Genomic DNA, 57671 nt, shown 5'->3' on the forward strand with positions numbered 1-57671 from the left:
GCTTCAGCTTCTATAGCTCCTTCTAAATAGTGGTCTAACAACAATTTGTTTCCAGGAATAGAACGCAATAAATCTACTACATGTGATTCTAATTCCTCTTTATTGATTACAATTTTCATTCCTTGTCCTCCTAATACATAAGATGGACGAACTAAAATTGGGAAATCTAAATTATCTGCAATTTCCAAAGCTTCATCAGCATTGGTTGCTGTTCCAAATTGTGGGAAAGGAATTTCTAAAGAAGTTAACATATCAGAAAAACGTCCTCTATCTTCAGCTAAATCTAAAGCTTCAAAGCTAGTTCCCATAATTTTAACACCGTAAGCTTCTAACTTTTCTGCTAATTTTAACGCTGTTTGTCCACCTAACTGAACTATTACACCCTCTGGTTTTTCATGCTGAATAATATCATAAATGTGTTCCCAGAATACTGGCTCAAAGTACAACTTATCTGCAGTATCAAAATCTGTAGAAACTGTTTCAGGGTTACAGTTAATCATAATGGTTTCGTAACCTGCTTCTTTAGCAGCCAAAACTCCGTGTACACAACAGTAATCAAATTCTATTCCTTGTCCAATTCTGTTAGGTCCAGAACCTAGAACAACTACTTTTTTCTTATCTGTTACTTTAGATTCGTTGTGTGCAAAAGCTTCACCTTCTGGCAAAGTCATTGTGTTTTCAAAAGTTGAGTAATAATAAGGAGTATTAGCTTCAAACTCAGCAGCACAAGTATCTACTAATTTGTAAACTCTTTTAATTCCAAAGTCCTCACGTTTTTTGTACACTTGAGATTCTAAACATTTAAGCATATGAGCAATTTGTCTGTCTCCATATCCTTTTTGTTTAGCTTCTAGCAACAAGTCCTTAGAAATAGTATCTAATGTATATGTTGATATTTCTTTTTCTAAAGTAAATAACTCTTCGTATTGTTTTAAATACCACATATCAATTTTAGTGATATCGTAAATTTTACGTAAAGAGATTCCTGCTTTTATGGCATCGTAGATCGTAAATACTCTATCCCATGATGCGTTGGTTAATTTAGAAATAATGGTATCGTAGTGTGTTTCTTCTTTACCATCGGCTCCTAAACCATTTCTTTTAATTTCTAAAGATTGAGTAGCTTTATGTAATGCTTCTTGGAAAGAACGTCCAATTCCCATTACCTCACCTACAGCTTTCATTTGCAAACCTAAAGTTCTGTCTGCACCTTCAAACTTATCAAAGTTCCAACGAGGAATTTTAACAATTACGTAATCTAACGTTGGTTCAAATAACGCCGATGTATTTCCTGTAATTTGGTTGTTCAATTCATCTAAGGTATATCCTAAAGCTAATTTAGATGCAATTTTTGCAATTGGATATCCGGTTGCTTTAGAAGCCAATGCTGATGAACGAGATACACGTGGATTGATTTCAATTGCTATAATTTCTTCTCTTTCGTCTGGAGATACAGCAAACTGAACATTACATCCTCCGGCAAAATCTCCAATAGAACGCATCATATGAATGGCCATATCACGCATTTTTTGAAAAGTAGAATCACTCAATGTCATTGCAGGGGCTACAGTAATAGAATCTCCTGTATGAATTCCCATTGGATCCATATTTTCAATAGAACACACAATTACTACGTTGTCGTTTTTATCACGCAACAACTCTAATTCGTATTCTTTCCATCCCATCATAGCTTTGTCAATCATTACCTCATGAATTGGAGAAATCTCTAATCCGTTGCGTAATAAATCATCAAAGTCTTCTTCTTCATAAACAATTGCTGCTCCAGCTCCTCCTAAAGTAAACGATGAACGAATACATAAAGGAAAACCAAACTCTTGTGCTATTTTTTTACCAGACAAGAAAGAACTTGCTGTTGCTTGTGGAGCCATTCCTACTCCAATTCTACCCATCAACTCACGAAATTGTTCTCTATCTTCTGTAATATTAATGGCATCAATATCAACACCAATCATATCTACATTATGATCTTCCCAAATTCCCTTTTCATCAGCCTCAATACACAAGTTTAATGCTGTTTGTCCTCCCATAGTAGGTAGAACAGCATCAATATTTGGATGTTTTTCTAAAATTTCTCTAATAGACTTTGTGGTTAAAGGCTTTAAATACACATTGTCTGCTAATGACGGGTCTGTCATTATAGTTGCTGGATTAGAATTGATTAAAGTTACTTCAATTCCTTCTTCTTTTAACGAACGGATTGATTGAGATCCAGAATAATCAAACTCACAAGCTTGACCAATTACAATAGGACCTGAACCAATAATTAAAACCGATTTGATGTTAGGATTTTTAGGCATACTCTTTATTTTGGGGCAAAGATAACAATCTGATTATCTTTAGTTGAACTACATTCTAAAAAAAAATTCAAAAAAAAGGTGTTACTTAAAAGTAACACCTATTATATTATAATGATAGCATCATTATTTCTTATGTCTTGGAGACGAAGAAACTGTTGTGCTTGCTCTACCTTTTGCTCTTCTTCTAGCTAAAACTTTACGTCCGTTAGCTGAAGCCATTCTTTCTCTGAAACCGTGCTTGTTTCTTCTTTTTCTATTTGATGGTTGAAACGTTCTTTTCATTTTAATTATATCTTACGTCGTTTATTTAATGCTTTAGCTAGTTTTGAAAACCATGGAGTTTTCTTTAGCGACTGCAAATATATGGGAATATTTAAAAACTACAAATGTTTTTATTTAAAATTATATATATTTTTTTATTCGCTGTTTTTAATCACAAAACAAAACTCCTATTTCTCTATATGAAATATAAAATTAAGGTTTATAAAAAAGAGAATCAAACACTTAAACCCTAGCAAAAAAACAACCTAGAAAACTTTAGCTATATTTCTACAGAAGTTTGTACTTTTGCACAAACAAAATACAATGGCAAATACGAAATATGTTTTTGTAACCGGTGGTGTTACTTCGTCTCTAGGTAAAGGAATTATTGCTGCTTCTTTAGCTAAACTTTTACAAGAAAGAGGTTACAGAGTTACCATTCAAAAATTCGATCCTTATATTAACATAGATCCAGGTACTTTAAATCCTTATGAACACGGAGAGTGTTATGTTACTGATGATGGGGCTGAAACAGATTTGGATTTAGGGCATTATGAACGTTTTTTAGATGTTAAAACTTCACAAGCAAATAATGTAACTACAGGAAGAGTCTATCAATCTGTAATAGACAAAGAAAGAAAAGGAGACTTTTTAGGAAAAACCGTTCAAGTTGTTCCACATATTACCAACGAAATTAAAGAACGTATTCAAATTTTAGGGGAAACCGGAGAATATGATGTTGTAATTACAGAGTTAGGAGGTACCGTAGGAGATATTGAGTCTTTACCTTATGTTGAATCTGTTCGTCAGTTAACTTGGGAATTGGGAGAACACAATTCTGTTGTCGTTCACTTAACCTTAATTCCGTTTTTAGCTGCTGCTGGAGAATTAAAAACAAAACCTACGCAACATTCTGTAAAAATGATGATGCAAAATGGTTTGAATCCTGATATTTTAGTATGTCGTTCTGAGCATTTTATTTCTGATGACATTAAACGAAAACTAGCCTTGTTCTGCAATGTGCAAAAAGAAGATGTAATTTCTTCTTTAGATGCAGAAACTATCTACGATGTTCCTAACTTAATGTTACACGAAGGTTTAGATAGAGTTGTCTTAAAAAAACTAGCTTTAACCAGCACTAAAGAACCTAAACTTATTGAATGGAATAAGTTTATTGAAAAACACAAAAACCCATTACACAAAGTAAAAATTGGAGTAATTGGTAAGTATGTAGAATTGCAAGATGCTTACAAATCTATTGCCGAAGCTTTTATACATGCAGGTTCTTCGCAAAGAATAAAAGTAAAAGTAGAATGGATCCATTCTGAAGACATTACCAAAGATAATATTGCCAGAAAACTTCACGGTTTAGGAGGTATTATGGTGGCACCTGGTTTTGGTAACAGAGGAACCGAAGGAAAAATAGAAACCATTCGTTATGCTCGTGAAAATAACATTCCGTTTATGGGAATATGTTTAGGAATGCAAATGGCTGTTATTGAATTTTCTAGAAATGTTTTAGGACTTAAAAAAGCCAATTCTACAGAAATGGTTCCTGATGTAAAATATCCGGTAATCAATTTAATGGAAGATCAAAAAAACATTACCGATATGGGTGGAACCATGCGTTTAGGTGCTTGGGACTGTCAATTAGAAAAAGATTCTAAAGCTTACCACGCTTATGGTAAAGAACTTATATCTGAAAGACATAGACACAGGTATGAATTTAACAGCGATTTTAAAGAGCAAATAGAAGCTGCAGGAATGAAAGCCACAGGAGTCAACCCTAAAACAGGATTGGTAGAAGTGGTAGAAATTCCATCACACCCATGGTTTGTTGCTGTACAATATCATCCAGAATACAAAAGTACCGTATTAAATCCTCATCCTTTATTTAAGGACTTTGTTAACGCAAGTTTAGAGCATTTACAATCAAAATAAAATATACAATCACAAAGCAAGTCTGTCATTTCATTTAAAATTGACAGACTTCTATTTTTTATCAAAATGGAAGAAAAAAAGAAATTAGACATTAGCCAATTAATTGGTTTTGCATTAATAGGTGCTGTATTGGTATGGTACACTATGACTCAAAAAGACAAAGTACCTGCGCAAGAAAATGTACAAACAGAAACAAGTGCAGAGCTACCTATTACTTTAGAAGACGATACTTTAGAAGTGTCTGATTCTTTGTTAAATGCCGAGGCTGTAAAAAAATATGGTGAATTTGCATATTCTTTTGCCTATGGAGCTAAAGATAATGGAACCACCACTTTAGAAAACGAAGTGTTAAAACTGGTTATCGCCAACAAAGGAGGTCAAATTATAGAAGCTCAGTTAAAAGATTATACAACTTATACCAAAGCTCCTTTGTATTTAATTAAAAATGCAAATGCTAATTTTAACATCAACTTTGGTACGTTCGAAAATAAAATCATTAATACTAAAGATTTAATTTTCTCTCCATCTACTAGTAAAAATGGTAAAAATAAAGTAGCCTCTTTTAAACTTAAAACCGCTAACAACAAATATTTAGAATATAGATATGAATTGAAACCTAACGATTATATGTTAGATTTTTCTGTTAGATCTGTTGGTTTAGAAAATGTAATCAATAGCAACAACAAAATTAACTTAGAGTGGGATTTAACAGCTTTACGTCAAGAAAAAAGTATCAAGTACGAAAATCAAATGACTGCTTTGCACTACGAAAAAGAAGACGGTAAATTTGATGACTTATCTGTAGGTTCTAAAGATGATGAAATTGAAGAAAACGTAAACTGGATTGGGTACAAACAACATTTTTTCTCTACTATTTTAACAACCAATACTGCTTTTGAAAAAGCTGAATTGACCTCAGAATCTTTGGTAAACGATGTTTTAGTTGATACCGTAGCTACCAAAAAATTTAGTACTGTAGCTCCATTAAAACTAACCAATGGTGCATTGGCTTACAACATGAGTTTTTACATTGGTCCTAACATTCACGAACAATTAGCTTCTTACGACAAAGGAATTGAGCATGTAATGAATTTAGGTTGGGGAATTTTTGGATGGATTAACAAAGTAGTATTTATTCCTATTTTTGATATCTTAAGCGGATTTATTAGCAACTATGGTTTGGTTATTATTTTAATGACATTGGTGGTTCGTTTGTTAATGTCTCCATTGGTCTATAAATCTTATGTTTCTAGTGCTAAAATGAAAGTTTTAAGACCTGAAATGGATGCGATTAATGCTAAATTCCCTGGTAAAGAAAACCAAATGAAACGTCAATCAGAAATTATGGCTTTACAGCGTAAGTCTGGTGTAAATATGATGGCTGGTTGTATTCCTGCTTTGTTACAAATGCCAGTATTCTTTGCATTGTTCCGTTTTTTCCCATCGGAAATACATTTAAGACAACAACCTTTTTTATGGGCTGATGACTTAGCTTCTTATGATAGTGTTTTTGAATGGTCTACTCATATTCCTATCTTATCTAGCTTTTACGGAAATCACTTTAGTTTGTTTCCTGTATTGGCTTCTATTGCTATTTTCTTTTACATGAAAATGAATCAAGGTCAGCAAATGAGTATGCAACAACCTGCACAAGAAGGAATGCCAGACATGCAGAAAATGATGAAAATGATGATGTACTTTTCTCCATTAATGATGTTGTTTTTCTTTAACAACTACGCTTCTGGATTGAGTTTGTATTATTTTATATCTAACTTATTAACCTTAACAATTATGTTTGTAATTAAGAACTATGTAATTGATGAGGAAAAAATATTAGCTAAAATTCACGAAAACAGAAAAAAGCCTAAAAAACAAAGCAAATTTAAACAACGTTTAGATGAAGCCATGAAACAAGCACAGGCACAACAGGCTGTTCAACAAAAAAAGAAAAAGAAGTAATATTATTGTAAGAGTTACCTATTCAATTAAAAAGCCTTGAAGTAAATTAACTTTAAGGCTTTTTAATTGAACTAGAAAACACACCTTAATACAAACTTTATACAAAATCCGTTTTTATTTAGGTAGTATTTCTTAACTTTAAATAGTACAACCCCTATACACAACATTGTTTTGGAAAACTTAATTGTAAAACTTAAACTACAAGAGTATTTAAAAAACGAACTAAACCAGAGAGTAGATACTATTTTGTGGGGTATTCTTATTGTTTTATTCTTTTCTGTTTTTATTGATTATTTATTTATTCCTAGGCTATGGAATGTCTTTTTAATAGCCAAAAGTTTTGTTATTTTTGCCTTTATTTTACTTCATAAGTTTAAATCAACTTTAAAAATAGCTCCTGAGTTCTTGTTGCATACAGTACTCTTTACCTTTACTTTTTTATGTTTATTTCTTATTGCCAAACAATATGGTAATACACAAATTATTTATATCAATATTTTAATTACCGTTATTGTTAGTGTAAACTCTTATATTATTTGGGATTCTAGAAACAGTTTGTTTTACTTTCTACTGCTGTTAATTACAGCTTTTTTATTTTCTTATTTTAAAATAATTTCTGACTATTCTACCATACTAAACAATGGTGGTTTGTTGTTTTTAACCATAGCACTTATTAGTTCTTATTTTCCTAAATTAAAAAAAACAATGGTAAGAGATGCTTTGTTAAAGCAAATTGACTTTGAAGATAGAATTGAAGAGGTTACCACACAACTGTTTGATGCAAAAAACCAAATAAGAATAACCAACAAAAAAAACGAAGTTTTACTAGACAAATATCAGCAAGTAATAGACTCTTTTAGTAACAATATAGAATATTTAAAAGAAAAAATCACAAACACTCCAACTAATACAGTTAATATTATTGATAATGATGTACATCAAAAAATTAACGATTTACATTTTAAAAACTCCATTTTACTAAACCCCTACAATACAAAATACATTGTGTTTGATTATGGTTTAGAACCAACACTTGTAGATTTAAAAAGTTGTTTTTTGGAAAACATACAGCAATTTGAATCTGTTTTTACAGAAAAAAATATCCGTACACATTTAGATGTTCATCATACTGATGTTTTTGTAAAAGCCAACTTAAACGCTTTAAACTTTACCTTACACAGTATTATTATGTATGTTGTAAATTATGTAAGCAATCAAGATTTATACTTTACCATACACAAAGCGCAGAAAAAAACAATTCTAGAAATATTCACAAAAAACAATGGAGTTCCTGCTGATAAAATTGAAACTGATGTTTTGTTTGGAAATCCTAAAAACAACTTAAAACTAATCCGAAATATTATTGAAGAAATGAATGCTTATTTTAAATATAGTTCTTCGGAACAAATGGGATTAAAATTCATTATTCAATTCAAAACCAATTAAATCAACAGAGTTATGAATAAATTATTTTCTTTTATAGCACTTCTACTTTTCTTTAATTCCTTTGTGTTTGCACAACAAACCATAAAATCTTTTAAAGACTATGGTTACGATACAGAAACGGTAATTAAAGGAAGAAGATCTTCTAAATCTTTTTACTTTAAAGTAAATAAAAGATTTAATCCACAAAAAAGCTTTGTTCATTTAGAACTTAAAAGATCTCATGTTTTAGATTTTGAAAACAGTTATGTAACCATATACTTGGGAGATATTCCTATTAGAAGTACTTATATTGTTAAAGACAAAGAAATTGTAATCTTTGACATTCCTGTGGAACAAAAACACATCAAATCCGATTATTTAAAATTAGATATAAAAAGTGATTTGGTGATTAAAGGAGAATCTTGTGAAAATTATTCTGAAAATGGTTATTGGATTAAAACTACCGAAGATAGCTATATTAGCATGCACAATACAGAAGATACTACTACCACTACTTACCATAAAATAAGCAATATAGTACCTGTGTTGCACAATATTGTATTGCATCAAAACGCTAGTTTGTTAGATGTACAGTTGGCATCATACATCAAGTTTTATTTTGAAAGAATATATGGTACACAATTACAGATCAAAAAAACTAATCAAATTACAGAAGAAAACTTAGACAGATCTATTCTTTTAATGCCGGTTGATCAATTGAATTCAGAAATTAAAAATAAAATTTCCATTAAAGATAAAAACGATGGTCTTGTTCAAATATACAAAGATACTATTGCGTTAGAAAACACCCAAAAAGCAACCTTAAGACAAAATTTAATAGTTACAGGAAACACCCCCGAAGCGTATACCAAAGCAGCTACTTTTTTATTACAAAAGAACCTAATCAACACAGCGTATACCAATAAATTATTAATAAGTCAACAAAACAAATTATCATCAACACCAACAAGAAAAGAATACGAACCTGTTTATTTTAATGAACTAGATGCCGACCCTAGATTGATTAAGGGAATTGGAAATTTAGTAACCAAAATTAGTTTACCTAGATCTTACTTTGGATCTAATGTTAAAAAAATGATGGTTAAAATTACAGGAAAATACAAACCTATTAGTAATGATGACGAAGCTTATTTTAATTTATTTTTTAACGATAGATTGATCAACACCTATAAATTAAACAGCTCTGGAGAATTAGACATTAATTTTGAATTTAGCGACATTACAATGCTTCAGGAAAATTTGTTTAATTACGATTTTTACTACATTCCATCAGAAGGAATTTGTAACGCAAAATCTGTTTTTTACGCACAAATAGACACCGAAAAATCTTACTTTAAACCTATTGGTTATGAAAGTTCTAGCTCTTTGTCTTTTACCAAATTCCCAGAAAACTTTCAGGCCAAACCCATTCATATTTACACCGATGTAGAAAACAATGTTGGTTTGGTTGATGGATTGGCTGAGTTAATAGATATAATTAATCCTGGAGAAGCAGGTTTAGAAGGGTTTATTTATCCGCCTGTTACAAAAGCCAATCTAAATAGTATTACCAATAATACAGAAGCCTCTAAAATAATTATTAGTAACAATTATGAAAAATTTAATACGCTTTACAACAATAATTTATATGTAAAGTTTGAGAACGAAAAAGTAAGCTATAAGTCCGAGGCTATAGATCCTTTTTTTAATATTAAATACAATAAAAACCTAGGATTTAATCAGTTGTTTTATGCAAACAACAATCCGGTTATGCTTATTAACACACCCAAAAACAACAATCCAAAAACCTTAAAATCTTTGATTGTTAATATTAGAGAACAAACAGCCATTAATACAGGAAATATTATTATTGCAGACGGTAAAGACTCTTACTTTTTTGATTTAAGAAACAATGTGGTTGTAGATGATAGTAGTTATATTCAAAACATTTTTAATGACTTTTGGAGTAACTACGGGTTAATTTTAATATTAATGTTAACCATCTTTTTAATTTTCTTGATAATATACATTTATCAAAAATCTCAAGAATCTAAAAAAAGCATAAGGGATGATGATTAAACTAAACCTCTTTTTTCTTTTAATTACTTCCTTTTGTGTTGGTCAAAATCCGTGGCAACAACAAAAAGGAGAGGTATTAATATCTCCTTATTTTGGAAACTACAACACCAACCAGTTTAGAAATACCAAAGGAACAAAAATAGATTTTGCCAATAATGGAAGTTATAAAAACTACAATCCAAAACTATATTTCTCACTTCCTTTAAACGATTATAAGCTAAACCTTTTTGGAAACATCCCCTATTTTATAAGTGAATATAAAGACAACAATATAGCTCAAAAAAGCACCGAGTTTGGAGATATTGAACTTGGACTTAGAATGCATTTAAAAAAAATAAACAATCATTATTTAATGGCTTCTGCCTCTGTTTTTATACCTGCATACCAAAATAACACAGCACCTTATGTAGGGTATAACTTGTATAGCACAGAAGTTAAAATTCACTATGCTGGTAATTTTACATGGTTAAATGTTAATAAAAACTTTCATAAAGTAGAAGCCGGAATTAGGTATTTCTTTCCATCATTACCCATACAATACAAATTATATGCTAGTCAAGGGTATAGAATATTCCCTAAAATTATTTTATTAGGAGAAATAGATTTGTTGGTCTCTAGAAGTAACAACGATACTTTTTCGGTTAGCAACGTTCAGTTTGCAAGTAATTTTGACATGCTTAAAACAAGTTTAAACGTAGGATATGATTTTACTCCAAAACTAAGTTTATACGGTGGTTTGTTTCACGACATATTCAACAGAAATATTTCTGTAGGAAAAGGATTTCAAATTTTTGGGATTATTAAACTATAAATTATATGGTTTACCATGGACATATATATAGAAAACAGCTTTTTTTAGACTCTAACTTGTTAGACAATAGTAGTCTTAAAAAAGTGATAGACTTATCTAAAAAACTTGAAAAATCTTTTCTAAAAACAGCTCTAGATTACGGATTTATATCTAGAGGAAATTACAAAAACGAACTGCTTAAAAACGATATTGTTTTTTTTCAATTTGATTTTAACACTTTAGACAACTACACTCATTTTAATGAATGTGAAAAAGATTTATACTTTTTTTTAAACACCATTGCTTTCCCTTTTAAAAATAATTTGGGAGAAATAGAAATGGTTGTTTCAGACCCTTCGGACATTAACAATGTTTACAAAGTGTCAGACAAACTAGGCACACCAATAAAAAAAGTTCACGTAGCAGAAGACTTAGATATATTAAAAGCTTTACACGTAAAATACGGACAAGACTTTTTATACAAAGCCGTATTTAACTTATACGATAAAGATCCTGAAAGTTCTGCTATAGAAACCTTTACCTACAAGCAAGTTGTTTTTTTAGGAATTATAGGAGTTATTGCTTTACTACTTTTATTTCTATTCCCTAAACCCGCTATTGTAAGTGTAAATGTCATCATCAACCTTTTCTTGTTTAGTTCCATTTTATTCAAATTTATTTTAACCATTGCAGGTTCTAAAGTTGAGTTAGAAAGTAAAATAACCCAAAATGAAATTGATGAAATAAACAACAACGAGTTGCCTATTTACACCATATTATTACCCGTTTTTAAAGAATCGGAAGTTATATACAAACTAGCCTTAAATTTAAAAAACCTAGATTATCCAAAAGAAAAACTAGATGTTAAACTTTTAATAGAATCCGATGATGATGTAACCACCAATGCTGTAAAAGACTTGGTATTCCCTACTATTTTTGAACCCATTGTAATTCCATACGCAATGCCTAAAACCAAGCCCAAAGCTTGTAATTACGGATTGTACTTTTCTAAAGGAAAATATTTAACCATATATGATGCAGAAGACATACCAGACAAAGATCAGTTAAAACAAGTATGTGCTTTGTTTGATAAAATTCCTAAAGAATATATAGCCATACAATGTGCTTTAAATTATTTTAACAAAACAGAAAATTACCTAACCAAAATGTTTACACTAGAGTATTCTTATTGGTTTGATTATATGCTGCCTGGTTTAGACAAATTAAAAATTCCTATTCCATTAGGTGGTACAAGCAACCATTTTAAGTTAGATAAACTTAGAGAATTAGGTGGTTGGGACGGTTTTAATGTAACCGAAGATGCCGATTTGGGATTAAGATCTTATGCTAAAAATTATAAAATTACAGTTCTAAACTCTACTACAAACGAAGAAGCTAACAACGATTTTTACAATTGGATTAGACAACGTTCTCGATGGATTAAAGGCTACATGCAAACCTATTTGGTACACATGCGTAACCCTATTAAACTATACAGAACTGTAGGTTTTAAAGCCTTTTTAGGATTTAACTTTTTTATTGGAGGAACTGTATTTACATTTTTATCGTACCCTGTATTGTTGTTGTTTATTATTTTTTACTACGTATTTAAAAGTGAATGGATTAGTTTTTTCTTTCCAGAATGGTTAATTATTATAGCTATTTTAAGCTTTTCCATTGGTAATATTATTATGATTTATATGAATATGATTGCTATTTTTAAAAGAAAATCTTATTCTTTAATTCTGTATGCACTCACAAATCCAATATACTGGATCATGCACTCAATATCTGCCTACAAAGGATTGATTCAATTAATTACCAAACCTTTTTATTGGGAAAAAACCAATCATGGATTGACCAAAACAAATAAAGAAGCTTCATGAAAACAAATCGTATAAAATACCTGATTATATTTTTTAGCTATGCGGTTTTATATGCCTTGTTTTTAACTGTAATTAGAAAAAATGGCTATTTAAATTTTGAACCCTTATACATTAGTCATAACTTTTTACTTTTAGAAAACCCTAGTATAGATTTGGTTAAAAAGTTTTTCTTTTCATACCCAATATTATCACACATTTTTGCTTACCCTTTTAGCCTTATTAATAATATAGATGCTCCTTTTTATGCCTCCATACTTTTTACCTCTTTTTTAAACACTTTTATTGTACGCTGCATTGCTAAGCAAACTACGGTTTGGTTTCGTTTTTTTGTTTTTATGTACCTATTAATTAGCCCTGTATTTATTTATGCTGCTACATCTGGTACTTCTTTGTATTTATACATTTGCTTGTACTTTTCTTTGTTTTATTTGCTTTTTAAATACACTAAAAACTACTCTATTTACTATTTAACACTTTGCAGTATTGCCATTAGTTTTATTCCTTTTTTAGACTACAAACTACTGTGGATTGTTTTAATGCTTATTCCTTTATTATTCATTTTTACTGTTAAAAACTTTTATACAACTAGTTCTGATTTTATTATGAATTTGATCAGAATATCAAAAGAAAAAGACTCTCAAAAGTTATTTGTGTCTAATTATATATCTATGATATTGATTGTTTCTTTTTTACCTATTAGTGTATTTTTAATTTATTTAGCCATTAATCATTTGTATGGAGATGATTTTTTCTTCTTTCTAATAAACAACACATCTGGTTGGAACAATAATAATATTAACAATTTAACTACTGCATTAGGTATTGTTGAATACAATTTAAGTGCGGTAAACAGTGTTGCTATTCTTAAAATAATTTTATTACTCTCTATTTTTTATTTTATTGAAATGCTAATAAATATAAAGCTTAGCATCAAAATCATCATTTTATCGGCTTTGCCTATTTTTTTGATTATTCTTACTAGAAGTAGTAAAATAGAAATGATTAATTTAAATTTCTTAATTGTATTTCACATCATCGCTTTGGCCTCTTTTATTACCTATTTTAAAGAGAATACTTTAAAACATAAAAACAAAAAATTACTATTTTACTGTGTTTTTCTAACGGCATCTTTGTTGGGAGAGGTTTATTATTTTAAAAACTCTATTTCTCTTCAAGAAAAAAACTTTTATACATCTGTAACTCAAAAAAACACCAACAACATTTTAGACTACAACAAAAGAGGAGCTATTTTTTTATTAAATTCAATTCCTAAAAGCAGTAAAATTTTATGCGATAACTCTGTGTTTTATCCAATTATTACGTTTGATAATGGTACACATTATTTTCTAGAAAACTTATCTGATGATTATACAAGGGCTATAAAAAACCCATCTAAGTATGTTGAATATATTATTGTTTCCAAAGAAAATTCTCCTTTATATTCTAAAGATTTAATTGCTTATCATATAAAAGAAAATACAGTGTTGCTTAACAATGTAATTTATGAAAGTAAATATTATCAGATTATAAAAATTAGAAAGTCTTAAAATTCGGTCTCCATTCCTAAACAATGGTAGTAATTGTAATTTTTAGAATACATTCCAAAATTACCTTCGTGTTCCCATACATAAGCTGCTATATGGTAACTACGCAACACATCTTTAATATCTACTAAATAAGTACATTTGTCTACATAATTTGCTTTTTCTATAACTCCAAACTCCGTACAAACTATTTTTACTTGGTGTTTTTTAGCCCAATTGTATACAATTCCTATTTTTTGTAACAAAGCTTGTTTGTTACCCGTAGCATAATAGTCTTTGTAATTAATAGCCCCAGCAGTATTGTAATCTTTGTAGTTTAAAGGTGGCATTTTACTTTTAGAATAAGGGTATGGAATTCCGGTTGTATTATTCTGATTGTGAATCCAACTTGCTCCTTGATGCGTAAAAATAAACGGTTCGTAAAAATGAAAACTATAAGTAACATTGGGAAGTGGCAATGGATTTAACCTAGACAATTCATAAATACTATTGTAATTTGTTGCCCCTACAATTATATGTTTATCAGCATAGGTTTGATTAATTTTCTCCACCAATTCTTTAGCAACATTCCACCATTCATTAGGATATAAGTTGGGCTCATTTAAAAGCTCATACTCTACACAATCATCAATTTTATGTATATATGCTATTAAATCTAACCAACAAGACACCAGATTTTCTTGTTTACTTTTGTATGTATACATGGTAAAATCTTCATCAAAATTACAGAGTATTATGTTTATTTTTTTTGATTTTGCATAGCTAACAAGTCGTTTTATATTTCGCTTAAACCTTTTTGATATTTTGTTGTTCTCGTTTAAATTTTTAGAAAATGAAAAAGGTAAGCGTATGTTTACTACTCCGTTTTTATGTAACTTTTTTAATTTCCTTTTAACTTTAAGAGAACTTACATTTTTAAAAGCTCTAGATTCTTTTTGATAATCCGTTAAATTAACTCCTATAGGTGCATTTATATGCTGACTGTAGGTTAACCATACAGTACTCAATAACATTATAAATAACAAAACTTTTTTCATTCTTAAAATCAATCACTATGCATATTTACTGTTGCTTTACAGTCCATATCATCAATGTATAATAGTTGTAATATAAATAGATTATTTTGTTTTTTTAACTCTTATAAAATAAGAATAACTTACTTGTGTTACAAACAAAATTTGGAGTTTTACACACGCTACAAACTATTTCATTCTATAAAAATCCCGATGCAATTACATCGGGATTTTTTTGTTTACCTATAACTGATTACATAATAACTCTGGGACATTATAATTTTCTTCAATATATTCTGTTTTATCAAATGTTATGGTATGTTCATAAGATTTTCCGCCATAATAAACTCTAAACTTATATGGTTTATTTAATTCCATATCATATAACCTTACCTCACCTCTATAAATATAACCTTTGTATTGCCAATACCTGTAAGTCTCATTATACATATATAAATAAGTAGATGGTCTTATAATTCTATTATTACATGTACCAGAATATTTAACATGTATAGTTACTGGAGGTTCAGGTAATTTTGACATCATTGAAGTAGCATCAATATTTATTTGCCCACCACCACAGGCATTAAATGGTTGTGACCTATAAATTTCTTCTCCTAAACGATATCTTGAACTTCCTGAGTAAACAACTATTTGTAAATTTCTACCAGCTGGTGCATTATTTAATTCAAAAGTTTGTCCATCAAACCACATTTGTGTTTTAGTAGCATTGTAAGAAACCGATTGATTGGTTCCTGCATAAACAAATGTAGACACCAATCTATATGCACTATTAAAATCAATTCCTGGTAAATTTATTTTTAAAGTAGCTGGTGTACCATTACTACTACTTCCCCACCAAGAATATACACTACATCTTCTACCATAAAAATCCATATTATACCAGGATAAGTGAGTGGTTGTATATACTACTTGAAGTGTTCCATTTTCATTTTTCACTTCTGAATCTCCATGGTAATCCCATTGACCATCATCCTTACTATATGACCAAATAGGAATAATATCTCCTTCTGTAATTGTATTTCCTGTATCAGGATTAATAGTTTGAGGATCAACTGACATTGTTATTTCTACAGGTTTCGAAAAATTCTTTACTTCAGTTCCTCCTACTTCCATATCTATAGATACAAAACCTGCTGTTACAAAGGCAATATCATTTGCAATTTCACTACCTCCTGGTAACGAAACTGATTGAGGAGAAAAACCTCCTGGAAATGAAGCTAATGCATCAATATTTTCAGGTGAAAAATTCGTAACTTCCATTTTCACCTTATCTCCCGAAATGGTATTCCCATTTACATCTTGAAACACTGTTCCACTTTTTACTTTAACTTCTGTATGGTTTTTTGTTTGAATAGTTGCTTCAGTGCTTATTACAATATCTTCCATTGCCATACCAGAAGCAATACTTGCTTCTTTTTCTTCCCTTTCAATTCCTTCTACAGGATTTGATTTATTAACAATATATGCTGAAACTTCTGTTCTCTCTTCATTACCTATTACTATAGGAATTGTTGTAGTTAAGTAATCATCACCGTAAATTTTTAAGACAACACTAACAGGATCTCTATTAGGATTTTTATTAGGATTCACAACAAAATTAGCTATTCCATCTACAATTTTTAAATTTGATATGTTTTCTCCTGCATCTGTTACAATTAAATCTTTACCTGGTCCTAAAACTTCTACTTTTAAAGCCGTATCTCCTTCTAAATTAGACTGGTTTGTTGGATCAAATATTTGGATAGTGGCAACTTGTTTAAATAAATCAGTATCTATTGTGATTTCAAATTGTTCTTCAAATTTTTTATCAATACATGCTGCTTGAAGTACCAATAAAAATGTTATTATTATATATTTTATAGTTTTCATAGTTGTTATTATTTTTTGTTTTTTTTTAAAAGGCAAAGGCAAATCGAACAGATAAATTGGGTAAAAACTTATTTTCTTTAAAGCTTTCTTGCAATAAGCTTTCTTGATTTTTAGTTTCTTCTATTAAACCTGAAGCATCTAAAGACATTTTAGGTCCATCAGAATCATAAAAGGCTCCTAATTCTAATCCAAAACCGAAACCTTTTTTGGGTACTGCCCTTCCAATTGCAATTCCTAGATAAGGCAACAAACCATCCCATTGAGCATTAATAAAAATGTTTCCTAAATCATTAGAAGTAAACACTACTTCTCCAATGGTAACTTCATCCTCAAAAGTCATTAATACATCAACATCACTACTTGTAAAGTATCCTGCTCCTAAAACAAAGCGAAATGCATTTTTAAAAGGAGCAATGCTAACAAAAGCATCAATATGACTGAAATCAAACTTACTATCTACTAATAAATCCTCTCCATCAATTTTATAATCAAATCCTTTTTTTTCATAGGGAAGAACACTATACCTAGTGGTTAAATAAAGGTAGTCACTTAGTTTATAAGAATAATCTATTCCAATACCAGTACCTAGATTAATAGCCAATGCATGTTTTTTTTCTTTCTCTTTAAATTCTTGAGAAAAGAGTGAATTTACGCTAAGGTAAATCAATAAAATTAGTTTTTTTTTCATAGTCTTAAATTTAGTTAATTAGTTAATTGTCATATTTTAAAAGGATGTTTATCTATATACAATATCAATTCTGATATTTTATTTACCTCTAATTTTTTATAAATATTTTTTATATGTGAATGAACAGTTCCATAAGCTATATTCAAAAACAACGCGACTTCTTTTTGTGTATACCCTTGAATTAACAACTCTATAATTTCCTTTTCTCTATCTGTAATTTTTTTATTTCTTGACGAAATACATAATGATTCATTAAAATTTAAATAGGCTAGTGTTAATGCATATTTAGGTTTTCCTTCTTTAGTTCTATAAATTGTTTTAGTAACACCTTTAACATTCTTCCATTCCTTTTTTTTATATCTAAGTTTATAGTCTAACTCTAAGTAACCGTGGCCACCCATTTTAAAAAAAAAGAAAGAATCTGCTAACGTAGTAATTGTGGAAGGATGTATTAAATTTAAGTAATAGATGTAATCCATATTTTTAAGCTTGTTATTTTCAAAACCATAAAATATTTTAAAAGCATCATTCAAACAAACGGGTCTATAAAACTCAACATCATGTAATGTTATTAAAAACTTTGATTGATTAATCATTAATAAAAAAAGCTCACAATCATCAATATTCATAAAATCTATTGAAGATGTTTTTAAAGCCTTTATCAATTTATTTATTTCTTCTTTTAAGATTTTTTGCATCTCTATTAATTTTTTAATTCATCTCTTTACGTATTACACATTTTACCCTACAACTTTTAATTAATAAAAACACTTATAGATTAGCCAAATGTAATAACATTTGTAAATCAATACCCCCCCCTATAAAGGGTATATTATCTAGGCTTACCCCTTCTAAAACAACATGATTAATTCATTATTTTTTAACACTTTATTAATAAAAAAATCCCGATGCAATTACATCGGGATTTTTTGGATTTAAAATTGATAATGATAACTTAAGTAAAAATCATTACCTTTTTTATTAAAAGAAAAACTGGTTGAATTTATTGGCTTTTTTCTTGTAAAAATATAAGAAGACACAATTCCTATCACAGCACCTACAGCAACATCTTCTACAAAATGCTTGTCAACATATACTCTACTAAAACCTGTATAAGCTGCAATTGCATAGGCAGGTATTCCATACTTCCAACCATATCTTTTTTGCATAAAAGCTGCACTTTGAAACGTAACAGATGTATGACCTGATGGAAATGAATTTAAATTTTCTCCATTAGGTCGTTCTTTTTTTACCATTTCTTTTAAGCCTAATGTTAGTACCGTATTAAATACAAACCCTTTACCAAACATAAAAACTCCTTTTACATCTTTTTCAATAAGGGTACTGCTTAACGCTATAATTGGCATAGAATACAAGCCATAATCTCCTATTTTTTCTATAGTAGACTGAGCTTGTGCCTTAAAACTAAATACATATATTAATGCTAAAATGTAGAGTTGTCTATGCTTCTCCAATAGGACCAAAATTTATAGGATAATCTTGCTGTTCAAACTCTTTAATTTCTCCTACCTGAGCTTCAAAACGATTGATATTATCTATTAAAGCCTGAGCCAAACGCTTTGCATGTTGAGGAGTTAAAATAATTCTTGATTTTACTTTTGCTTTAGGTATCCCTGGCATAATATTTACAAAATCTACCACAAATTCTGAATTTGAATGGTTGATAATTGCCAAATTAGAATACGTTCCTTCTGCTACTTCTGGCGATAATTCTATATTGATATTTCCTTCTTTATTCTTTGACTGTTCCATGTAGTGTGATTATTTAAGCCCTAAAATAGAACATATTTTTGAACAAAAAAAAACGGATTCCATTGGGAATCCGTTTTCTTTATCTTAAAAGCTTGGTTTTCTACTATTCTTCTGTTGTAGTAGCTCCAATACTTTGTTCTATTTCCTCTTTAGGACCTACGATGATATTATTGTAAGATCTCATTCCTGTACCTGCAGGAATCTTTTTACCAACAATAACATTCTCTTTTAATCCTTCTAAGTAATCAATTTTACCGTTAACAGCTGCTTCATTCAACACTTTTGTTGTTTCCTGGAACGATGCTGCAGAAATAAATGATTTAGTTTGTAAAGAAGCTCTTGTAATACCTTGTAAGATTTGCTCTGCCGTTGCTGGTCTTGCATCTCTTGCTACTACTTCTGCTTTATCTTCACGTTTCAATCTAGAGTTTTCGTCTCTTAATTGACGAGCTGTAATAATTTGACCTGCCTTGTAAGTTTCAGATGCTCCTGCTTCTTCAACTACTTTCATACCATAAATCTCATCATTCTTCTCTATAAAGTCATTCTTATGTACCAATGAGTTTTCTAAGAATAATGTATCTCCAGAATCAATAATTCTAACTTTACGCATCATTTGTCTTACCACAACTTCGTAATGTTTATCATTAATTCGTACCCCTTGTAAACGATATACTTCTTGAATTTCATTTACAATGTACTCTTGTACTTTAGAAGGTCCTTGAATTCTTAAAATATCTTCTGGTGTAATAGATCCATCGGATAAAGGCATACCTGCTTTTACATAATCATTCTCTTGCACCAATATTTGGTTAGATAACTTAATTAAGTATTTCTTAATATCTCCAAATTTAGACTCTACAATAATTTCACGGTTACCACGTTTAATTTTTCCAAAAGATACCACACCATCTGTTTCTGCAACTACTGCTGGGTTAGATGGGTTACGTGCTTCAAACAATTCTGTTACACGTGGTAAACCTCCTGTAATATCACCTGCTTTACCAGACTTACGAGGAATTTTAACTAACGTTTTACCAGTTTCAATTTTGTCACCATCATTTACCATTAAGTGTGCTCCTAAAGGTAAAGAATAAGAACGTTGTGTATTTCCGTCTGCATCTTTAATAAGAATAGCTGGTATCTTTTTCTTATCCTTAGATTCAGTAATTACTTTTTCTTGGAAACCTGTTTGTTCGTCAATTTCTACAGAGTAGTTTGTACCTTGTTCTAAATCTTCAAAAGCAACAGTTCCTTCAAATTCAGAAACAATAACTCCGTTAAATGGATCCCATTGACAGATAGCATCTCCTTTATTGATTGTTGTTTGTCCGTTTACAAAAATGTAAGAACCATAAGGAATTACTGTGTTACTTAAAACAGTTCCTATTTTTTCATCAATAATTTTAGCTTCAGCTGTACGAGATATAACAATTTCTACATCTTCTCCTTGTGGATTTTTTCCTGGTACAGTTACCAAATCATCAATAACCAATTTACCGCTAAATTTAGCTGTTAACTTGTTATCCTCAGAAATGTTTCCGGCAACCCCTCCAACGTGGAATGTACGTAATGTTAACTGTGTACCTGGTTCTCCAATAGATTGTGCTGCAATTACTCCTACAGATTCACCTATTTGAACCATGTTACGTGTAGACATTGATTGTCCATAACACTTAGAACAAATACCTTTCTTTGTTTCACATGTTAATGGAGAACGAACCTCTACAGTGTCTAATCCTGATGCTTCTACTACAGCAGCTAATTCTTCTGTAATTTCTGCACCTGCTGGTACTAAAACTTCGTGTTCTACAGGATCTTTTATATCATGTAATGCTACACGTCCTGCTATACGTTCACTTAATGGCTCTACAATTTCATCGTTCTTTTTCAATGCAGAAACTTCTAATCCTCTTAAAGTACCACAATCAAATTCATTGATAATTACATCTTGTGCAACATCAACCAAACGACGTGTTAAGTATCCTGCATCGGCAGTTTTTAAGGCAGTATCGGCCAAACCTTTACGGGCACCGTGCGTAGAGATAAAGTACTCTAAAATTGATAGACCTTCCTTAAAGTTCGATAAAATTGGGTTTTCAATAATTTCTCCTCCTGATGCTGTAGATTTTTTAGGCTTTGCCATCAATCCACGCATACCTGTTAACTGACGAATTTGCTCTTTAGAACCACGGGCTCCAGAATCAAGCATCATAAATACAGAGTTAAATCCTTGTTGATCTTCTCTCAAACGTTTCATAGACAATTCTGTCAATTGGTTGTTTGTAGATCCCCAAATATCAATTACCTGGTTGTAACGTTCTTTATTCGTTAACATACCCATGTTATAGTTTTGGATAATTACATCCACTTCTGCATTGGCATCGGCAATCATTTGCTTTTTCTCTTCTGGGATAATAATATCTCCCAAAGAGAATGACAATCCTCCTCTAAAGGCAAATTTGAATCCCATATCCTTAATATTGTCTAAGAATTTACCTGTTGTAGGAATGTCTGTTGCTTTTAAAACTTTAGCAATAATTCCACGTAAAGATTTCTTAGTCAATACTTCGTTAATATAACCTGCTTCTGCTGGTACGTGCTCATTAAATAACACTCTCCCCACAGTAGTTTCTATTAACTTTGTTACTTGATTTCCGTTTTCGTCAATATCTTGAGTTCTAACTTTAATTCCAGCATTTAAGTCTACTGCTTTTTCGTTAAAAGCAATCGTTACTTCTTCCGGAGAATAGAAAGTTAATCCTTGTCCTTTAACTTTATAAGTTTCATCTGTAACTCTTAATTTGGTCATGTAGTAAAGACCCAATACCATATCCTGAGATGGTACTGTAATAGGAGCACCGTTTGCAGGGTTTAAGATAGAATGAGATCCTAATAATAACATTTGAGCTTCCAAAATAGCCTCTGGACCTAATGGCAAGTGAACCGCCATTTGATCCCCATCAAAATCGGCGTTAAATGCCGAACATACTAATGGGTGTAACTGTATTGCTTTTCCTTCTATTAATTTAGGTTGAAATGCTTGGATACCTAGACGGTGTAAGGTAGGGGCACGGTTTAATAAAACTGGGTGTCCTTTAATTACATTCTCTAAAATATCCCAAACTACAGGCTCTTTTTTGTCTATAATTTTCTTTGCAGATTTTACTGTTTTAACAACTCCACGCTCAATCAATTTACGAATGATAAATGGTTTGTATAGTTCAGCTGCCATATCTTTTGGCAATCCACATTCAGACAAACTCATTGTAGGTCCAACAACAATTACCGAACGAGCAGAATAATCTACACGCTTACCTAATAAGTTTTGACGGAAACGTCCTTGTTTACCTTTTAATGAATCTGATAATGACTTTAATGGTCTGTTAGATTCTGTTTTTACAGCTGATGATTTACGAGTGTTATCAAATAATGAATCTACAGATTCTTGCAACATACGTTTTTCGTTACGTAAAATAACTTCAGGAGCTTGGATTTCTACCAAACGCTTTAAACGGTTGTTACGAATAATTACTCTACGGTATAAATCATTTAAATCAGACGTTGCAAAACGACCTCCATCTAAAGGAACTAAAGGACGTAATTCTGGTGGAATTACTGGAATAGCCTTTAAAATCATCCAAGATGGATTGTTTTCTCTGTTTTTTTGAGATTCACGGAAAGCCTCTACAACATTCAAACGTTTTAACGCTTCTGTTTTACGTTGTTTAGAAGTTTCTGTATTTGCTTTGTGTCTTAATTCGTAAGACAAAGTTTCTAAATCAATACGATCTAACAACTCTATCAAACATTCAGCTCCCATTTTTGCAATAAATTTATTTGGATCATTGTCGTCCAAATATCTATTTTCTAAGGGTACTGTTTCTAAAATATCTAAATACTCCTCTTCTGTTAAGAAGTCCATTTTTTGCAATGGAGTTCCGTCTAATTGAGTTGCATTACCTGGTTGAATTACTACGTATCTTTCGTAGTAAATAATCATATCTAACTTTTTAGATGGCAACCCTAAAAGGTATCCCATTTTGTTAGGTAATGATCTAAAGTACCAAATATGAGCAATAGGCACTACTAAATTAATGTGTCCTACTCTATCTCTACGTACTTTCTTTTCTGTTACTTCTACACCACAACGGTCACAAACTATTCCCTTGTAACGAATTCTCTTGTATTTACCACAAGCACATTCGTAATCCTTAATAGGTCCAAAGATTCGCTCACAAAACAAACCATCTCTTTCTGGTTTGTGTGTACGATAGTTTATTGTTTCTGGCTTTAACACCTCTCCATGAGAAGCCTCTAAAATAGACTCTGGTGATGCTAAACCAATAGAAATTTTTTCAAATTTCTTTTGAGTAGGGTTTTTATCGTTATTTCTTGCCATGATTTCTTTTTTAGTCTTTAGTATGAAGTACAAAGCATTAAAACTTTAACACTTTGTACTATTACTTAATACTCTAATTATTCTTCTAATCTTACGTCTAATCCTAAACCTTTCAATTCGTGCATTAACACGTTGAATGATTCTGGTAAACCTGGTTCTGGCATTGGTTCTCCTTTTACGATAGCTTCGTAAGTTTTGGCTCTACCAATAACGTCATCAGACTTTACAGTTAAAATTTCACGTAAAATACTAGATGCTCCATAGGCTTCTAATGCCCATACTTCCATCTCTCCAAAACGCTGACCTCCAAATTGAGCTTTACCTCCTAATGGTTGTTGTGTAATTAATGAGTATGGTCCAATAGAACGTGCGTGCATCTTATCGTCAATCATATGACCTAGTTTAATCATATAAATTACCCCTACTGTTGCAGGTTGATCAAAACGCTCTCCTGTTCCTCCGTCATATAAATAAGTATGTCCAAATCTTGGAATTCCTGCTTGGTCTGTCAATTCATTAATCTGATCTAACTTAGCTCCATCAAAAATTGGTGTTGCATATGTTTGACCTAATTTTTGTCCTGCCCAACCTAATACAGTTTCATAAATTTGTCCAATGTTCATACGAGATGGTACCCCTAATGGATTCAATACAATATCTACTGGTGTTCCATCTTCTAAGAATGGCATTTCTTCTTGACGTACAATACGAGCAACAATACCTTTGTTACCGTGACGACCTGCCATTTTATCTCCTACTTTTAGCTTACGTTTTTTAGCAATATAAATTTTTGCTAATTTTAAAACACCTGCTGGTAATTCATCTCCAATAGTAATAGAGAATTTTTTACGTCTTAAAGCTCCTTGTAAGTCACTAACTTTGATTTTGTAGTTGTGAATTAACTCTGCTACTAAATTGTTTAAGTGATCATCTGTAGTCCAAGCTCCTTTAGTTAAATGTGTAAAGTCTGTTACAGAGTTTAACATTTTTAGTGTGTACTTTTTACCTTTAGGGAATACTTCTTCTCCTAAATCATTTTGTACACCTTGAGAGGTCTTACCAGATATTAAAGCAAATAATTTTTCTATTAAATTATCTTTTAAAGCTTCAAAGTCATGACTAAATTGTGCTTCTAAAGCTTCAATTTGTTCCTTATCTCTAACTCTTTTAGATTTATCTTTAACAGCTTTTTTAAATAATTTTTTACCAATTACCACTCCTCTTAAAGATGGAGAAGCTTTTAAAGAAGCATCTTTTACATCACCAGCTTTGTCTCCAAAGATAGCACGTAATAATTTTTCTTCTGGTGTTGGATCAGATTCTCCTTTTGGAGTAATTTTACCAATTAAGATATCTCCTGGTTTTACTTCTGCTCCAATACGAATCATTCCGTTTTCATCCAAGTCTTTAGTAGCCTCTTCTGATACGTTAGGAATGTCATTCGTTAATTCTTCTGCACCTAACTTAGTATCTCTAACATCTAAAGAATACTCATCAATGTGAATAGAAGTAAAAATATCTTCTCTTACTACTTTTTCAGAAATTACAATCGCATCCTCAAAGTTGTATCCTTGCCAAGGCATAAAGGCAACTTTCATGTTACGTCCTAAGGCCAATTCACCTTTTTGAGTAGCATATCCTTCACACAATACTTGTCCTTCTTCAACAGTGTCTCCAACTTTTACAATTGGCTTTAAGTTGATCGAAGTTCCTTGGTTGGTTTTTCTAAATTTAATTAAGTCGTAAGTTATTTCATTTGAATCAAAACTTACAGAAGCTTCTTCTTCAGTTCTTTCGTAACGAATTGTTATTTTGTTAGCATCAACATAAATAACTTCTCCTACTCCTTGTGCGTTGATCAAGATTCTTGAATCTTTGGCAACTCTACGCTCTAAACCTGTTCCTACAATAGGAGCTTCTGGTTGTAATAATGGTACAGCTTGTCTCATCATGTTAGACCCCATCAAAGCACGGTTCGCATCATCATGTTCTAAGAAAGGAATCAATGAAGCTGAAATAGATGCTATCTGGTTTGGAGATACATCCATGTAATCAATATCTTGTGGAGTTACAACAGGATAATCTGCCTCTTCACGAGCAATTACTTTTTCTAAATTGATTTGTCCGTCATCTGCAATATCAATGTTAGATTGTGCAAACTTCATTCCTTCTTCTTCTTCTGCACTTAAGTAGATAGGCTTGTCAATAATATTAACTTTTCCTTCATCTACTTTGTGATAAGCTGTTTCTATGAACCCTAAATTGTTCACTTTAGCATATACTGCCAAAGATGAAATCAATCCAATGTTTGGACCTTCAGGAGTTTCAATAGGACACAAACGTCCATAGTGTGTATAGTGAACGTCACGAACCTCAAAACCAGCTCTTTCTCTAGATAAACCTCCAGGTCCTAATGCTGATAATCTACGTTTGTGAGTAATCTCTGCCAATGGGTTAGTTTGATCCATAAACTGAGACAACTGGTTAGTTCCAAAGAATGAGTTAATAACAGAAGATAAAGTCTTCGCGTTAATTAAGTCAATCGGTGTAAACACCTCATTATCACGTACATTCATACGCTCTCTAATCGTACGGGCCATACGAGATAAACCAACTCCAAACTGAGCTGCCAATTGTTCACCTACTGTACGTACACGTCTGTTAGATAAGTGGTCAATATCATCAATTTCTGCTTTAGAGTTTACCAACTCTATTAAGTTCTTAATGATGGTAATGATATCATTTTTAGTTAAGACTTTAGCATCTAAAGATTCATTAAGTCCTAGCTTTTTGTTCATTCTAAAACGTCCTACCTCACCTAAGTTATAACGTTGCTCAGAGAAGAATAATTTTTCAATAATTCCTCTTGCAGTTTCTTCATCTGGCGGCTCAGCATTACGCAATTGTCTATAGATATGTTCTACTGCTTCTTTTTCAGAGTTTGTAGGGTCTTTTTGCAATGTATTGTGAATAATTGCATAATCTCCACTTTGATTATCTTCTCTATGTAATAAAATTGTTTTTACACCTGTATCCACAATTTCATCAATGTGTTCTTTTTCTAAAATAGTGTCACGATCAAAAACAATCTCGTTACGCTCAATAGAAACTACCTCTCCTGTATCTTCGTCTACAAAATCTTCAAACCATGTTCTTAATACACGAGCTGCTAGTTTTCTTCCTAGTACTTTCTTTAATCCAGATTTAGAAACTTTAACTTCTTCTGCAAGGTCAAAAATCTCTAAAATATCTTTATCTCTTTCGAATCCAATCGCACGGAATAAAGTAGTTACTGGTAATTTTTTCTTTCTATCAATATAGGCATACATTACCTGGTTGATATCGGTAGCAAATTCAATCCAAGATCCTTTAAAAGGAATTACTCTTGCTGAATATAATTTTGTACCGTTTGCATGAAATGATTGTCCAAAGAATACCCCCGGAGAACGGTGTAATTGCGATACAATAACTCGTTCTGCTCCGTTAATAATAAATGTACCTGAGTTGGTCATGTAAGGAATTGTCCCTAAATAAACATCTTGTACTATGGTTTCAAAATCCTCATGTTCAGGATCTGTACAATACAATTTCAATCTAGCTTTTAGAGGTAAACTATAAGTTAACCCTCTTTCAATACACTCTTCAATAGAGTATCTTGGAGGATCTACAAAGTAATCTAAAAACTCTAACACAAAGTTATTACGTGTGTCAGTAATTGGAAAATTGTCCATAAAGGTTTTATACAAACCTTCATCGCTTCTTTCGTCAGCCTTAGTTTTCAACTGGAAAAAGTCTTGAAAAGACTTGATCTGAATATCTAAAAAGTCCGGATATTCTGTACTTAGTTTGGCTGAAGCAAAGTTAACTCTTGTATTATTTTTCGTTGCCAAAGGTGAAAAAATTTAAGTGAATTAATAATTCTTTTTCTTTTTGTAAGCTCTTTTTTGGGATGCGATAAATAAGGAACTATTTAAACGCAAAAAATGGTTTAGGTCTAACCCATACGGGAAAGACCTAAACCTATTAGGTTTTGTAGAGTAAGAATTACTTTAATTCTACTACTGCACCAACTTCTTCTAATGAAGCTTTGATTCCTTCTGCTTCTTCTTTAGAAATTCCTTCTTTAATGTTAGATGGAGTTCCGTCAACTAATTCTTTAGCTTCTTTTAATCCTAAACCAGTTAATTCTTTAACAGCTTTAACTACTTTTAATTTAGATGCTCCAGCTTCTTTTAAAACTACGTCAAATTCAGTTTTTTCTTCAGCAGCTTCTCCTCCAGCAGCAGCTCCACCAGCAACAGCAACAGCTGCAGCAGCAGGCTCAATACCGTACTCATCTTTTAAAATAGTTGCTAATTCATTTACTTCTTTAACTGTTAAGTTAACTAATTGTTCTGCGAAATCTTTTAATTCTGCCATTTTGTGTGATTTTGTAATTTGTATATTAATTTATTTGTGCGCTTAGCCTATTCTGGACGTTCAGACAATGTCTTAACAATTCCAGATAATTTTTGACCTCCTGATTGTAATGCTGAAATAACATTCTTAGCAGGCGATTGTAATAAGGTAATAATATCTCCAATAACTTCCTCTTTCGATTTGATATTTACTAAAGGTTCTAGTTGGTTATCACCAATATAAACAGCTTCTTCAACATATGCTCCTTTTAAAAGAGGCTTATCTGATTTTTTACGAAACTCTTTAATTAATTTTGCTGGAGCATTTCCTGTTTCTGAGTATAATACAGATGTATTACCCTTTAAAATAGATGGTAAATCTCCAAAGTCTTTTTCAGACTTTTCCATTGCTTTTTCTAACAATGTGTTCTTTACAACAGATAATTTAATATCTGCTTTGTAACAAGCTCTTCTTAAGTTAGAAGTTGTAGCAGCATCTAATCCTGATATATCAGCAATATAGATAACTGAATTCTCCGCTAATTGGCTTGTTAAATCTTCAATTACTTGAAATTTTTCTTCTCTTGTCATTGTATATGAGTTTTAACAGCTAATTAAAGCGATTTAGTATCTAACTGAACTGAAGGAGACTGTGTAGAAGAGATAAATGCACTCTTAATATACGTTCCTTTAGCAGCAGTTGGCTTTAACTTAATAATTGTTTGAATTAATTCGTTAGCGTTTTCAGTGATTTTATCAGCATCAAAAGAAACTTTTCCAATTGCAGCATGTACAATTCCAGTTTTATCTACTTTAAAATCAATTTTTCCTGCTTTTACTTCTTTTACTGCTTTTGCAATATCCATAGTAACAGTTCCAGTCTTAGGGTTAGGCATTAATCCTCTTGGTCCTAAAACACGTCCTAACGGTCCTAATTTACCCATACAAGATGGCATTGTGATGATTACATCAACATCTGTCCAACCTGATTTAATTTTAGCCAAGTACTCATCTAAACCTACATAATCAGCTCCTGCTTCTTTCGCTTCAGCTTCTTTATCTGGTGTTACTAATGCTAATACTTTAACGTCTTTTCCTGTTCCGTGAGGTAATGTTACAACTCCACGTACCATTTGATTTGCTTTTCTAGGATCTACTCCTAAACGGATTGCTAAATCTACAGATGCATCAAAATTTGCAGATGTGATTTCTTTAACTAGTGTTGATGCTTCATTCAAAGAATAAACTTTAGAACTGTCAATCTTAGCTTTAGCTTCCTTTTGCTTTTTTGTTAATTTTGCCATTTTTTCTTAGTTTATTATTTAAAAAGGAGCATCTCCGCTTACAGTTATACCCATTGATCTTGCTGTTCCTGCAACCATTCTCATCCCTGACTCTACATTAAATGCATTTAAGTCAGGCATTTTGTCTTCTGCAATTGCTTTTACTTGATCCCAAGTAATGCTTGCTACTTTTTTACGGTTAGGTTCACCTGATCCACTTTTAATTTTTGCAGCTTCTAAAATTTGAACTGCGGCTGGTGGAGTTTTAACAACAAACTCAAAAGATTTATCAGAATACACAGTAATTGCTACTGGTAATACTTTTCCTTGTTTGTCTTGAGTTCTAGCATTAAATTGCTTACAGAACTCCATAATGTTAACTCCGGCAGCACCTAAAGCAGGACCTACTGGTGGTGAAGGATTTGCTTGCCCTCCTTTTACCTGTAATTTTACAATCTTACTTACTTCTTTTGCCATTTTTAATATAAAATTAAATTAAACCCTGTGTTATCAGTTGGAAGCAAAACACAAAATTAATTTGTAACACTCTTTATTTATGATATTTTATCTACTTGCATATAGTTCAACTCTAATGGTGTTTTTCTACCAAAAATTTTCACCATTACTTCAAGCTTTCTCTTTTCCTCATGTATTACTTCAATCGTTCCATCAAAACCGTTAAAAGGCCCATCTATTACCTTTACAGTTTCTCCTACAGTATAAGGAATTGCAATGTTATGATCTGGCTGAACAGTCAATTCATCAACCTTACCTAACATTCTATTTATTTCGCTCTGTCTCATTGGCACAGGATCTCCACCTTTTGTTTCTCCCAAAAACCCAATAACTCCTGTTACTGCTTTTATTACATGGGGTACTTCTCCAGCTAAATTTGCTTCTACCATTACATATCCTGGAAAATAAACTCTTTCTCTAGTAGACTTTTTCCCATTACGTACTTGTACAACTTTTTCTGTTGGCACTAAAACCTGATCTACATAATCAGACAAACCTAAACGAGAAATTTCATTCTCTATATAGGTCTTTACTTTGTTTTCTTGACCTCCTATAGCCCTAACCACATACCATTTCTTTACAGAATCAGCCATAATTTACTTTTACTTTAAAATATTAAAAAACCACTCTAGGCCCGTTTGAAAAAATTGATCTACCAAAAAAACAGTTATTGCGAACAATATTGTAAAAATAGCGACAACAACAGTTGATTTTTGAGCTTCTTCTTTAGATACCCATGTCATTTCATCTTTTAACTCAATAAAGGATGATTTTATGTAATTAATAATATTCATTTTATTCTCTTAAAAAGTCGTGCAAAGATATAAAATTATTCAACACACAAATAACTTTATATCTTTTTTTAACTTGATTGGTAAAAAAAGGAATTATATATACATATAATTCCTTTATTATTTTGCACGGGCGGAGAGACTCGAACTCCCGACACCTGGTTTTGGAGACCAGTGCTCTACCAACTGAGCTACGCCCGTAAATTGGAGCTTGCTTTTATACAAGCTCCTTATATAATTAGTCTATTGACTATAAAATTTCAGTTACCTGACCAGCTCCTACTGTTCTACCTCCTTCACGGATAGCAAAACGTAATCCAATGTTCATTGCAATTGGAGAGTGTAAGTCTACAGTAATTGTTAAGTTATCTCCTGGCATTACCATTTCAACTCCATCAGGTAAGTTAATAGTACCTGTTACGTCAGTTGTACGTACATAGAACTGTGGACGGTAGTTGTTGTGGAATGGAGTGTGACGTCCACCTTCTTCTTTTTTCAAGATATACACCTCAGCTTTAAACTTATCGTGTGGAGTTACAGAACCTGGCTTACAGATTACCATTCCTCTCTTGATTTGAGTTTTTTCAATACCTCTTAATAAGATACCTACGTTATCTCCTGCCTCACCTCTATCTAATATTTTACGGAACATTTCAACTCCAGTAATAGTAGACGTTAATTTTTCAGCTCCCATACCGATGATATCAACAGAATCTCCAGTATTAGCAACTCCAGTTTCAATACGTCCTGTAGCAACAGTACCACGTCCTGTAATAGAGAATACATCTTCAATTGGCATTAAGAAATCCTTGTCAACTTCACGTTGTGGCTCTTCAATCCAAGAATCAACAGCATCCATTAATTCCATGATAGAATCAACCCATTTAGGCTCATTATTCAACCCTCCTAAAGCAGATCCTTGGATTACCGGAGTGTTATCACCATCATAGTCATAGAAAGATAATAAATCACGAACTTCCATATCTACTAACTCTAACAACTCTTCATCGTCAACCATATCAACTTTGTTTAAGAAAACAACGATACGAGGAATACCTACCTGACGTCCTAATAAGATGTGTTCACGAGTTTGTGGCATTGGTCCATCAGTAGCAGCAACCACTAAAATAGCACCATCCATTTGCGCAGCTCCAGTTACCATGTTCTTTACATAATCGGCGTGACCTGGACAGTCAACGTGAGCATAGTGACGGTTTTCAGTAGCGTACTCTACGTGAGAAGTGTTAATAGTAATACCTCTTTCTTTTTCTTCAGGAGCGTTATCAATTTGATCGAAATCCTTTAATTCAGAAAGACCTTTAGAAGCTAATACAGTTGTTATAGCTGCAGTTAAAGTAGTTTTACCGTGGTCAACGTGTCCGATTGTACCGATGTTTAAGTGCGGTTTCGAACGGTCAAATGTTTCCTTTGCCATGATTATTAATTTTAATTCTTAGTTATATAATTAGTGTTTATTTTTAAACCTTTTTATTCTTTGAGCCAATGACGGGACTTGAACCCGTGACCTCATCCCTACCAAGGATGCGCTCTACCATCTGAGCTACACCGGCCTGGTAATTTTTATTTCTTTGAGCGAAAGACCGGGTTCGAACCGGCGACATTCAGCTTGGAAGGCTGACGCTCTACCAACTGAGCTACTTTCGCAATTTACTGATTTACATCAGAAAGAACCTAATTTTATTAAGCCTTTGTTGTGGTGAGAGAAGGATTCGAACCTTCGAAGACATAGTCAGCGGATTTACAGTCCGCCCTCGTTGGCCACTTGAGTATCTCACCAATCCATAATTTAAAAGAACCTTTTTAAATTGAGCCGATAATAGGACTCGAACCTACGACCTGCTGATTACAAATCAGCTGCTCTAGCCAGCTGAGCTATATCGGCTTTTTGATAGTTGCTGCATAAAAAAGCAGCCCGCTATCTTAACGGACTGCAAATTTATAAAGTTTTAGATATCATCCAAAAAAAAAATGGAATATTTTATTTTTTTTTAATGTTGAAGTTCTCTTTCCTTTTCTTTTATTTTCATTAACTGCCTTTTCATTGAATCTGAGCATAAACTAATCCCTTCTTCAAAGGTTTTTGATTCTTTTTTCACAATTAAATCATGTCCAGGAATATTCAACTTTAATTCTGTTACTTTGTTTTCTTTCTCGCTTGTTTGTTGAACTTTTAAATAGACCTCTCCATCGACTATTTTATCATGGTATTTTTCCAAACTCTCTACCTTTTTATTTACAAACACAACTAAATCTTTGTCTGCTGTAAAATTTACTGACTGAACATTTACTTTCATACGACTTACTTTTTTTTAGCACTTCTAGGATGTGCTTGGTTATACACTTGTTTCAACTTGTCTAAACTATTATGGGTATATACTTGTGTAGCAGCTAAACTTGAGTGTCCTAGCAACTCTTTTACTGAGTTTAGATCTGCTCCATTATTTACCAAATCCGTTGCATAAGAGTGTCTTAATACATGTGGACTCTTTTTTTGTTTAGTGGAGACCTTACTAAAATATGAATTTATAACACGATAAACAAGAGCACTGTAAACTTTAACTCCTTTTTTTGTCACAAAAAAATATAGATTGTTGTTTGCTATTTTATCTCTCTCTTCTCTATAAGCCTCTATATCTGATATTAACTCTTGATAAATGGGTACAATGCGTTCTTTATTTCTTTTTCCTAAAACTTTAATTATTTTTTCTTGTACATTGACATCTGCCACTTTTAAGCCTATAAGTTCTGCTTGTCTAATTCCAGTAGCGTATAATAAGTGAATTATTAATTTGTTTCTTTTTTGTTCTAGTGGTGTTAAAGAGTCATCTACTAGCTGTAATGCTATTTCTATTTCATTTTCATTAAAAGGAGTGATTACTTTTTTTGGGGTTTTTAGACTTTTTAAATGCGATAAAGGGTTAACGATAACTTCTTCTATTTTTAATAAAAAACTATAAAAACTTTTTAGAGCTGTTAACTTTCTATTAATTGATCGGTTTGATAAGTTTTGTTGATGTAAAAATACAATCCATGATCGGATATAGACAGCTTCTATTTGATTGACGTTTGACACAGAAAACTCCTGACTCGTATACTCAAAAAAATCTTGAATGTCTTTTTGATACGCTATCACTGTATGTTTTGAATATTTTTTTTCTAACGAAAGGTATTCTATAAATTTATGTAACAACTCCATCAGCAACATTTATTTAAATTCAAGGTACAAAAAAACCCTGTGAATTTGGACAGCCCCCAAAAAGTTGGACGGTTAAAAAATTAATTATTGATATGAGCTCGATATTTTATCGGGCTCATTCCATTTAAAGCTACTGATATTCTATCATTATTATAATAGCAAATATATTCATTAATTTCCTTTTCTAATTGCTCAATCGAGTTCCATTGTTTTAGATAAAACAGCTCAGATTTTAAAGTTCCAAAGAAATTTTCAATAATAGCATTATCTAAACAATTCCCTTTTCTAGACATACTTTGAATCATCTTGTTCTTTTTTAAGATATTCTGATATTTTTCCATTTGATATTGCCATCCTTGATCCGAATGTAATAACACATTTGCTGCTTTATACTTTTTAAAAGCTTTCCCCAGCATTTGAGTTATTTGTCTAAAATTAGGACTCCTAGAAATTTGATAACTAATGATTTCTCTACTACATAAATCAATAATTGGAGACAAATAAAGTTTTTGACCTTTAACTTTAAACTCTGTAATATCTGTAGCCCATTTTTGATTGGTTTTAGAAGCCTTAAAATTCCGTTTAAGTATATTGGGAGCTATTTTACCTTGACTTCCTCTGTAAGAACGATACTTTTTAACTCTAATCAAAGATTTTAACCCCATGGACTTCATTAGTCTTAATACTGTTTTATGATTGATGATAATCCCTCTGTTGTTTAGTACTAAAGTGATTCTTCTATAACCATACCTACCTTTGTGTTGATGGTAGATTTGAGTAATAAACCTTTTTATAGATTCATATTTATCAGGCTCTTTACTTTTTTGTAAATGATAATAAAAACTACTTCTAGCCATCTTTGCATGATGTAACAATACCGACAAATCATGCTTATGCCTTAACTCATTTATGACTATTGCTTTTTCTCTCTGGCTTGAGCTAAGGCTTGTAACTTTTTTAGCAAATCAAGTTCTGCTTTTAAAGATTGATTCTCTTTTAAAAGTTTTTCTTCTCTAGTTAATGGTATAGATTTATTTTTTCTAGACTTGGGTTTCATTCCGATAGGTCTTCCTTTAGGTTGATTTTTAAGACCTTTCAAACCTAAGGATTTATATCTTCTTTGCCAATTAATAATACTAGCACCACTTCCAATATCAAATAGAATACATGCTTGCTCTAAAGAAAGATGTTCTTTTTCTATTCGTTGTAAAACATCAAGTTTAAATGATGATGTATATTGTTTATTTATCTTTGGTAACAAACCTTGAACTCCTTTGTGTTCATATTGCCTACACCAAAGAGAAAGAAGAGAACTATCAAAACCTAGCTCTTTACTCAAACTAGTTATAGAGCGTTCTCCTTTAAGAACTAACTTCACACATTCTTGTTTAAAGCCTAATGTGTATTTTACTTTTCTAGACATAAAAATACCCCCAAATTGTGTCTAACATTTTGGGGGCACTCTAATTTCACAGGGTTTTTTATTCTTTAAAAAGCTTATTAAGCTTGTTCTTCGTTTGTTCTTAAACGTTGAACGTAAGAAGCTTTAATTCTTTGTTTACGATTGACTACAGATGGTTTATTATACTGTTGACGTTCACGTAACGTTTTCATTGTTTTTGTTCTGTCGAATTTTCTTTTAAAACGTTTTAACGCTCTATCGATATTTTCTCCGTCTTTTACTGGAATGATTAACATACTGAGGCACCTCCTTTCATCGTCGTCTTATATTTTTATTTTATAAATTCTATTTTTTGGACTGCAAAGATAGTTTTAAATAATGATATACAGCACTTATTTTAAAATATTTCTTGAAATCACAACTTTTTGTATTTCTGTAGTCCCTTCTCCAATAGTACATAATTTACTATCTCTATAAAATTTTTCTACAGGAAACTCTTTTGTATACCCATATCCTCCATGTATTTGAACTGCTTCATTGGCAACCTTTACACAGGTCTCTGAGGCAAACATTTTAGCCATAGCTCCAATGGTTGTCATTTTTTCTCCCAATTCTTTTTTAGCCGCTGCTTTATGTGTTAACAACTCTGAAGCTTCTATTTCTGTAGCCATGTCTGCCAACTTAAAAGATACTCCTTGAAAAGCTGAAATAGGTTTTCCAAACTGAACTCTTTCTTTAGAATATTTTAGAGCTGCTCCATAGGCTCCTTTTGAAATTCCTAAAGACAATGCTGCTATGGAAATTCTACCTCCATCTAAAACCTTCATAGACTGAATAAATCCATCTCCTACTTGCCCCAACACATTTTCTTTAGGGATTCTACAGTTATCAAAAACCAACTCTGCTGTTTCAGAAGCTCTCATTCCCAATTTATCTTCCTTTTTACCAGAACTAAAACCTGGAGTTCCTTTTTCTATAACAAAGGCAGTCATTCCGTGAGAATCTCCTTTCTCTCCTGTTCTAGCAATTACTACAGCAATGTCTCCACTAATGGCATGTGTAATAAAATTCTTTGCTCCATTCAACACATATTCATCTCCATCTAACACTGCAGTGGTACTCATTCCCCCTGCATCAGATCCTGTGTTGTGCTCTGTTAAACCCCAAGCACCAATCCATTCTGCTGTAGCTAGTTTTGGCAACCACTTTGTTTTTTGCTCTTCGTTTCCAAATTGTAAAATATGCCCTGTACACAAAGAATTGTGTGCAGCTACAGACAACCCTATAGAAGGATCTACTTTAGAAATTTCTTCTATTACGGTTATATACTCATGATACGTTAATCCTGCACCACCATAAATTTCTGGAACCATAACTCCCATAAATCCCATTTCTCCTAATTTTTTAAACAAAGGAATTGGAAACTCCTGAGACTCATCCCATTTGTATACATTAGGTGCTATGTGAATTTTTGCAAAATCTCTGATTGATTCTGCTATCATTTTTTGGGTTTCATTCGTCTCGAAATTCATTCAAAAAAAAGTTTTAGTTGGTTTTATTGAGCGTGCAAATATAAACTTATTAAATCATATTTGTCTACTGGAAAATTGCTTATTGTTTTTAATTCTGCTAAGTTCTGAATTTCTGCAACTTCTTTTCTATATTCAATGATAGATTGGGCTTGTTTGTAATTTATATAAATTATGCTTTTAAGCTGATTAACCGTTGCTTTATTTACATTTATTTTTACGATTTTAGGTTTAGAAAGCACTTGAAATTCTTTTTTAAGATTTGTCAACACGTCTGGAGTCAATCCCCAAACATCATCTAACTGGTGAATAAAGGTAAATCCTTGAATTTTTTCTCTATAATTTAGAATGGTGTTTGCTCTTTTAGAACCTATCCCGTAAATTTTAATCAAATCTTCTTCTGTAGCTGTATTTATATCTTTTACGATGATTTTTTTAGGCACTACAACTTTCTTGTGTTGTTGTTTTTTACTTACCCAATCTGGAAATTTAAAATAGGGAGCTATTTGTTGCAGCAAAGAATCTGATATCTTAGTGACTTTTTGAAAATCTTGTACTGAATTGATATACATTCCTTTTTTTCTAAAAGCCAACAGTCTATCTATTTCTTCTACAGACATTCCCATTTGATATGCTTTATAATCTGTTAGATAATTAGGATTGAATGTTTTTATTTTATACACTTTATGTGTAACTAAAAACAAACTATCTAATTCCTTTTGAATAGTATAATCTACTGGACTTAGCTTCTTTTCCTGAGTTTTTTTCCCATCACTGAAATAAAAGAATGTCTGAATCGTTAATATTAAGATTAGTAATAAAAAAATCCCATTTCGTTGATTCTTAGAATAACTGAAATAGGACTTAATTTTTTTCATTTTTATACTTTTATTTTAATCTTCTACTTTGTATTTAATTGCTGTTAAATAGCGCTTAATTTCATGTTTTGCTTTGGGTGCTAAAATAATTAGACCTACTACGTTTGGAAACACCATGGCAAAAATCATAGAATCAGAAAACTCTACCACAGAATTTAAGCTAGATGATGCTCCTACAATAATTACAAATAAAAATAATACTTTATAAGTAGTGTCTGCTAATTTACTTTTTCCAAACAAATAACTCCACCCTTGAATTCCATAATATGACCAAGATAACATGGTAGAAAAAGCGAATAAAATTACAGCAATAGTTAATACTACAGAAAAATGAGGTATGGCAGAATCAAATGCTGCAGAGGTTAAATCTACTCCTCCTAATTTTTGTCCCGTTCCGTTCATTACCACATTGCTACCTTCTAAGTTAGCATATTCAAACAAATTATTTTTTAAATTGGTAATAACAATTACCAAAGCTGTCATGGTACAAATAACCACTGTATCTACAAAAGGACCAATACTAGCTACAATACCTTCACTAGCCGGAAACTTTGTTTTTACCGCTGCATGTGCAATGGATGCAGAACCTACTCCTGCTTCGTTAGAAAAGGCTGCTCTTTGGAAACCAACAATCATTACCCCTACAACTCCCCCTAACATTGCATCACTTTCAAAAGCACCTTTCCATATTTGAACAGCTGCACTTGGAATCATGTCAAAGTTTTTAAATATAATCACTAAAGAAGCTCCTACGAATAGTATTCCCATAAATGGTACTATTTTTTCTGTTACTTTTCCTATTCTTTTAATTCCTCCAATAATTACAATTCCAACCAATGCAGCTAAAACCAACCCAAAAATAAACCCAGACTCTAAGCCTGTTAAAGACATAAATTGTGCAGTTGCCTGGTTAGACTGAAACATATTTCCACCCCCAAAGGAACCTCCTACAACAAAAATGGCATACATAATTGCCAAAACCTTTCCTAAACCAACTAATTTTTTCTCTCCCAGTCCTTTTTTCAAGTAGTACATAGGACCTCCATAAATTTTACCATCTGCACCTACTTCTCTATACTTAACCCCTAGAGTTGCCTCTACCAATTTGGTAGACATTCCTAAAAACCCAGCTAATATCATCCAAATAATAGCCCCTGGTCCTCCTAAAGCAATAGCCACTGCAACTCCTGCAATATTCCCCAAACCAACTGTTGCAGACAATGCTGCTGTTAACGCTTGAAAATGTGTAACCTCTCCAATAACCGGAGTTGTTTTTCTTGTTTTATCAGACTCTGCTACATTGATAATTTTTTCTATACTTTCTCCTTCTTCGTAAGCATGATCTAACTCATCATAATCACCTTTTGTAGCTTTAAAAGCAACTCCTAACAATCTTATATTGGCAAATTTAAAATACAAGGTAAAAAACAAGGCTCCTAGTAATAGAACTATTAATACAATAGGCACATTTTTAGTTCCTATGGGTACTGAATAGAAAACCACCTCGGTTACAGCTTTTGAAACCGGTTGAAAATTTTCTTCTATCACTTCATCCATAGAAGCAAAAGTAAGAGTAGGAATTAATAATGTGATTAGACTTAATAGTTGTTTCATTTGTTTACTCATAAATTTCTTTGAATTTTTTAATTTGTTCAGGTCTTCCTAAAACGATTAATCTGCAATGTGGTTTTAAAATCATTTTTGATGATGGATTTACAATATACTCATCATCTTCTGTAATAAAACCAATAACGTTACAGCCTGAATTTCTGCGAACGTCTAAATCTTGAATAGATTTCATCATATATTCGTCCGGCAATTCATCTACTCCAATTTCTTCTAAATTGGCATTGGAATCACCTTCCATATTAATTCTATTTACAAACTCCACCAAATCTGGTGTTACCAATAATGAAGCCATGTGATCTCCTCCTAATTTATCGGGCATAATTACATGATTGGCTCCTGCTATTTTTAATTTTTCTGTTGCGTTGTCATCATTTGCTCTACTAACAATATCTAAATTTGCATTTAACTGTCTTGATGATAACACAATATACACATTATTAGCATCGGAAGGCAATGCAGCTATTAAATGTGAAGCTTTTTCTATTCCTGCATTTTTTAGCACATCATCATTGGTGGCATCTCCTTTTACAAATTGCACATCTTGATAAATAGGGTTCTCTATAAACTCCTCATTTTGCTCTATTACAACACAGGTTTTGTTAAATTTTTTTAATTTTTCGTAAGATTGCCTTCCGTTTCTACCAAAACCACATATAATTGTGTGCCCTTCTAACTTGGCAATTTCCTTTAATTCTTTTTTAATACGAAAAGCTTCCATAAGTACATTGTTTGAAAAAAAATCTGAAATAACTGTTACTAAATATCCGTAAACCCCAATACTCATTAACAATAATAGAATAGTAAAAAGTTTTCCTCCACTATCTAACGGTTGTACCTCTCCAAAACCAACTGTAGTAATGGTAATAATGGTCATAAAAAAAGCATCTAACCAAGTATAGTTAAATGCCAAAAAGAAAACTATAGTTCCTATAGCAAGAACAACAGCAAATAAAAATAAGCCTTTATATATTTTGTTTAACATATAGTTCTATAAATCAAAAACAGAGGTTCTTTTTGTCCTTATCATATCTTTTAGTTTTAATAAAAAAGCCAAGGTTAAATAAATTCCGAAAGAAACTCCTAAAGTTACAAACGAAATATACACAAAAAACAACCTTACATTGGCTGTTCTCATCCCTAATCTATCTGCCAATCTTGAAGAAACATCAAAACCATGTCTTTCAAAAAAGTAGCGAATTTTATTAATCAAGTTCATCCTAAAAAATCAATATGATGCAAGTTAATAAAATGACACTAGTAATAATAATTAAGTTTCTACATTATCTAGGATAAAAGTATATTTACTGTCCTATAAACAATATGAAAGATGACAAATATTGAGCATGCTTTACAAGTTGCAAAGCTTACAAACATATCTGAAGGAAAGGTAAACACCATTTTAAACTTTTTAAATGAAGGAGCAACCATTCCTTTTATTGCTCGTTATAGAAAAGACCAAACAGGTGGTTTAGAAGATTTTGAAATTTTTAACATTCAAAAACAATCAATACTTGTTGAGGAAATCATCAAAAGAAAAGCACATATACTAGAAACGCTTGACAATCAAAACATAACCGATGCTACCTTACGAAACAAAATTGAAAACTCTTGGGACAAAAAAGAGTTGGAAGATTTGTTTTTACCCTATAAAACCAAACGAAAAACCAAAGCAAGTGTTGCCAAAGAAAATGGCTTAGAAGGTTTGGCTAAAATAATTATGTCTCAGAACGGAAGTAACATCAATGCCAATCGTTTTGTAAAAGGAGCTATTCAAACAGAAGAAGAAGCCATTGCAGGAGCCTTGGATATTGTAAGCGAATGGATTACAGAACACAGCTATAGTAGAAATCAGCTACGAAGATTATTTACTAGAGACGGTCTTTTAACTAGTAAAGTAAAAAAAGGGAAAGAACAAGAAGCCCAAACTTACAAAACCTATTTTGAGTTTGAACAAAAAGCCACCAGAGTGCCATCGCACCGAGTACTGGCTATTTTAAGGGCTACGGAAGAAGGTTTGTTAAGTTCTGGTATTTCGGTAGACAAACAAACTGCTATTGCTTTGCTAGAAAAAAACTTTATAAAAGGCAACAATCAAGCAAGTAAACTATTACAACAAACCATAGCAAGTACGTATAGCAAAAACTTAAAACCTGCTTTAGAAAAAGAACTCCTTAAAGAAATAAAACTAAAAGCCGATATAGATGCAGTAAACGTATTTTCTAAAAACTTAGAACAACTTTTACTGGCAAGTCCTATTGGTAAAAAAAGAGTATTGGCTATAGATCCTGGTTTTAAAACAGGTTGTAAAGTGGTTTGTTTAAACGCTCAAGGAGATTTGTTAGAAGATACAGTAATCTACCCTCATCCGCCACAAAAACAAGATGCTCAAAGCAAACAAACATTACTAAATTTGGTTCAAAAACATCAAATAGAAGCTATAGCTATAGGGAATGGTACTGCGGGTAGAGAAACCGAAAGCTTGGTAAAAACTCTATCTTTTACCACCAAGGTTGCTATTTATTTGGTCAACGAAAACGGTGCATCTATTTACTCTGCTTCTGAAATTGGAAGAGAAGAATTCCCTAACCATGATATTACCGTTCGTGGTGCGGTAAGTATTGGCCGTAGATTGATGGATCCTTTGGCTGAATTGGTAAAAATAGATCCAAAATCTATTGGTGTAGGACAATATCAGCACGATGTAGATCAAACCTTGCTAAAGCTGGAATTAGATCATATTGTAGAAAGATGCGTAAACAAAATTGGAGTACAACTAAATACCGCTAGCAAATATTTATTGCAATATATATCGGGAATTGGACCTGCTTTGGCACAAAACATTGTAGATTATAGAACCGAAAACGGAAAGTTTACCAACATTAATCAACTAAAAAAAGTACCAAGACTAGGAAACAAAGCTTTTGAACAATGTGCTGGTTTTTTACGTTTGCAAGGAGATCAACCTTTAGACAACACTGGTATTCATCCTGAATTGTACAAAGAAGTAACTCAAATAGCTAAAAAACTAAATCTTACTATTCCTGATTTAATTGGAAATGAAAAAGCTTTGGTTTTGGTAGATGATGAAGAATTACAAGAAAAAATTGGAGCTTTATCGTTAACGGATTTATTAAACGAATTGGCAAAACCAAATCAGGATCCAAGAAATCAAGACGATCAATTGGTTTTTGATGAAAACATTACCAACATCAATCACTTGTACGAAGGAATGATTTTAAAAGGACAAGTAAGCAATATTACCAATTTTGGTGCTTTTATAGATTTAGGAATTAAAGAAAATGGCTTGGTACATATTTCTCAAATTACCAATAAGTTTATTTCATCACCTAATGATGTGTTGCAATTAAACCAAGTGGTAAACGTAAAAATTATACAGCTAGACTTAGATCAGAAAAGAATTGGTTTGACTATGAAGTTTTAAACAACAAATCTTAACTTTAGTTTTAATTAAAACATACACAATGTCTATCACAAAAGAATCCGAACTTATTGGAATGAAAAAAATTAGTGAAGTGGTTGGAACTACTCTAAAATTAATGATGGAACATGCAACTATTGGCATGTCTACCAAAGAATTAGATGAATATGGTGGTCAAATTTTAAAAAGTTACGGAGCAAAATCTGCACCTTATGAAACTTACGACTTTCCAGGTTATACTTGTATCAGTGTAAACAAAGAAGCAGCACACGGAATTCCATCAGAAAATAAAATATTAAAAGAAGGAGATCTGATAAATATTGATGTTTCGGCTGAGTTAAATGGATTTTGGTCAGACAATGGAGCTTCTTTTGTACTTGGAAAAGACATACATCATCATCAACCACTTGTTAACGCTTCTAAAAACATTCTAAAAAAAGCAATTCACAATATTAAAGGAGGTGTTAAAATAGCTGATATTGGACAACTGATTGAAACGGAAGCTAAAAAACAGGGATTTAAAGTTATTAAAAATTTAGCAGGGCACGGAGTGGGAAGAAGTTTGCATGAAGAACCTGAAAATATTTTAAACTATAGAGTCAAAGCAAACCGTGAAAGATTTAAAAAGAATACAACAGTAGCTATAGAAACTTTTATATCAACAAAATCTACCATTGCTTTAGAATTAAATGATGGTTGGACGTTGGTTGGTGATAAAGGAGGATATGTTACACAGCATGAACAAACCATATTAATTACGGATAAAGAGCCAGTGATTTTAACTGAATCTAACAAGATTTGGAACTAACATAACATGAAAAATCTAGTAGTTCTTACCGGAGCAGGTGTTAGTGCAGAAAGTGGCATTAAAACCTTTAGAGATAGTAACGGCTTATGGGAAAACCATGATGTGATGGAAGTAGCTTCTATTGACGGATGGTATAAAAACCCAGCATTAATGCTAGATTTTTACAATCAGCGTAGGGCACAAGCAGAAACGGTACAACCCAACGCGGCTCATTTGTATCTGGCTGAATTACAAGACAAATACAACGTTCAAATTATAACTCAAAATGTAGATGATTTGCACGAACGTGCTGGCAGCAAACAAGTCATTCATTTACACGGAAAATTATCAGAAGCTAAAAGCACTAAAAACCCCAATTATACAATTGATATTACAGGAAAAAAAATCAAGTTAGGAGACGTTTGCCCACAAGGACACCAACTAAGACCCAATATTGTTTGGTTTGGAGAAGAAGTTCCTATGTTAGACAAAGCTGCTAGTATTTGCGAAACTGCTGACATATTTGTAATTATCGGAACTAGTTTGCAAGTGTATCCTGCTGCAGGGTTAATTTATAATGTTCCACAAAATTGCCCTGTCTATATAATAGACCCAAAAGTAAATGAAATTACAGTTCCTAATCATTATACTTGTATTCAAAAATCTGCTGTAAATGGAGTGATGATTTTAGAACAATATTTAAAAGCTTTGTAAATTGACGGATTTAGAAAAACTTACATATCAATACCATGGACTTAGAGACCAACCTAACTTGTGGTTAAACAATTCTTTTTTTGACTATCCTCAAATTGATTTGCCTTTTGCTAAAACCATAGATCTTTCTAATATTGATACAGCCAAACATCATAGATTAGGGAAATTAGTAGAAGTCTTTTATCAAAAAAATTTAGAAGCACAAACAGATTATACTCCCCTAGCCAACAATGTGCAAATTCAAATAGACAAACACCAAACCATTGGAGAGTTAGATTATATTTGCAAAACTCCACAAGGAATTACGCACATAGAACTTACTTACAAATTTTACTTGTACAAAACAGACAAAACTTATGAGTTAGATAGATGGGTAGGCCCTAACTTAAAAGATTCTTTGGTTCAGAAACTAACCAAGCTTAAAGAAAAACAGTTCCCTTTAATTCACCACCCAGTTTGTAAAAAACTATTAGCTAACAAAGGAATTGCTACAGATAACATTCTCCAAAATGTACATTTTAAAGCACAGCTATATATTCCGTTAAGTTTAAAAAAACATACTTTTCCGCATATTAATAACAACTGTATTAAAGGCTACTACATTAGCCACAAAGAAATAGATTATTTGTTCCCATTGGCTTTGTACCACGTTCCTAAAAAACAAGATTGGTTAATAGACCCAAAACACAATAAAGAATGGATGAGCTTTACAGAAGCCAAACCTATTATTTTAGAGCAAATAGCGGTACAACACAGCCCTTTAGTTTGGATCAAACACAATGACGTTTTTGAACGATTTTTTATTACATTTTGGTAATCTAGTTTGCACTACCTTTGCAACAAATAAAACAAGTAATGCATCCTAACAATCCTTTTCATAGTGATTATAATTTTGACGAACTTATTCAAGCTCATTCAGACTTAAAACATCATGTTTTTACCAATCCCTACGGAAACAAAACCATCAAATTTGCAGACAAGTTAGCGGTAAAACAATTGAACAAAGCGTTGTTAAAAAAGAATTACAATTTAATTTTTTGGGACATTCCAGAAAACAATCTTTGTCCTCCCATACCAGGAAGATTAGATTATTTGTTACATGTGCAAGATTTGCTAGAAGGTAAAAAAAACGTATCGCTTTTAGATATTGGTACAGGTGCCAACTTAATTTATCCTATTTTAGGAACTTGCCATTTTAATTGGAAATGCACCGCTAGTGAGGTTGATAAAGATTCTGTAAACAATGCTCTAAACATTATAGAACAAAATCCTCTTTTAAAGACTATTGATGTTAGGCATCAACAGTTTAAAAACTCCATTTTAGACAACATTATTCAGCCCAATGACTTTTTTGATGTGGTTGTTTGCAATCCGCCATTTTTTAAAAATTCTTTTGAAGCCGATTTAAAAAACAAACAGAAAGCAAAAAATTTAAAACTTGAAGAAACCGAAACCTTAAACTTTGGTGGACGTTCTAATGAATTATGGTACAAAGGTGGCGAAGAAGCTTTTGTAAAAAAAATGGCTTTAGAAAGTGAACAATACAAATCTCAAGTAACCTGGTTTACTTCTTTAGTTTCTCAAAAAGAACATTTAAAAAACATAAAGAGAGCCATTAACAAAACCAACCCTACAGAAGTTAGAATTGTAGATATGGAACAAGGAAACAAAAAAAGTAGATTTGTGGCCTGGAGGTTTTAAAAGCACACTTTAGTTCTAAAAAAACTCCCTTTTCTAAAAAGAAAAGAGAGTTTTAAAATACTATTATAAATATAGATTACATATTTTTTGCAGCCTCTAAGAATGTAGCCAAACCACTATCTGTTAAAGGATGTTTCATTAAACCTTCAATAGCTTTTAAAGGTCCTGTCATTACATCTGCTCCAATTTTAGCACAATCTACAATGTGCATTGTGTGTCTTACTGATGCTGCTAAAATTTCAGTTTCAAAACCATAGTTGTCATAAACTTCTCTAATTTCTTGAATCAAGTGCAATCCATCTGTAGAAATATCATCTAAACGACCAATAAATGGAGATACATACGTTGCACCAGCTTTTGCAGCTAATAATGCTTGTCCTACAGAAAACACTAAAGTTACATTGGTTTTAATTCCTTTACTAGAAAAATATCTACAAGCTTTAATTCCATCTTTAATCATAGGTAATTTTACTACAATTTGTGGATTTAAAGCTGCCAAAGCTTCTCCTTCTTTTACCATAGAATCAAAATCTACAGAAAGTACCTCAGCACTTACATCTCCATCAACAGCATCACAAATATCGCGATAGTGTTGTAAAATGTTTTCTTCTCCAGAAATTCCTTCTTTTGCCATTAATGACGGATTGGTTGTTACACCATCTAACACTCCTAAATCTTGCGCTTCCTTAATTTGATCTAAGTTCGCTGTATCTATAAAAAATTTCATTTTTTATTTATTTTTAATTAATTATTTTTTGTTTTAAAAATTAGTCTTCTACCTAAAGATAAAATAAGTTGACAACACTATTAAACAAATAAGAGCTCCTACTGGTTTTACAAATTTCCAAGGAGTAACATCTACTTGTTTTGTATAAGCTAGTGCAAAATCTTCTGATCTTGGCTTTAACTTACCTATTACCAACATAATAATAATTGTTAACACACAAGTTATTGCCTGCATGTGTAACATATGCAAATCTATTAAACCAAAACCATTGGCCAATACAATGTAAGCTACATAAATACTAAATGCAAACAACACTCCTATTTTTGCTGCTATTGCAGGTACTCTTTTAGTTACAAAACCAATAACAACCACTGTTAAAATAGGCACACTGTATGCTCCGTTTACCGTTTGTAAATATCCAAAAATACTATCAGCATACACTAAAAAAGGTGCTATAATCATAGAGAAAAAAGCCAAAACAACTCCAAATGTTTTTCCTTTCCTAACAATCATCGCATCATTAGCTTCGTGATTTATAAATTGTTTGTAAATATCTACTCCGTATAAAGTAACACAACTGTTTAGTGCTGAGTTAAATGAACTTAAAATAGCACCAAACAAAACTGCTGCAAAAAAACCTACCCATACATCTGGTAACACATCGGCAACCAATTTAGGATACACATCGCTTGTATTTAACCCTGTTCCGTATTTATGAAAAGCAATAATACCTGGTAAGACCACTATAATTGGCCCTAATATTTTGATAAAAGCAGCAATGGTCAATCCTTTTTGTCCCTCTGCCAAGTTTTTAGCTCCTAAGGCTCTTTGAATAATTTGTTGATTACTTCCCCAATAAAACAACTGTACCAACATCATTCCTGTAAAAATAGTTGTAAACGGAATAGAAGAGTCAGGACCTCCAATGGCATTAAATTTTTCGGGATGTTCTGTTGTTAATTTTGTTAAACCGTTAAAAAGACTTCCATCATCACTTATGGCCATCAATCCAAAAACAGGAATCAGCAATCCTCCAATTAACAACCCTATAGCATTAATTGTGTCTGATACAGCCACTGCTTTTAATCCTCCAAAAATGGCATAAATAGAACCTATAATTCCTATTCCCCATACACAAATCCAAACAGCTCCCCAATCACTTACTCCTAACATTTCTGGCACATTAAACATACCACTAATGGCTTTAGAACCTGTAAACAAAACCATAGGCAACAACACTACGGCATATCCTGTTAAGAACAATCCGGAGGTTAAAGCTTTTGTGGTTTTGTCAAATCTTCTTTCTAAAAACGTGGGAATAGTAGAAATACCTCCTTTTAAATAGCGTGGTAATAAATACACTGCAGTAATTACCATGGCAATGGCAGCTAGTGTTTCCCATGCCATTACTAAAATTCCATCTGTATAAGCATCTCCATTTAGACCTACAATTTGCTCGGTAGATAAGTTTGTTAACAATAATGAACCCGCAATAACCGTAGCTGTTAAGCTTCTTCCTCCTAAAAAGTAGCCCTCAGATGTGTTTTCGTTAGTATTTCTTGTTGCTAAATATGATATAATTGCTACCAGTAATGTAAAGCCTATAAATGAAATGATTCCCATAAGATTCTGTTTTATAAAAGGGTTATATAAAAATTCCAAAGCCTACAATAAGACTTTGGAATTAATTAATTTATATATTGTTATTTACAATATTTTCGAACAATTCTTGCTTTCCGCTAATGTTTGGTAATTCACCGTTTTCTTTAGCAATTGCATACAAATCTTCAAATGTTAATTTTCCTTCTTCAAATTCTTTTCCTTTTCCAGAATCAAAAGAAGCGTAACGTTTTTCTCTTAACGATTTGTAATCAGATTCTCTTAAAATTTTGTCTGCAACCAACAAACCTCTAGCAAACGTATCTGCACCACCAATGTGTGCTAAAAAAATATCTTCTAAATCTGTAGAGTTTCTTCTGATTTTTGCATCAAAGTTTACTCCACCTCCTTGCAATCCTCCGTTCTCTAAGAAGACCAACATTGCTTCTGCTGTTTCTTGAATGTTATTAGGAAACTGGTCTGTATCCCATCCGTTTTGGTAATCTCCACGGTTGGCATCAATACTACCTAACATACCTGCTTGTGCAGCCACATCCATTTCGTGTTGCATGGTATGACTTGCCAACGTTGCGTGGTTTACTTCTAAATTGATTTTAAAATCATCTTGTAAACCGTGCTTGTTTAAGAAACCAACCACTGTTGCTGCATCAAAATCGTACTGATGTTTGGTTGGCTCCATTGGTTTAGGCTCAATAAAAAAGTTTCCTTTAAACCCTTTTCCTCTTGCGTAATCTTTAGCCAATCCTAAGAATTGTCCCATGTGGTTCAATTCACGTCCCATATCTGTATTTAATAAAGACATGTAACCTTCACGTCCTCCCCAGAATACATAGTTCTCTCCGTTCAATTCCATAGTTGCATCTAAAGCCAATTTTATTTGTGCTCCAGCTCTTGCTACTACATCAAAGTTAGGATTGGTAGATGCTCCGTTCATATAACGTGGATTAGAGAAACAGTTGGCTGTTCCCCATAATAATTTTACTCCACTTGCTGCTTGCTTTTCTTTTAAGTATGCTACAATTTCTTTTAAACGAGCTTCAGACTCTTCAAACGTTGCTCCTTCTTGTACCAAATCAAAATCATGGAAACAGTAATAATCAAATCCCATTTTGGTAATAAATTCAAAAGCGGCATCGGCTTTATCTTTTGCTGCTTGTATTGGATCTGCATTTTTATCCCACTCAAAACTTTGTGTTCCTGGTCCAAAAGGATCAGAACCTTGTCCACAGAAGGTATGCCAATAAGCAATAGAAAACTTAAAATGTTCTCTCATTGTTTTACCAGCCACTATTTGATCTGGGTTGTAATATTTATAGGCCAAAGGATTTTTAGAATCCTTTCCTTCAAACTTAATTTCTCCAATTCCTTTGAAGTATTCTTTACTTCCGATCGTTAATTTTGACATATTATTTTGATTGTATTTTTAATTTAATTTTGATTCTAATGCTGTTACCCACTTATCATAAGCTACCTGATAAGCTTCTTTTTTTAAGGCATCTGCCTTGTATGTTTTAAGAATATTCTCTTTAGCAAAGGCATCTTGTAAATTCTCTATTTCTCCAGCTCCATAACCTGCTCCAATAGCAGCTCCTACAGCTCCAGAAGTTTCTTTTACTTGTATTTTAGCATCTGTTAGAGTAGCAATGGTTGTAGCAAACACTTCTGATTGAAACATATTATCATTTCCTACCTTTATAACACTTGGCTCTAAACCTAATTCTTTCATCCCTTTAATTCCATACACAAAAGAAAAAGCAATTCCCTCTAAACAAGCTCTTACCATATCTGCTAATTTGTGTTTGTTAAATTGCAAACCATCAAACTGAGCTCCTATTATTTTATTTGCCAACATACGTTCCGAACCATTTCCAAAAGGTAAAAAGCTTAATCCGTTTGCTCCTGTAGATGCTTTTTGCGCTAGTTTTTCTAATTCAAAATAGTCTTTATCTGCTGCCAAATTATTACGCAACCAAGCGTATGCACTTCCTGTTCCGTTAATACACAACAGTACTCCTAATTTTCTTTCTTGATCTGTATGATTTACGTGAGCAAAAGTATTGACTCTTTGTTTTGCATCGTACTTTAATTGATCTACCACTCCATAAACAACACCAGAGGTTCCTCCTGTTGCAGCAATTTCTCCTGGCTTTAACACGTTTAAAGAAAATGCATTGTTTGGCTGATCTCCTGCTCTGTAAGAAACAACAGCATTAGAACTAAATCCAAATGCTTTTGCTATTTTCTCACTTATTTTACCTTGCTCTCCAAAAACAGGTTTTACTTCTGGAAATAAAGACGTATCAAAACCATAATAATCAACTAAAGTTTTGTTTAATGCTTCTTTTTTAAAATCCCACAAAATTCCTTCAGACAGTCCTGTGTTTGTAGTTGTAATACTATCAGTAAATTTATAAGCTATATAATCTCCTGGTAACATTATTTTATCAATAGTGTGATACAAGTCAGGTTCATTTTGTTTAACCCATGCCAATTTAGAGGCTGTAAAATTCCCTGGAGAATTTAACATGGTTTCCAAACAAACTTGTTCTCCTATTTCTTTAAAAGCCTTATTTCCAACCTCAACAGCTCTACTATCGCACCAAATAATGGCAGGTCTTACTACTTCTCCCTTATCGGTTAAAGTAACCAAACCGTGCATTTGATAGGCTATTCCTATAGCAACCACTTGACTTCTTTTCTCTGTAACTTGGTTAAAAAGTTTGTCTGTTACTTTCTGAATATTACTCCACCAATCTTCTGGATTTTGCTCAGCCCAATTTTCTTGAGGTGCATCCATAGCCATTTCTCTTTCCGGATAACTTGCAGATGCTTTTACTTCTTTGGTTTGGTTATCAAATAAAACTGCTTTTACTGATGAACTCCCTAAATCATACCCAATTGATAACATACAAATTGTGTTTTTTGATGATTGTATACTTAAAATACACTTAGTTTACTTAACAAACTAAGCAAATATAATTAGTTGTCATTGTATTTCAAACAAAAAGTTAGTTTATTTATGAAACTATCAATAAATTAGCGCAAACATTGATATTCATATGATAGAAACTTCGGTTGACTGCGTAATATTTGGTTTTCAAAATGAAACCTTAAAAGTATTGCTCATAAAAAGAAACAGCGAACCTTCTAAAGGATTGATGGCTTTGCCCGGAGATTTTTTAGATGAAAACATAAGTATTTATGGAAGTGCAGAAAACACGTTAAAAAAAATTACCGACTTAGATAATATTTTCTTAGAACAAATTCAGGCTTTTGGTAGGGTAGATAGATACCCTGGGAAAAGAGTTATTACCATAAGTTATTATGCATTAATTAACATTGAAAACTATTCTCCTAGAGCAGGATATACTGCTGAAAAATTAGAATGGTGCGATATTGATAAATTGCCAGAACTAGCTTTTGATCATAAAAGAATTATAGAATCTGCTCACAAAAAATTAAAAAGAAGAGTACGCTACGAACCTATTGGATTTAATTTATTACCTGAAGAATTTAGCTTGACCAATTTACAACAAGTTTACGAGGCCATTTTACAAGTGCAACTAAACAAACGTAATTTTAGAACCAAGTTGAATCAAATGAAACTGTTAATTGACACAGGTAAAAAACAAAAAAATGTAGCTCATAAACCCGCAATCCTTTATAAATTTGATGAAAACATGTATCAACAATTAAAAGAAGAAGGTTTTTACTTTAAACTATAAACTCATGTCACTTTTAAAAAAAGTATTCTTAGTTACCCTTTTTACATCTACCCTTATTGCTCAAAAAAAGGAAACCATAAAACTTCCATTTACCAAAGCTGATGATGTGACATGGACGGGAACTGAGAATTATTATTTTACAAAAGATTGGAATACGGATATTATTACCAATGTTTCTGAACCTAGCATTGACATTTACCAACCTACAAATTATAAAAACGGAACTACTGTTGTTATTGCTCCTGGAGGTGGTTTGTATGCATTAAGCATTGTAAACGAAGGAAAAAAAGTAGCCAAATGGTTAAATGATAAGGGAATTACCGCTGTAATTTTAAAATACAGATTGGTTCCTACACAAAAGAAAGAGGCTATTCAGGAATATAAAATCCTAAATAAAAATCATCCTGAAAAACTTCAAGAAAATGTAAGCAAAGTTATTCCTTATTCTATTAAAGATGGATTAACGGCAATTTCTTACTTAAGAGAACATGCGGTTACTTACGGAATCAACCCTAATAAAATTGGATTTATGGGATTTTCTGCTGGTGGAGCGGTTGCTATGGGAGTGGCTTATAATTATACCGAAAAAAACAGACCTAACTTTTTAGTTCCTGTTTATCCTTGGACTTCTAAATATCCGGTACAAAAACCACAAACAGACTCTCCTCCTATTTTTATTGTTTGTGCATCTAACGACCCTCTAGATTTGGCCATGGGAAGTATACACATATACAAATCGTGGAAAGAGTTTGATTTAAATGCAGAACTACACATCTACGCAAAAGGAGGTCATGGTTTTGGTTTAAAAACTACTGGAAAACCAACCGATTCTTGGATAGAACGTTTTTACGATTGGGGAGTAAACGAAAACTTAATCACACCTAAAAATTAAAACTATGTTTAAAACATTTCTAATTTTAATACTTTCTACTTTTATGCTACAAGCACAAGAAATTGTAAAACTTCCTTACCATAAAGTAGAAGGGCTTACTTGGGTAGGCGATGAAATTACTTATCAAACAGACATTCCTAGAATTGCCAATATATCAAAACCAAGTATTCAGATTTTTAAACCTAAAGCTGAAATTAACACAGGAACAACTGTGGTAATACTACCAGGTGGAGGAATGACTATTAGTAGCATTTTAACCGAAGGAACTATGGTTGCAGATTGGTTGGTGAAAAAAGGAGTAACCGCTGTGGTTTTAAAATACAGATTAAGACCTACAAAAAAAGGAAAAACTTTTGATGAGTTTAAAAAATTAAACAGAATTAACAAACAAGACAGACAAGAGTTGCATCAAAAATTATTTCCTGCTTCTATTGATGATGCTTTAAATGCTATTACTTATTTAAGAGAAAATGCAAATCAACTTTCTATTGACCCCAACAAAATTGGAGTAATGGGGTTTTCTGCAGGTGGAGCGGTTACAATGGGAGTTGGTTATAGTTATACAAAAAATAACAGACCCAATTTTTTAGCTCCTATCTATCCTTGGACTAGTGAATATCCGGTACAAGAACCAAAACAAGATGCCCCTCCTTTATTTATTGTGTGTGCCAGTAACGATCCGTTAAAACTAGCAATGGGTAGCATCAACTTATACACTTCTTACAAAGAACAAAACAAAAATGCAGAACTGCATATGTATGCCAAAGGGAAACACGGTTTTGGAATGAAAACCCAAAACTTACCTTCGGACACATGGATAGAACGTTTTTACGATTGGGCTGTAAGCGAACATCTCATAACCCCTATAAAATAACAAAAAAGAGACCTTACTTAAGGTCTCTTTTTTGTTTGTTTTAATGAGGTAATTTATCTTTTATTTTTCCATAAACATACGTTCCAAAGGTGGCCGATGCAATAACAATTAACAAACTATAAAAGCCTGCTCCTACCAATGTAAACATAGGGCCTGGGCAAGCACCAGCCAAAGCCCAACCTAATCCAAAAATAATTCCTCCGAACAAATATCTTTTTACAGATTTTTCTTTGTCACTAAACGTAATAGGAACTCCATAAAAACTCTTTAGCTGAAACTTTTTTATAAGTTGTACCATAATAATACCAACTACTACAGCTACTCCAATAATTCCATACATATGAAATGCCTGAAAATGAAACATTTCATAAATTCTAAACCAAGAAGCCGCTTCTGATTTGTACATGGTAATTCCAAAAAAGATTCCAATGCTTATGTATATACTATTTTTCATGTCTATGTGTTAAAAAATTAGGGGAAATAAAAAATGAATCATTACCAAACCACCTATAAAAAAACCAATAACAGCTATTAGAGAAGGAAGTTGTAAATTACTTAGTCCTGAAATGGCATGTCCAGAGGTACAACCTCCTGCATATCTTGCTCCAAAACCAACTAAAAATCCTCCAACAATTAAAATAACAATACTTTTTAAGGTAAAAGTTTCAAATAATTCGGTAGGTAAAAAATGACTATCAGAGCTTGTAATTCCAATTTCTTGCAATTGTTCTACTGTAATAGGATTAATAGAAACTCCAGCGTTAGTTGATAAAAAATTAGCTCCAATAAAACCACCAATCACCATTCCTAAAGCTACTAGTAAATTCCATTTTTGTGCTTTCCAGTCAAATTGAAAAAAAGCTGTCTTTTTCCCAATTCCACACATGGTGCATAAAGTTCTTAAATTAGAAGAAACTCCAAATTGATCTCCCATCATCAACAAAACAAACATTACCACAGAAATTAAAAATCCTGAAACATACCACGGCCAAGGTTCTAAAATTAAACTCATTCTCTAATTTTTAATTATTAATTTTAAGCAAAGGTAGTTAAGCACGACCAATGCACATGTAACAATTGTTACAAGCAAAATTATACACGTTAATGAACACTCTTATTACTAGTTTTTTGAATGGCATTTCATGGGTTTATCAAATGATTACTTTTCAAACGCATTGGTCTCAAAATTATTTCTGGGGATTGATTCTTATTTCTTTAATTGTATGGGGGTTAGAGATTGTATTTCCTTGGAGAAAAGAACAAAGCATTTTTAGAAAAGACTTTTGGTTAGATGGATTTTATATGTTTTTTAACTTTTTTCTATTCAGTATTTTTATCAATGGGTTTTACACTCTTTTTGGACAACTCTTACAATCTATAGGGCTTAATACAAGCTCTTTAGTTCTTTTTCCTGTTGATGATTTATCACCTATAACGCAGCTTTGTATCTTTTTTGTATTGAGTGATTTTTTTCAATGGTTTACACACTTGTTGCTACACAGATTTCATTTTTTATGGAAATTCCATCAAATACATCACAGTGTAAAAGAAATGGGCTTTGCAGCACATTTACGCTACCATTGGATGGAAAATATTTTATACAAACCTTTAAAAACATTGGCCATTATGTTAATTGGAGGTTTTGAGCCCGAACAAGCTTATATAGTCCATTTTATTGCCATTTGCATTGGCCATTTAAACCATGCCAACCTAAATATTACTTGGGGGCCTTTAAAATATGTATTTAACAATCCTGTGATGCATTTGTATCATCACGCATATACATTGCCAAAAAACAAACAGTTTGGGGTGAATTTTGGAATTAGTTTAAGCCTTTGGGATTATATTTTTAGAACCAATTACTTACCTACACCTAATAAAGATTTAGAAATTGGTTTTATGGGAGATGAAAAAATTCCAAATTCTTTTTGGAAACAACTTTGGGTTGGTTTTAAAAACTAAATACATTGAGTATCTTTGTGCTTAAATTTATTTTTTGAATGTCTACACCCAACTATTTTCATTCTTTTAGCAGTCCTATTTCTGATATAGCTTTGCCCAAAAAGTTTACTTATCCGTTTTATTACGAAACCCATCCTTTGTGTGAATTAGCAGCTAAAGAAGTACAAACCTACATTCAAAATCAAAAAGAATGGGTACATCCTTTTACAGAAGAAAATGAACTAAACGAAAAACCTATTGGTAAAATGTTTGGGGTTTTGGTGGTTAAAAATCAACAAGGTGACCTTGGATTTATTAGTGCTTTTTCTGGAAAGTTAGCAGGAACCAACAATCATACTTATTTTGTACCCCCTGTGTTTGATATGTTAACACAGGATAGTTACTTTTTACAAGAAGAAATTCTTTTAAACAACCTTAATGCTCAGGTAGAAGCTTTAGAAAATAATCCAGATTATCAACGTTCTAAAATTAAACTAGCTCAAACACTTAAAACAGCTTCGGAAGAAATAGGAAATTTAAGGGCTTTTATGATTGAAGCCAAAAAACAAAGAAAACAACAACGTATACAAGGACAGCAAACTTTATCAGAACCTGAATACAATTTACTACTAAAAGAGTTGGCTAAAAAAAGTGTAGAAGCCAAAAGTAACTTAAAAAAAGTAACTCAATCTTTTGAGGAACAAATAAAAGAATTAGAGAAACAAGTAGCTGTTTTTAAAAATAAAATACAGCACTTAAAAGCAGAAAGAAAATCAAAATCTAATGCTTTGCAAAACTATCTATTTCATCAATATCAGTTTTTAAATAAAGCTGGAAACAGAAAAGATTTATTGGCTATTTTTAAAAACACTCCTTTTGACATTCCTCCTGCAGGAGCCGGAGAATGTGCTGCTCCCAAGTTGTTGCAATATGCATTTGCCAATAAGTTAACTCCTATTTGCATGGCCGAATTTTGGTGGGGAGACAGCCCTAAATCTGAAATTAGAAAACACGGAAATTACTACCCTGCTTGCCAAGGAAAATGCAAACCTATTTTAGGACATATGTTAGAAGGAGTGGAGTTAGACGACAATCCTTTGTTAACAAACCCTGCTATAGGAAAAGAAATTACTACGGTTTTTGAAGATGACTATTTGTTAGTAATTAACAAACCGGCCGAGTTTTTATCCGTACCCGGAAAAACTATTGATGATTCTGTCTATTTACGAATGAAACAACAATTCCCGAATGCCACAGGTCCATTAATTGTACATAGATTAGACATGTCTACTTCTGGACTGATGGTCATTGCTAAAAGCAAAGAAATTCACGAACACATACAACGTCAATTTATCAAAAGACAAGTAAGCAAACGTTATGTGGCTTTGTTAGATGGAATTCCAGAAAAAGAAGAAGGTTTTATAGACCTACCGTTACGTTTAGATATTGATGACCGACCAAGACAATTGGTTTGTTTTGAGCATGGAAAATCTGCCAGAACCCGATGGGAAATTATAGAACAAAAGAACAGAAAAACTAAAGTCTACTTTTATCCTGTTACAGGTAGAACACATCAATTAAGAGTTCACGCCTCTCATCAATTGGGATTAAACACTCCTATTGTAGGTGATGATTTG

The 57671-nt window shown here is 32.1% G+C and carries 50 protein-coding genes and 5 tRNA genes (2 of these 55 running past the window's edge); 17 read left to right on the forward strand and 38 right to left on the reverse strand.

What is annotated here, in order from left to right; genetic code table 11:
• Positions 1-2318, reverse strand: the 5' portion of a protein-coding gene (carB, locus tag ACY2IJ_RS06005; protein WP_476726252.1) for a carbamoyl-phosphate synthase large subunit. It extends 538 nt beyond the left edge of the window; 2318 of the gene's 2856 nt are visible here — the first part of the coding sequence; its start codon is at positions 2316-2318; the stop codon falls past the left edge of the window.
• 123 nt (positions 2319-2441) lie between these two features.
• Positions 2442-2600 (reverse strand): 50S ribosomal protein L34, encoded by a 159-nt coding sequence (gene rpmH, locus ACY2IJ_RS06010; protein WP_167185137.1) that lies wholly within the window; start codon positions 2598-2600, stop codon positions 2442-2444.
• 303 nt (positions 2601-2903) lie between these two features.
• Between rpmH and ACY2IJ_RS06015 the strand changes: the two genes are divergently transcribed.
• From ACY2IJ_RS06015 to ACY2IJ_RS06045, 7 genes are all read left to right on the forward strand, one after another.
• Positions 2904-4520, forward strand: a complete 1617-nt coding sequence (locus ACY2IJ_RS06015) for a CTP synthase (RefSeq protein WP_476726253.1) — start codon at positions 2904-2906, stop codon at positions 4518-4520.
• A 66-nt stretch (positions 4521-4586) separates the two neighbouring features.
• Positions 4587-6479, forward strand: coding sequence for a membrane protein insertase YidC (gene yidC / locus ACY2IJ_RS06020; protein ID WP_476726254.1), 1893 nt, complete (start codon positions 4587-4589; stop codon positions 6477-6479).
• Between the two features lie 171 nt (positions 6480-6650).
• Complete coding sequence (locus ACY2IJ_RS06025; RefSeq protein WP_476726255.1) at positions 6651-7925, forward strand: ATP-binding protein; 1275 nt, start codon at positions 6651-6653, stop codon at positions 7923-7925.
• 12 nt (positions 7926-7937) lie between these two features.
• Positions 7938-9983 carry a cellulose biosynthesis cyclic di-GMP-binding regulatory protein BcsB gene (locus tag ACY2IJ_RS06030; protein WP_476726256.1) on the forward strand — a complete coding sequence of 682 codons (2046 nt, stop codon included), beginning with the start codon at positions 7938-7940 and terminating at the stop codon, positions 9981-9983.
• The gene (locus ACY2IJ_RS06035) at positions 9976-10794 is read left to right on the forward strand and encodes a hypothetical protein (RefSeq protein ID WP_476726257.1); all 819 of its coding nucleotides are present in this window, start codon (positions 9976-9978) and stop codon (positions 10792-10794) included. The genes ACY2IJ_RS06030 and ACY2IJ_RS06035 overlap by 8 nt, the downstream gene beginning before the upstream one ends.
• 5 nt (positions 10795-10799) lie before the next feature.
• The gene (locus ACY2IJ_RS06040) at positions 10800-12659 is read left to right on the forward strand and encodes a glycosyltransferase family 2 protein (protein ID WP_476726258.1); all 1860 of its coding nucleotides are present in this window, start codon (positions 10800-10802) and stop codon (positions 12657-12659) included.
• Positions 12656-14206, forward strand: a complete 1551-nt coding sequence (locus ACY2IJ_RS06045) for a hypothetical protein (protein WP_476726259.1) — start codon at positions 12656-12658, stop codon at positions 14204-14206. Before ACY2IJ_RS06040 ends, ACY2IJ_RS06045 begins: the two co-directional genes overlap by 4 nt.
• On the opposite strand, the gene ACY2IJ_RS06050 is transcribed toward ACY2IJ_RS06045, so the two are convergent.
• The 30 genes from ACY2IJ_RS06050 to ACY2IJ_RS06195 all read right to left on the reverse strand — a co-directional run bounded on the left by ACY2IJ_RS06050 (position 14203) and on the right by ACY2IJ_RS06195 (position 40830).
• Positions 14203-15240, reverse strand: a complete 1038-nt coding sequence (locus tag ACY2IJ_RS06050; RefSeq protein ID WP_476726260.1) for a glycoside hydrolase family 5 protein — start codon at positions 15238-15240, stop codon at positions 14203-14205. The genes ACY2IJ_RS06045 and ACY2IJ_RS06050 overlap by 4 nt on opposite strands.
• Positions 15241-15459: 219 nt before the next feature.
• On the reverse strand, positions 15460-17109 hold the full coding sequence (locus ACY2IJ_RS06055; protein WP_476726261.1) for a hypothetical protein: 1650 nt from the start codon (positions 17107-17109) through the stop codon (positions 15460-15462).
• Positions 17110-17134: 25 nt separating this feature from the next.
• Positions 17135-17797 (reverse strand): hypothetical protein, encoded by a 663-nt coding sequence (locus ACY2IJ_RS06060; protein WP_476726262.1) that lies wholly within the window; start codon positions 17795-17797, stop codon positions 17135-17137.
• Positions 17798-17826: 29 nt separating this feature from the next.
• A complete protein-coding gene (locus ACY2IJ_RS06065) occupies positions 17827-18495 on the reverse strand; it encodes a helix-turn-helix transcriptional regulator (protein ID WP_476726263.1) in 669 nt (222 codons plus the stop codon).
• A gap of 237 nt (positions 18496-18732) precedes the next feature.
• On the reverse strand, positions 18733-19272 hold the full coding sequence (locus ACY2IJ_RS06070; protein ID WP_476726264.1) for a phosphatase PAP2 family protein: 540 nt from the start codon (positions 19270-19272) through the stop codon (positions 18733-18735).
• Positions 19259-19570, reverse strand: a complete 312-nt coding sequence (locus ACY2IJ_RS06075) for a DUF3467 domain-containing protein (protein ID WP_476726265.1) — start codon at positions 19568-19570, stop codon at positions 19259-19261. Before ACY2IJ_RS06075 ends, ACY2IJ_RS06070 begins: the two co-directional genes overlap by 14 nt.
• A gap of 103 nt (positions 19571-19673) precedes the next feature.
• A complete protein-coding gene (gene rpoC / locus ACY2IJ_RS06080; protein ID WP_476726266.1) occupies positions 19674-23972 on the reverse strand; it encodes a DNA-directed RNA polymerase subunit beta' in 4299 nt (1432 codons plus the stop codon).
• Between the two features lie 77 nt (positions 23973-24049).
• Entirely contained in the window at positions 24050-27862 is a 3813-nt protein-coding gene (gene rpoB / locus ACY2IJ_RS06085) for a DNA-directed RNA polymerase subunit beta (protein ID WP_476726267.1), read from the reverse strand.
• A gap of 154 nt (positions 27863-28016) precedes the next feature.
• Entirely contained in the window at positions 28017-28391 is a 375-nt protein-coding gene (rplL, locus tag ACY2IJ_RS06090) for a 50S ribosomal protein L7/L12 (protein ID WP_476726268.1), read from the reverse strand.
• A 47-nt stretch (positions 28392-28438) separates the two neighbouring features.
• Entirely contained in the window at positions 28439-28960 is a 522-nt protein-coding gene (rplJ, locus tag ACY2IJ_RS06095) for a 50S ribosomal protein L10 (RefSeq protein WP_476726269.1), read from the reverse strand.
• A gap of 23 nt (positions 28961-28983) precedes the next feature.
• Positions 28984-29673, reverse strand: a complete 690-nt coding sequence (gene rplA, locus ACY2IJ_RS06100; RefSeq protein WP_476726270.1) for a 50S ribosomal protein L1 — start codon at positions 29671-29673, stop codon at positions 28984-28986.
• Positions 29674-29691: 18 nt separating this feature from the next.
• Entirely contained in the window at positions 29692-30129 is a 438-nt protein-coding gene (gene rplK, locus ACY2IJ_RS06105) for a 50S ribosomal protein L11 (protein ID WP_476726271.1), read from the reverse strand.
• 77 nt (positions 30130-30206) lie between these two features.
• Positions 30207-30761 (reverse strand): transcription termination/antitermination protein NusG, encoded by a 555-nt coding sequence (gene nusG, locus ACY2IJ_RS06110; RefSeq protein WP_476726272.1) that lies wholly within the window; start codon positions 30759-30761, stop codon positions 30207-30209.
• A gap of 9 nt (positions 30762-30770) precedes the next feature.
• Positions 30771-30962 (reverse strand): preprotein translocase subunit SecE, encoded by a 192-nt coding sequence (secE, locus tag ACY2IJ_RS06115; protein WP_167185083.1) that lies wholly within the window; start codon positions 30960-30962, stop codon positions 30771-30773.
• Positions 30963-31087: 125 nt separating this feature from the next.
• A tRNA-Trp gene (locus ACY2IJ_RS06120) sits at positions 31088-31160 on the reverse strand.
• 49 nt (positions 31161-31209) lie between these two features.
• The gene (tuf, locus tag ACY2IJ_RS06125; protein WP_476726273.1) at positions 31210-32394 is read right to left on the reverse strand and encodes an elongation factor Tu; all 1185 of its coding nucleotides are present in this window, start codon (positions 32392-32394) and stop codon (positions 31210-31212) included.
• A 63-nt stretch (positions 32395-32457) separates the two neighbouring features.
• Positions 32458-32530 (reverse strand) — tRNA-Thr (locus ACY2IJ_RS06130).
• A gap of 21 nt (positions 32531-32551) precedes the next feature.
• Positions 32552-32624 (reverse strand) — tRNA-Gly (locus tag ACY2IJ_RS06135).
• 50 nt (positions 32625-32674) lie between these two features.
• Positions 32675-32756, reverse strand: a tRNA-Tyr gene (locus ACY2IJ_RS06140).
• Between the two features lie 32 nt (positions 32757-32788).
• Positions 32789-32862, reverse strand: a tRNA-Thr gene (locus ACY2IJ_RS06145).
• A gap of 106 nt (positions 32863-32968) precedes the next feature.
• Positions 32969-33274, reverse strand: coding sequence for a ribosome hibernation-promoting factor, HPF/YfiA family (hpf, locus tag ACY2IJ_RS06150; protein WP_476726274.1), 306 nt, complete (start codon positions 33272-33274; stop codon positions 32969-32971).
• Between the two features lie 5 nt (positions 33275-33279).
• Positions 33280-34176, reverse strand: coding sequence for a tyrosine-type recombinase/integrase (locus ACY2IJ_RS06155; RefSeq protein ID WP_476726275.1), 897 nt, complete (start codon positions 34174-34176; stop codon positions 33280-33282).
• Positions 34177-34256: 80 nt separating this feature from the next.
• Positions 34257-35093: an IS3 family transposase gene (locus tag ACY2IJ_RS06160; protein ID WP_476726541.1), complete on the reverse strand. Its 837-nt coding sequence runs from the start codon at positions 35091-35093 to the stop codon at positions 34257-34259.
• The gene (locus ACY2IJ_RS06165) at positions 35090-35599 is read right to left on the reverse strand and encodes a transposase (RefSeq protein ID WP_476724099.1); all 510 of its coding nucleotides are present in this window, start codon (positions 35597-35599) and stop codon (positions 35090-35092) included. The genes ACY2IJ_RS06160 and ACY2IJ_RS06165 overlap by 4 nt, the downstream gene beginning before the upstream one ends.
• A 77-nt stretch (positions 35600-35676) precedes the next feature.
• Positions 35677-35874: a 30S ribosomal protein S21 gene (gene rpsU, locus ACY2IJ_RS06170; protein WP_457822299.1), complete on the reverse strand. Its 198-nt coding sequence runs from the start codon at positions 35872-35874 to the stop codon at positions 35677-35679.
• A 96-nt stretch (positions 35875-35970) separates the two neighbouring features.
• Positions 35971-37110, reverse strand: a complete 1140-nt coding sequence (locus tag ACY2IJ_RS06175) for an acyl-CoA dehydrogenase family protein (protein WP_476726276.1) — start codon at positions 37108-37110, stop codon at positions 35971-35973.
• 23 nt (positions 37111-37133) lie between these two features.
• A complete protein-coding gene (locus ACY2IJ_RS06180; RefSeq protein WP_476726277.1) occupies positions 37134-37985 on the reverse strand; it encodes a helix-hairpin-helix domain-containing protein in 852 nt (283 codons plus the stop codon).
• Between the two features lie 15 nt (positions 37986-38000).
• Positions 38001-39611, reverse strand: a complete 1611-nt coding sequence (locus tag ACY2IJ_RS06185; RefSeq protein ID WP_476726278.1) for an alanine/glycine:cation symporter family protein — start codon at positions 39609-39611, stop codon at positions 38001-38003.
• Complete coding sequence (locus ACY2IJ_RS06190; protein WP_476726279.1) at positions 39604-40596, reverse strand: potassium channel family protein; 993 nt, start codon at positions 40594-40596, stop codon at positions 39604-39606. The genes ACY2IJ_RS06185 and ACY2IJ_RS06190 overlap by 8 nt, the downstream gene beginning before the upstream one ends.
• Positions 40597-40602: 6 nt before the next feature.
• Positions 40603-40830 (reverse strand): PspC domain-containing protein, encoded by a 228-nt coding sequence (locus ACY2IJ_RS06195; protein WP_167185057.1) that lies wholly within the window; start codon positions 40828-40830, stop codon positions 40603-40605.
• 111 nt (positions 40831-40941) lie between these two features.
• On the opposite strand from ACY2IJ_RS06195, the gene ACY2IJ_RS06200 reads away from it, so the two are divergent.
• Genes ACY2IJ_RS06200 through rlmF form a run of 5 tightly spaced genes read left to right on the forward strand, consistent with a single transcriptional unit; the run spans position 40942 to position 46255 of the window.
• Positions 40942-43056 carry a Tex family protein gene (locus ACY2IJ_RS06200; RefSeq protein ID WP_476726280.1) on the forward strand — a complete coding sequence of 705 codons (2115 nt, stop codon included), beginning with the start codon at positions 40942-40944 and terminating at the stop codon, positions 43054-43056.
• Between the two features lie 40 nt (positions 43057-43096).
• Positions 43097-43861, forward strand: a complete 765-nt coding sequence (map, locus tag ACY2IJ_RS06205; RefSeq protein ID WP_476726281.1) for a type I methionyl aminopeptidase — start codon at positions 43097-43099, stop codon at positions 43859-43861.
• 6 nt (positions 43862-43867) lie between these two features.
• Positions 43868-44554, forward strand: a complete 687-nt coding sequence (locus ACY2IJ_RS06210; protein WP_476726282.1) for an SIR2 family NAD-dependent protein deacylase — start codon at positions 43868-43870, stop codon at positions 44552-44554.
• Between the two features lies 1 nt (position 44555).
• Positions 44556-45371 carry a DUF1853 family protein gene (locus tag ACY2IJ_RS06215; protein ID WP_476726283.1) on the forward strand — a complete coding sequence of 272 codons (816 nt, stop codon included), beginning with the start codon at positions 44556-44558 and terminating at the stop codon, positions 45369-45371.
• 17 nt (positions 45372-45388) lie between these two features.
• Positions 45389-46255, forward strand: a complete 867-nt coding sequence (gene rlmF, locus ACY2IJ_RS06220; protein WP_476726284.1) for a 23S rRNA (adenine(1618)-N(6))-methyltransferase RlmF — start codon at positions 45389-45391, stop codon at positions 46253-46255.
• A 76-nt stretch (positions 46256-46331) separates the two neighbouring features.
• Here rlmF and fsa read toward each other — a convergent pair whose 3' ends face one another.
• From fsa to ACY2IJ_RS06240, 4 genes are all read right to left on the reverse strand, one after another.
• Positions 46332-46982, reverse strand: coding sequence for a fructose-6-phosphate aldolase (fsa, locus tag ACY2IJ_RS06225; protein WP_476726285.1), 651 nt, complete (start codon positions 46980-46982; stop codon positions 46332-46334).
• Positions 46983-47030: 48 nt separating this feature from the next.
• Positions 47031-48605, reverse strand: coding sequence for a solute:sodium symporter family transporter (locus tag ACY2IJ_RS06230; protein WP_476726286.1), 1575 nt, complete (start codon positions 48603-48605; stop codon positions 47031-47033).
• Positions 48606-48675: 70 nt separating this feature from the next.
• Positions 48676-50007, reverse strand: coding sequence for a xylose isomerase (gene xylA, locus ACY2IJ_RS06235; protein ID WP_476726287.1), 1332 nt, complete (start codon positions 50005-50007; stop codon positions 48676-48678).
• Between the two features lie 18 nt (positions 50008-50025).
• Positions 50026-51510 carry a xylulokinase gene (locus ACY2IJ_RS06240; protein WP_476726288.1) on the reverse strand — a complete coding sequence of 495 codons (1485 nt, stop codon included), beginning with the start codon at positions 51508-51510 and terminating at the stop codon, positions 50026-50028.
• A gap of 151 nt (positions 51511-51661) precedes the next feature.
• On the opposite strand from ACY2IJ_RS06240, the gene ACY2IJ_RS06245 reads away from it, so the two are divergent.
• From ACY2IJ_RS06245 to ACY2IJ_RS06255, 3 genes are read left to right on the forward strand one after another with little or no spacing between them, the layout of a single operon-like run.
• Positions 51662-52327 (forward strand): NUDIX hydrolase, encoded by a 666-nt coding sequence (locus ACY2IJ_RS06245; protein ID WP_476726289.1) that lies wholly within the window; start codon positions 51662-51664, stop codon positions 52325-52327.
• Between the two features lie 4 nt (positions 52328-52331).
• Positions 52332-53219 (forward strand): alpha/beta hydrolase, encoded by an 888-nt coding sequence (locus tag ACY2IJ_RS06250; RefSeq protein ID WP_476726290.1) that lies wholly within the window; start codon positions 52332-52334, stop codon positions 53217-53219.
• Between the two features lie 4 nt (positions 53220-53223).
• A complete protein-coding gene (locus tag ACY2IJ_RS06255) occupies positions 53224-54093 on the forward strand; it encodes an alpha/beta hydrolase (RefSeq protein WP_476726291.1) in 870 nt (289 codons plus the stop codon).
• 40 nt (positions 54094-54133) lie between these two features.
• On the opposite strand, the gene ACY2IJ_RS06260 is transcribed toward ACY2IJ_RS06255, so the two are convergent.
• Together ACY2IJ_RS06260 and ACY2IJ_RS06265 are read right to left on the reverse strand one after the other, a co-directional pair.
• Positions 54134-54547 (reverse strand): DUF6691 family protein, encoded by a 414-nt coding sequence (locus tag ACY2IJ_RS06260; RefSeq protein ID WP_476726292.1) that lies wholly within the window; start codon positions 54545-54547, stop codon positions 54134-54136.
• A 9-nt stretch (positions 54548-54556) separates the two neighbouring features.
• Complete coding sequence (locus ACY2IJ_RS06265) at positions 54557-55105, reverse strand: YeeE/YedE family protein (RefSeq protein WP_476726293.1); 549 nt, start codon at positions 55103-55105, stop codon at positions 54557-54559.
• A 92-nt stretch (positions 55106-55197) separates the two neighbouring features.
• On the opposite strand from ACY2IJ_RS06265, the gene ACY2IJ_RS06270 reads away from it, so the two are divergent.
• Complete coding sequence (locus ACY2IJ_RS06270; protein WP_476726294.1) at positions 55198-56055, forward strand: sterol desaturase family protein; 858 nt, start codon at positions 55198-55200, stop codon at positions 56053-56055.
• Positions 56056-56093: 38 nt separating this feature from the next.
• Positions 56094-57671, forward strand: the 5' portion of a protein-coding gene (locus ACY2IJ_RS06275; RefSeq protein WP_476726295.1) for an RluA family pseudouridine synthase. 105 nt of this gene lie beyond the right edge of the window; the window shows 1578 of its 1683 coding nt (coding positions 1-1578); the start codon lies at positions 56094-56096; its stop codon lies off the right edge, out of view.

This window comes from Wenyingzhuangia gracilariae (assembly GCF_056387575.1).

Coding starts and splice junctions, on each gene's coding strand:
- rpmH (WP_167185137.1), bottom strand. CDS start 2,600: ATGAAAAGAACGTTTCAACCATCAAATAGAAAAAGAAGAAACAAGCAC.
- ACY2IJ_RS06015 (WP_476726253.1), top strand. CDS start 2,904: ATGGCAAATACGAAATATGTTTTTGTAACCGGTGGTGTTACTTCGTCT.
- yidC (WP_476726254.1), top strand. CDS start 4,587: ATGGAAGAAAAAAAGAAATTAGACATTAGCCAATTAATTGGTTTTGCA.
- ACY2IJ_RS06030 (WP_476726256.1), top strand. CDS start 7,938: ATGAATAAATTATTTTCTTTTATAGCACTTCTACTTTTCTTTAATTCC.
- ACY2IJ_RS06035 (WP_476726257.1), top strand. CDS start 9,976: ATGATTAAACTAAACCTCTTTTTTCTTTTAATTACTTCCTTTTGTGTT.
- ACY2IJ_RS06040 (WP_476726258.1), top strand. CDS start 10,800: ATGGTTTACCATGGACATATATATAGAAAACAGCTTTTTTTAGACTCT.
- ACY2IJ_RS06045 (WP_476726259.1), top strand. CDS start 12,656: ATGAAAACAAATCGTATAAAATACCTGATTATATTTTTTAGCTATGCG.
- ACY2IJ_RS06050 (WP_476726260.1), bottom strand. CDS start 15,240: ATGAAAAAAGTTTTGTTATTTATAATGTTATTGAGTACTGTATGGTTA.
- ACY2IJ_RS06055 (WP_476726261.1), bottom strand. CDS start 17,109: ATGAAAACTATAAAATATATAATAATAACATTTTTATTGGTACTTCAA.
- ACY2IJ_RS06060 (WP_476726262.1), bottom strand. CDS start 17,797: ATGAAAAAAAAACTAATTTTATTGATTTACCTTAGCGTAAATTCACTC.
- ACY2IJ_RS06065 (WP_476726263.1), bottom strand. CDS start 18,495: ATGCAAAAAATCTTAAAAGAAGAAATAAATAAATTGATAAAGGCTTTA.
- ACY2IJ_RS06075 (WP_476726265.1), bottom strand. CDS start 19,570: ATGGAACAGTCAAAGAATAAAGAAGGAAATATCAATATAGAATTATCG.
- rpoC (WP_476726266.1), bottom strand. CDS start 23,972: ATGGCAAGAAATAACGATAAAAACCCTACTCAAAAGAAATTTGAAAAA.
- rplL (WP_476726268.1), bottom strand. CDS start 28,391: ATGGCAGAATTAAAAGATTTCGCAGAACAATTAGTTAACTTAACAGTT.
- rplJ (WP_476726269.1), bottom strand. CDS start 28,960: ATGACAAGAGAAGAAAAATTTCAAGTAATTGAAGATTTAACAAGCCAA.
- rplA (WP_476726270.1), bottom strand. CDS start 29,673: ATGGCAAAATTAACAAAAAAGCAAAAGGAAGCTAAAGCTAAGATTGAC.
- rplK (WP_476726271.1), bottom strand. CDS start 30,129: ATGGCAAAAGAAGTAAGTAAGATTGTAAAATTACAGGTAAAAGGAGGG.
- nusG (WP_476726272.1), bottom strand. CDS start 30,761: ATGGCTGATTCTGTAAAGAAATGGTATGTGGTTAGGGCTATAGGAGGT.
- secE (WP_167185083.1), bottom strand. CDS start 30,962: ATGAATATTATTAATTACATAAAATCATCCTTTATTGAGTTAAAAGAT.
- tuf (WP_476726273.1), bottom strand. CDS start 32,394: ATGGCAAAGGAAACATTTGACCGTTCGAAACCGCACTTAAACATCGGT.
- hpf (WP_476726274.1), bottom strand. CDS start 33,274: ATGAAAGTAAATGTTCAGTCAGTAAATTTTACAGCAGACAAAGATTTA.
- ACY2IJ_RS06155 (WP_476726275.1), bottom strand. CDS start 34,176: ATGGAGTTGTTACATAAATTTATAGAATACCTTTCGTTAGAAAAAAAA.
- ACY2IJ_RS06165 (WP_476724099.1), bottom strand. CDS start 35,599: ATGTCTAGAAAAGTAAAATACACATTAGGCTTTAAACAAGAATGTGTG.
- rpsU (WP_457822299.1), bottom strand. CDS start 35,874: ATGTTAATCATTCCAGTAAAAGACGGAGAAAATATCGATAGAGCGTTA.
- ACY2IJ_RS06175 (WP_476726276.1), bottom strand. CDS start 37,110: ATGAATTTCGAGACGAATGAAACCCAAAAAATGATAGCAGAATCAATC.
- ACY2IJ_RS06180 (WP_476726277.1), bottom strand. CDS start 37,985: ATGAAAAAAATTAAGTCCTATTTCAGTTATTCTAAGAATCAACGAAAT.
- ACY2IJ_RS06185 (WP_476726278.1), bottom strand. CDS start 39,611: ATGAGTAAACAAATGAAACAACTATTAAGTCTAATCACATTATTAATT.
- ACY2IJ_RS06190 (WP_476726279.1), bottom strand. CDS start 40,596: ATGTTAAACAAAATATATAAAGGCTTATTTTTATTTGCTGTTGTTCTT.
- ACY2IJ_RS06195 (WP_167185057.1), bottom strand. CDS start 40,830: ATGAACTTGATTAATAAAATTCGCTACTTTTTTGAAAGACATGGTTTT.
- ACY2IJ_RS06200 (WP_476726280.1), top strand. CDS start 40,942: ATGACAAATATTGAGCATGCTTTACAAGTTGCAAAGCTTACAAACATA.
- map (WP_476726281.1), top strand. CDS start 43,097: ATGTCTATCACAAAAGAATCCGAACTTATTGGAATGAAAAAAATTAGT.
- ACY2IJ_RS06210 (WP_476726282.1), top strand. CDS start 43,868: ATGAAAAATCTAGTAGTTCTTACCGGAGCAGGTGTTAGTGCAGAAAGT.
- fsa (WP_476726285.1), bottom strand. CDS start 46,982: ATGAAATTTTTTATAGATACAGCGAACTTAGATCAAATTAAGGAAGCG.
- ACY2IJ_RS06230 (WP_476726286.1), bottom strand. CDS start 48,605: ATGGGAATCATTTCATTTATAGGCTTTACATTACTGGTAGCAATTATA.
- xylA (WP_476726287.1), bottom strand. CDS start 50,007: ATGTCAAAATTAACGATCGGAAGTAAAGAATACTTCAAAGGAATTGGA.
- ACY2IJ_RS06240 (WP_476726288.1), bottom strand. CDS start 51,510: ATGTTATCAATTGGGTATGATTTAGGGAGTTCATCAGTAAAAGCAGTT.
- ACY2IJ_RS06245 (WP_476726289.1), top strand. CDS start 51,662: ATGATAGAAACTTCGGTTGACTGCGTAATATTTGGTTTTCAAAATGAA.
- ACY2IJ_RS06250 (WP_476726290.1), top strand. CDS start 52,332: ATGTCACTTTTAAAAAAAGTATTCTTAGTTACCCTTTTTACATCTACC.
- ACY2IJ_RS06255 (WP_476726291.1), top strand. CDS start 53,224: ATGTTTAAAACATTTCTAATTTTAATACTTTCTACTTTTATGCTACAA.
- ACY2IJ_RS06260 (WP_476726292.1), bottom strand. CDS start 54,547: ATGAAAAATAGTATATACATAAGCATTGGAATCTTTTTTGGAATTACC.
- ACY2IJ_RS06265 (WP_476726293.1), bottom strand. CDS start 55,105: ATGAGTTTAATTTTAGAACCTTGGCCGTGGTATGTTTCAGGATTTTTA.
- ACY2IJ_RS06270 (WP_476726294.1), top strand. CDS start 55,198: ATGAACACTCTTATTACTAGTTTTTTGAATGGCATTTCATGGGTTTAT.